Origin of the sequence: Pseudomonas sp. LLC-1 (assembly GCF_002992185.1) — a bacterium.
In the GTDB taxonomy this organism is placed as follows: Bacteria; Pseudomonadota; Gammaproteobacteria; order Pseudomonadales; family Pseudomonadaceae; genus Aquipseudomonas; species Aquipseudomonas monteilii.
In genome coordinates this window covers 1-57,415 of sequence record NZ_LUVY01000025.1, presented here as the reverse complement: position 1 = coordinate 57,415, position 57,415 = coordinate 1, and the positions used below count along the sequence as shown (strand labels likewise).

The 57,415-nt window shown below is 62.6% G+C and carries 50 protein-coding genes (1 of these 50 cut by a window edge); 33 read left to right on the top strand and 17 right to left on the bottom strand.

Annotation, left to right across the window (positions count from 1 at the left end; translation table 11 throughout):
• The 3 genes in view from A0O30_RS26105 to A0O30_RS26095 are tightly spaced (at most 33 nt apart) and all read left to right on the top strand, a layout consistent with a single transcriptional unit that may run on beyond the window.
• Window positions 1-470, top strand: the final stretch of a protein-coding gene (locus tag A0O30_RS26105; RefSeq protein WP_105948631.1) for an NAD(P)/FAD-dependent oxidoreductase. It extends 1,093 nt beyond the left edge of the window; the window shows 470 of its 1,563 coding nt (coding positions 1,094-1,563); its start codon lies off the left edge, out of view; it ends in the stop codon at window positions 468-470.
• 19 nt (window positions 471-489) lie between these two features.
• On the top strand, window positions 490-984 hold the full coding sequence (locus A0O30_RS26100) for a RidA family protein (RefSeq protein WP_177410315.1): 495 nt from the start codon (window positions 490-492) through the stop codon (window positions 982-984).
• A 33-nt stretch (window positions 985-1,017) separates the two neighbouring features.
• Window positions 1,018-3,429, top strand: a complete 2,412-nt coding sequence (locus tag A0O30_RS26095; RefSeq protein ID WP_105948629.1) for a TonB-dependent siderophore receptor — start codon at window positions 1,018-1,020, stop codon at window positions 3,427-3,429.
• A 29-nt stretch (window positions 3,430-3,458) separates the two neighbouring features.
• Here A0O30_RS26095 and A0O30_RS26090 read toward each other — a convergent pair whose 3' ends face one another.
• Window positions 3,459-4,778, bottom strand: a complete 1,320-nt coding sequence (locus A0O30_RS26090) for an LLM class flavin-dependent oxidoreductase (protein ID WP_105948628.1) — start codon at window positions 4,776-4,778, stop codon at window positions 3,459-3,461.
• A gap of 112 nt (window positions 4,779-4,890) precedes the next feature.
• Complete coding sequence (locus A0O30_RS26085; RefSeq protein ID WP_105948627.1) at window positions 4,891-5,844, bottom strand: ABC transporter substrate-binding protein; 954 nt, start codon at window positions 5,842-5,844, stop codon at window positions 4,891-4,893.
• Window positions 5,845-6,143: 299 nt separating this feature from the next.
• Here A0O30_RS26085 and A0O30_RS26080 point away from each other — a divergent pair, with 299 nt between their 5' ends.
• From A0O30_RS26080 to A0O30_RS26070, 3 genes are all read left to right on the top strand, one after another.
• Window positions 6,144-6,746 (top strand): cysteine dioxygenase, encoded by a 603-nt coding sequence (locus A0O30_RS26080; RefSeq protein ID WP_105948626.1) that lies wholly within the window; start codon window positions 6,144-6,146, stop codon window positions 6,744-6,746.
• A complete protein-coding gene (locus A0O30_RS26075; protein ID WP_105948625.1) occupies window positions 6,743-8,326 on the top strand; it encodes a rhodanese-related sulfurtransferase in 1,584 nt (527 codons plus the stop codon). Before A0O30_RS26080 ends, A0O30_RS26075 begins: the two co-directional genes overlap by 4 nt.
• A gap of 234 nt (window positions 8,327-8,560) precedes the next feature.
• Window positions 8,561-9,331 (top strand): response regulator transcription factor, encoded by a 771-nt coding sequence (locus A0O30_RS26070; protein ID WP_158261466.1) that lies wholly within the window; start codon window positions 8,561-8,563, stop codon window positions 9,329-9,331.
• Here A0O30_RS26070 and A0O30_RS26065 read toward each other — a convergent pair.
• Window positions 9,259-11,217: a hybrid sensor histidine kinase/response regulator gene (locus tag A0O30_RS26065; RefSeq protein WP_105948623.1), complete on the bottom strand. Its 1,959-nt coding sequence runs from the start codon at window positions 11,215-11,217 to the stop codon at window positions 9,259-9,261. The two genes, A0O30_RS26070 and A0O30_RS26065, sit on opposite strands and share 73 nt — an antisense overlap.
• Window positions 11,218-11,541: 324 nt before the next feature.
• Here A0O30_RS26065 and A0O30_RS26060 point away from each other — a divergent pair, with 324 nt between their 5' ends.
• Window positions 11,542-11,775 (top strand): hypothetical protein, encoded by a 234-nt coding sequence (locus A0O30_RS26060; protein ID WP_105948622.1) that lies wholly within the window; start codon window positions 11,542-11,544, stop codon window positions 11,773-11,775.
• 132 nt (window positions 11,776-11,907) lie between these two features.
• Here A0O30_RS26060 and A0O30_RS26050 read toward each other — a convergent pair whose 3' ends face one another.
• The 9 genes from A0O30_RS26050 to A0O30_RS26010 all read right to left on the bottom strand — a co-directional run bounded on the left by A0O30_RS26050 (window position 11,908) and on the right by A0O30_RS26010 (window position 21,698).
• On the bottom strand, window positions 11,908-12,420 hold the full coding sequence (locus A0O30_RS26050) for an AmiS/UreI family transporter (protein WP_060499203.1): 513 nt from the start codon (window positions 12,418-12,420) through the stop codon (window positions 11,908-11,910).
• Between the two features lie 12 nt (window positions 12,421-12,432).
• Window positions 12,433-13,017, bottom strand: coding sequence for an ANTAR domain-containing response regulator (locus A0O30_RS26045; protein WP_105948621.1), 585 nt, complete (start codon window positions 13,015-13,017; stop codon window positions 12,433-12,435).
• A complete protein-coding gene (locus A0O30_RS26040) occupies window positions 13,014-14,171 on the bottom strand; it encodes a transporter substrate-binding domain-containing protein (protein ID WP_105948620.1) in 1,158 nt (385 codons plus the stop codon). Before A0O30_RS26040 ends, A0O30_RS26045 begins: the two co-directional genes overlap by 4 nt.
• Before the next feature lie 21 nt (window positions 14,172-14,192).
• Window positions 14,193-15,314 (bottom strand): AAA family ATPase, encoded by a 1,122-nt coding sequence (locus A0O30_RS26035; RefSeq protein ID WP_105948619.1) that lies wholly within the window; start codon window positions 15,312-15,314, stop codon window positions 14,193-14,195.
• A 54-nt stretch (window positions 15,315-15,368) separates the two neighbouring features.
• Window positions 15,369-16,412, bottom strand: coding sequence for an aliphatic amidase (locus tag A0O30_RS26030; RefSeq protein WP_105948618.1), 1,044 nt, complete (start codon window positions 16,410-16,412; stop codon window positions 15,369-15,371).
• Between the two features lie 186 nt (window positions 16,413-16,598).
• Window positions 16,599-17,465, bottom strand: coding sequence for a 4-hydroxy-tetrahydrodipicolinate synthase (dapA, locus tag A0O30_RS26025; RefSeq protein ID WP_105948617.1), 867 nt, complete (start codon window positions 17,463-17,465; stop codon window positions 16,599-16,601).
• A gap of 364 nt (window positions 17,466-17,829) precedes the next feature.
• Entirely contained in the window at window positions 17,830-19,161 is a 1,332-nt protein-coding gene (locus A0O30_RS26020; RefSeq protein ID WP_105948616.1) for an MFS transporter, read from the bottom strand.
• A gap of 591 nt (window positions 19,162-19,752) precedes the next feature.
• Window positions 19,753-20,703, bottom strand: a complete 951-nt coding sequence (locus tag A0O30_RS26015; RefSeq protein WP_105948615.1) for a LysR family transcriptional regulator — start codon at window positions 20,701-20,703, stop codon at window positions 19,753-19,755.
• A 101-nt stretch (window positions 20,704-20,804) separates the two neighbouring features.
• A complete protein-coding gene (locus tag A0O30_RS26010; RefSeq protein ID WP_105948614.1) occupies window positions 20,805-21,698 on the bottom strand; it encodes a dihydrodipicolinate synthase family protein in 894 nt (297 codons plus the stop codon).
• A gap of 207 nt (window positions 21,699-21,905) precedes the next feature.
• Between A0O30_RS26010 and A0O30_RS26005 the strand changes: the two genes are divergently transcribed.
• Entirely contained in the window at window positions 21,906-23,759 is a 1,854-nt protein-coding gene (locus A0O30_RS26005) for an ABC transporter ATP-binding protein (RefSeq protein ID WP_105948613.1), read from the top strand.
• A gap of 3 nt (window positions 23,760-23,762) precedes the next feature.
• Here A0O30_RS26005 and A0O30_RS26000 read toward each other — a convergent pair whose 3' ends face one another.
• On the bottom strand, window positions 23,763-24,590 hold the full coding sequence (locus A0O30_RS26000; RefSeq protein ID WP_025753220.1) for an IclR family transcriptional regulator: 828 nt from the start codon (window positions 24,588-24,590) through the stop codon (window positions 23,763-23,765).
• A gap of 249 nt (window positions 24,591-24,839) precedes the next feature.
• On the opposite strand from A0O30_RS26000, the gene A0O30_RS25995 reads away from it, so the two are divergent.
• The 8 genes from A0O30_RS25995 (at window position 24,840) to A0O30_RS25960 (ending at window position 32,796) form a co-directional block, all read left to right on the top strand.
• The gene (locus A0O30_RS25995; protein ID WP_105948612.1) at window positions 24,840-25,859 is read left to right on the top strand and encodes an ABC transporter ATP-binding protein; all 1,020 of its coding nucleotides are present in this window, start codon (window positions 24,840-24,842) and stop codon (window positions 25,857-25,859) included.
• Window positions 25,856-26,725, top strand: a complete 870-nt coding sequence (locus A0O30_RS25990; RefSeq protein WP_105948611.1) for an ABC transporter permease — start codon at window positions 25,856-25,858, stop codon at window positions 26,723-26,725. The genes A0O30_RS25995 and A0O30_RS25990 overlap by 4 nt, the downstream gene beginning before the upstream one ends.
• 4 nt (window positions 26,726-26,729) lie before the next feature.
• Window positions 26,730-27,524: an ABC transporter permease gene (locus A0O30_RS25985; RefSeq protein WP_105948610.1), complete on the top strand. Its 795-nt coding sequence runs from the start codon at window positions 26,730-26,732 to the stop codon at window positions 27,522-27,524.
• 14 nt (window positions 27,525-27,538) lie between these two features.
• A complete protein-coding gene (locus tag A0O30_RS25980) occupies window positions 27,539-27,829 on the top strand; it encodes a (2Fe-2S)-binding protein (protein ID WP_060499212.1) in 291 nt (96 codons plus the stop codon).
• Window positions 27,826-29,184 (top strand): NAD(P)/FAD-dependent oxidoreductase, encoded by a 1,359-nt coding sequence (locus A0O30_RS25975; RefSeq protein ID WP_105948609.1) that lies wholly within the window; start codon window positions 27,826-27,828, stop codon window positions 29,182-29,184. The genes A0O30_RS25980 and A0O30_RS25975 overlap by 4 nt, the downstream gene beginning before the upstream one ends.
• On the top strand, window positions 29,181-30,317 hold the full coding sequence (locus A0O30_RS25970; protein WP_105948608.1) for an FAD-binding oxidoreductase: 1,137 nt from the start codon (window positions 29,181-29,183) through the stop codon (window positions 30,315-30,317). Before A0O30_RS25975 ends, A0O30_RS25970 begins: the two co-directional genes overlap by 4 nt.
• Window positions 30,314-31,357 (top strand): polyamine ABC transporter substrate-binding protein, encoded by a 1,044-nt coding sequence (locus tag A0O30_RS25965; protein WP_019099336.1) that lies wholly within the window; start codon window positions 30,314-30,316, stop codon window positions 31,355-31,357. The genes A0O30_RS25970 and A0O30_RS25965 overlap by 4 nt, the downstream gene beginning before the upstream one ends.
• A 194-nt stretch (window positions 31,358-31,551) precedes the next feature.
• Window positions 31,552-32,796, top strand: coding sequence for an OprD family porin (locus tag A0O30_RS25960; RefSeq protein WP_105948607.1), 1,245 nt, complete (start codon window positions 31,552-31,554; stop codon window positions 32,794-32,796).
• A gap of 124 nt (window positions 32,797-32,920) precedes the next feature.
• On the opposite strand, the gene A0O30_RS25955 is transcribed toward A0O30_RS25960, so the two are convergent.
• Complete coding sequence (locus A0O30_RS25955; RefSeq protein WP_105948606.1) at window positions 32,921-33,691, bottom strand: IclR family transcriptional regulator; 771 nt, start codon at window positions 33,689-33,691, stop codon at window positions 32,921-32,923.
• 154 nt (window positions 33,692-33,845) lie between these two features.
• On the opposite strand from A0O30_RS25955, the gene A0O30_RS25950 reads away from it, so the two are divergent.
• From A0O30_RS25950 to A0O30_RS25935, 4 genes are read left to right on the top strand one after another with little or no spacing between them, the layout of a single operon-like run.
• Window positions 33,846-34,655 (top strand): shikimate dehydrogenase, encoded by an 810-nt coding sequence (locus tag A0O30_RS25950; protein ID WP_105948605.1) that lies wholly within the window; start codon window positions 33,846-33,848, stop codon window positions 34,653-34,655.
• A gap of 4 nt (window positions 34,656-34,659) precedes the next feature.
• On the top strand, window positions 34,660-36,393 hold the full coding sequence (locus tag A0O30_RS25945) for an FAD-dependent oxidoreductase (protein ID WP_105948604.1): 1,734 nt from the start codon (window positions 34,660-34,662) through the stop codon (window positions 36,391-36,393).
• A complete protein-coding gene (locus A0O30_RS25940; RefSeq protein ID WP_025753224.1) occupies window positions 36,378-36,698 on the top strand; it encodes an NIPSNAP family protein in 321 nt (106 codons plus the stop codon). The genes A0O30_RS25945 and A0O30_RS25940 overlap by 16 nt, the downstream gene beginning before the upstream one ends.
• Window positions 36,699-36,738: 40 nt before the next feature.
• A complete protein-coding gene (locus A0O30_RS25935; protein ID WP_105948603.1) occupies window positions 36,739-38,421 on the top strand; it encodes an FAD-dependent oxidoreductase in 1,683 nt (560 codons plus the stop codon).
• Between the two features lie 18 nt (window positions 38,422-38,439).
• Here A0O30_RS25935 and tssM read toward each other — a convergent pair whose 3' ends face one another.
• The 3 genes from tssM to vasI are packed head-to-tail and all read right to left on the bottom strand — an operon-like array spanning window position 38,440 to window position 44,161.
• Window positions 38,440-42,066, bottom strand: a complete 3,627-nt coding sequence (gene tssM / locus A0O30_RS25930; RefSeq protein ID WP_105948602.1) for a type VI secretion system membrane subunit TssM — start codon at window positions 42,064-42,066, stop codon at window positions 38,440-38,442.
• The gene (gene tssA, locus A0O30_RS25925; RefSeq protein ID WP_105948601.1) at window positions 42,063-43,529 is read right to left on the bottom strand and encodes a type VI secretion system protein TssA; all 1,467 of its coding nucleotides are present in this window, start codon (window positions 43,527-43,529) and stop codon (window positions 42,063-42,065) included. The genes tssM and tssA overlap by 4 nt, the downstream gene beginning before the upstream one ends.
• Window positions 43,517-44,161 carry a type VI secretion system-associated protein VasI gene (vasI, locus tag A0O30_RS25920; RefSeq protein ID WP_105948600.1) on the bottom strand — a complete coding sequence of 215 codons (645 nt, stop codon included), beginning with the start codon at window positions 44,159-44,161 and terminating at the stop codon, window positions 43,517-43,519. Before vasI ends, tssA begins: the two co-directional genes overlap by 13 nt.
• Window positions 44,162-44,487: 326 nt before the next feature.
• On the opposite strand from vasI, the gene tssB reads away from it, so the two are divergent.
• From tssB to A0O30_RS25855, 13 genes are all read left to right on the top strand, one after another.
• Window positions 44,488-44,991 (top strand): type VI secretion system contractile sheath small subunit, encoded by a 504-nt coding sequence (gene tssB, locus A0O30_RS25915; protein WP_105948599.1) that lies wholly within the window; start codon window positions 44,488-44,490, stop codon window positions 44,989-44,991.
• 17 nt (window positions 44,992-45,008) lie between these two features.
• Entirely contained in the window at window positions 45,009-46,499 is a 1,491-nt protein-coding gene (gene tssC / locus A0O30_RS25910) for a type VI secretion system contractile sheath large subunit (protein ID WP_105948598.1), read from the top strand.
• Entirely contained in the window at window positions 46,496-46,906 is a 411-nt protein-coding gene (tssE, locus tag A0O30_RS25905; RefSeq protein ID WP_105948597.1) for a type VI secretion system baseplate subunit TssE, read from the top strand. The genes tssC and tssE overlap by 4 nt, the downstream gene beginning before the upstream one ends.
• Window positions 46,907-46,909: 3 nt before the next feature.
• Window positions 46,910-48,676, top strand: a complete 1,767-nt coding sequence (gene tssF / locus A0O30_RS25900; protein ID WP_105948596.1) for a type VI secretion system baseplate subunit TssF — start codon at window positions 46,910-46,912, stop codon at window positions 48,674-48,676.
• Window positions 48,640-49,656: a type VI secretion system baseplate subunit TssG gene (tssG, locus tag A0O30_RS25895; RefSeq protein WP_105948595.1), complete on the top strand. Its 1,017-nt coding sequence runs from the start codon at window positions 48,640-48,642 to the stop codon at window positions 49,654-49,656. Before tssF ends, tssG begins: the two co-directional genes overlap by 37 nt.
• Entirely contained in the window at window positions 49,653-50,222 is a 570-nt protein-coding gene (locus A0O30_RS25890) for an FHA domain-containing protein (RefSeq protein WP_105948594.1), read from the top strand. Before tssG ends, A0O30_RS25890 begins: the two co-directional genes overlap by 4 nt.
• On the top strand, window positions 50,219-51,019 hold the full coding sequence (tssJ, locus tag A0O30_RS25885; protein WP_105948593.1) for a type VI secretion system lipoprotein TssJ: 801 nt from the start codon (window positions 50,219-50,221) through the stop codon (window positions 51,017-51,019). The genes A0O30_RS25890 and tssJ overlap by 4 nt, the downstream gene beginning before the upstream one ends.
• 56 nt (window positions 51,020-51,075) lie before the next feature.
• A complete protein-coding gene (gene tssK / locus A0O30_RS25880) occupies window positions 51,076-52,413 on the top strand; it encodes a type VI secretion system baseplate subunit TssK (protein ID WP_105948592.1) in 1,338 nt (445 codons plus the stop codon).
• Between the two features lies 1 nt (window position 52,414).
• Complete coding sequence (icmH, locus tag A0O30_RS25875; protein ID WP_105948591.1) at window positions 52,415-53,278, top strand: type IVB secretion system protein IcmH/DotU; 864 nt, start codon at window positions 52,415-52,417, stop codon at window positions 53,276-53,278.
• Between the two features lie 132 nt (window positions 53,279-53,410).
• Window positions 53,411-53,926 (top strand): Hcp family type VI secretion system effector, encoded by a 516-nt coding sequence (locus A0O30_RS25870; RefSeq protein WP_105948590.1) that lies wholly within the window; start codon window positions 53,411-53,413, stop codon window positions 53,924-53,926.
• 74 nt (window positions 53,927-54,000) lie between these two features.
• A complete protein-coding gene (locus tag A0O30_RS25865) occupies window positions 54,001-56,169 on the top strand; it encodes a type VI secretion system Vgr family protein (protein ID WP_105948589.1) in 2,169 nt (722 codons plus the stop codon).
• Window positions 56,166-57,098, top strand: coding sequence for a DUF4123 domain-containing protein (locus A0O30_RS25860; protein WP_105948588.1), 933 nt, complete (start codon window positions 56,166-56,168; stop codon window positions 57,096-57,098). The genes A0O30_RS25865 and A0O30_RS25860 overlap by 4 nt, the downstream gene beginning before the upstream one ends.
• On the top strand, window positions 57,091-57,415 hold a 325-nt coding region (locus tag A0O30_RS25855), incomplete at its 3' end, for a toxin VasX (protein ID WP_371921638.1). The genes A0O30_RS25860 and A0O30_RS25855, both read left to right, overlap by 8 nt.

The following is a 57,415-nucleotide window of genomic DNA, read 5'->3' as shown; positions in this document are numbered from 1 at the left end:
AAACGGATTTTCAGATCTACGGCGGCCTCAGCTACATCAACCACGAGGCGCGCACCCTGTGGTACCCCAGTGATCGTCTCAACAGCGCCCAGGGTGTGCTGGTGGCCACCTACAACACCGGTGGCGTGGCCCAGCAGTTCGCCGCCAAGCCATTGGCCGCGCAGATTGCCTCGTCGCGCCAGGCGGTGGAATCGCTGCACCCCGGTCACAGCCAGAAACTCGCCCGGCCGGTGGTGGTGAACTGGTCGAAGATCCCCTTCAGCGAGGCGCCTTGGATCGTCCACGACGAAGTCGCCCAGCCCGGCTACGACCGGCTCAACCAGCCCCAGGGCCGTACCTGGCTCGCCAGTGACGCCTTGGCCCATGGCGGGGTGGGCATCTGGCAGAACAGCGCCGCCGAATCTGCCCGCCGCGTGGTCAGCCTGATCGCCCAACACGCCAGCCAGACCACCCGCGGCGCTGCCGCCTGACCCTGCAGGAATCCTACCCATGCCTCGTCTTCTTCTGCTTGCCGGAGTGCTCATGTCCCTGACCCTGAACGCCCACGCCGACGGCATCAAGCGCGTCGCGCCACCTAGCTCGAACTTCCCCATCTCGCAACTGGTCACGGTGCCGGCCGGCAGCCAGCTGACCTTCATCAGCGGCACCCTGCCGGATGTAGCAGACCCCAAGGCGCCCAAGGGCAGCGTCGCGGCCCTGGGTAATACCGAAACACAGGCCCGTTCGGTGCTGAAAAAACTGCGCGCAGCCTTGCAGAGCCAAGGCCTGGACCTGGGCGACATCGTCCAGTTGCGGGTGTTCCTGGTGGGCGATCCGGCCAATGGCGGCAACCTCGATTTCGCCGGACTGCAAGCGGCCTACACCGGGTTCTTCGCCACCGCCGATCAACCCCGCACCCCGACCCGCACCGCCTTGCAGGTGGTGGCCCTGCCGTTGCCGGGCGCGCTGGTGGAAATCGACGCGATCGCGGCCAAGGCGCCCTGAGCGCGCCATCCCGCCCAACAAGGAACTGCGTGCATGAAGCAAGTCTTTACCTCTGCCTCGTTACTCCCCGTGGCCCTCGCCGCGGGGCTGCAAACTACCCCGACACTGGCCGATGAGCCCAGTGACCAGGCCCTGGGCACGGTGATCGTCACCGGCAACCGTGGCGCCGAGAAGCGCACCGTCACCACAAGCCCCGTGCCGATCGACGTGATCAGCGCCAAGCAATTGCAGGAAACCGGCAAGCCCGGCCTGATGGAAGCCCTGAGCGCCAGCGTGCCCTCGCTCACCCTGCCGGAAAAGACCGGCTGGGACGCCAGCGGCATGGCCCGCGCGCCGAACCTGCGCGGGCTCAACGCCGCCCAGGTGCTGGTGCTGGTCAACGGCAAGCGCCGCCACACCAGCGCCACCCTGAACATCAGCGGCATCAACGCCGGTGCCGCGCCCAGCGACCTGGACCTGATCCCCATCAGCGCCATCGACCATGTCGAGGTGCTGCGCGACGGCGCCGCTGCCCAATACGGCTCGGACGCCATCGCCGGGGTGATCAACGTGATCCTCAAGGCCGACACCAGCGGCACCGCCGTGACCACGGCCGGCCAAGGCTACGACGGCAAGAAACAGACCGTGCAGCAAAGCCTGAACAAGGGTTTCGAGATCGGCCGTGACGGCATCCTGCAGCTGGCGCTGGATGCGCGCAGCCAGAACGACGACAACAAGGCCAGCGCCAACGGCTACAGCCAGGCCGAAGCGCTGGACCGCGCCGGCAAGGTCACCTACGGCGGCTACGGCACGCCGAAGATCAACCTGCTGACCCTGGGCTACAACGCCGAGCTGCCCCTGCAAGACGACCTGACCCTGTATTCGTTCAGCACCTGGTCGTACCGCAAGGCCGAGCAGGGCCAGAATTTCCGTCTGCCGACCATCGCCAACACCATCACCACCGGGCCCAATGGGCGACCGTCGGGCTACACGCCCACCTGGTACATCGAAGAGCACGACTACCAGGCCGCGTTCGGTGCCAAGGGCCTGGCCGGGGAATGGAACTGGGACCTGTCGAGCACCTACGGGCGCAACGAAGCCGCCCAGGGCACCTGGAACAACCAGAACCCGTCGCTGGGCGAGGCCACCCCCAACCACTTCGAGTCCGGCACCTGGGTCAGCTCGCAACTGACCAGCAACCTCGACCTGCACCGCAGCTTCGAGGTGGGGCTGAGCAAGCCGCTGGACTTCTCGTGGGGCCTTGAACAGCGCCGCGACACCTACCAGGTGCAAGCCGGCGACTGGGCCAGTTGGGCCGACGGCGGTTACTGCCCCACCCCAGGCAACTGCGCCGCCTCCGGCGCCCAGGTGACCAACGGCATCTCCCCGGCCGAGGCCACCAGCGCCAGCCGCAACAGCTACGCCGGCTACCTGGATGTGGGCTTCAACCCGTTGCCACAGTGGTACTGGGGCGCGGCTGTGCGCTACGAGCACTACGACCGCGGCATCGGCGCCACCCGCAGCGGCAAGCTCACCACCCGCTACGAGTTCACCCCGGAACTGGCACTGCGGGCTACGGTGAGCAACGGCTTCCGTGCACCATCACTGGCCAACAGCCTGTTCAGCGCGCGCTCCACCACCTACGGGGTGGTCGATGGCGTGTATCAGTCGATCAACTACGGCGTACTGCCGGTGGACTCGGCGGCGGCCAAGGCCTTGGGGGCCGAAGCGCTCAAGCCTGAAAAATCCACCAACTACAGCCTCGGCCTGACCTGGCAACCCACCGACCGCCTGGCCTTCACCGCCGATGCCTACCTGATCAACGTGCGCGACCGCATCACCCTCACCGGCACCCTGCTCGGCCCGGAAGTCACGCAGGCGTTGCTGGACAACGGCATCGACTCGACCTCCGGCGGACAGTACTTCACCAACGGCGCCGACACCCGCACCAAGGGCCTGGACCTGGTGGGCAGCTACGACCAGGATCTAGGCAGCGCCGGCACCGTGAAGTGGACCGCAGCGTTCAACTGGAACGACACCGAGATCCTCGATTACAAGCAAAGCGTGAACATTCTCGGCGCCCCCTACACGCTGATGGACCGCCAGGCCCGCAACCTGCTCACCGAGGTGCAGCCGCACACCAAGCTGATCCTGGGCGGCAACTGGCGGCTGGACCGTTACCGGGTCAACCTGGGGCTGACGCGCTATGGCTCGTGGCGCGAGGTCAACGCCGCCAACGACCGCTCACTGGACCGCGAGTACAAGGCGCGCTGGATCACCGACCTGGATGTGGGCTACCAGCTGACCAAGGACCTGGAGCTGGCGGTGGGTGCGCGCAATCTGTTCGATGTGTACCCCGAGCGCCAGGCGCCGAGCAGCAAGACCATGGTCAAGGGGTATGGGGTGTACTCGCCGTATGGATTTACCGGGGGGTATTACTTTGGGCGGGTGACGTACAACTTCTGAAAAGGGGGCTGCGTTGCAGCCCCGACGATCTACCGGCTAAACCGCGGAATCGCCAGCCCCAGGCTCTCGCGCAAGGTGCTGCCTTCATACGCCGTGCGATACACCCCACGCTCCTGCAACAGCGGCACCACCTCCTCGGTAAAGCGACGGAACTGCCCCGGATGCCCTATATAAATGTTGAACCCGTCCAAAGCCCGCGCCTCGAACCATTCGGCCATCTTCGCCGCCACCGTCTGCGCGGAACCGACGAACGCGCCGGGACGCAACTGGCGACCGAATTCCACCGCCTGGCGCAGGCTGAAGCCTTTGTCCCGGGCCTGGTCGGCGATGCGCTTGGCATTGGTGAAGAAGCTGCTGCGGGCATGCTCCAGGCTCTCTTGCGGAAATGGGGCGTCAAGCTCGTACTGGCTGAAGTCGTGCCAGCCGAAATTGCGCCCGAACTCCTTGAGCGCCAGCTCGAAGCTGTGATCGGCCTGGTGATAGTGCCGTTCGATCTCACGGGCGTGCTCGTCGGTGTCCCCCACGTAGATCTCCGCGCCCGGCAGCACCAGCAACTGCTCCGGATCACGCCCCAGGCGTGCCGCGCGGCCCTTGACGTCACGGTAGAAGGCCTGGCCCTGCTCGATGCTGGCGGCATGGGTGAACACCACATCGGCGGTGGCCGCGCCCAGGTCGCGACCCTGCTCGGAGTCGCCGGCCTGGAAGATCACAGGCTGGCCCTGGGGCGAGCGCTGGATGTTCAGCGGCCCCACCACCGAAAAATGCTCGCCCTTGTGGCTCAGCCCATGCAGCTTGGCGGGGTCGAGGAAGCGGCCGCTGGCGCGGTCACGGGGGAAGGCGTCGTCCTCGTAGGAGTGCCACAGCCCCTGTACCACTTGCACATGCTCCTGGGCCCGGGCGTAGCGGGTGTCGTAGTCGTAGTGCTCGTCCAGCCCGTAGTTGCCGGCGGTGCCGGCATCACCACTGGTGACCACGTTCCAGCCGGCGCGGCCCTTGCTGATCAAGTCCAGCGAAGCGAGCCGGCGAGCGACGTTGTACGGGGCGTTGTAGGAGGTGGTGAGGGTGCCGACCAGGCCGATATGGCGGGTGCTCACGGCCAGGGCCGACAGCAGGGTCAGCGGCTCCAGGCGGTTGAGGTAGTGCGAGGGGGAGCCAGGGGTGATGAACTGGCTGTCGACGATGAACATCAGGTCGAACAGCGCAGCCTCGGCCTGGCGGGCGATGTCGATGTACCAGTCGATGTTGACGCTGGCGTCCGCCGGCAGTTCGGGGTCCAGCCACAGGTTGTGCCGGCCGGGGCCGCCGCAGCCCATGGTCAGGGCGCCGAGTTTGATTTTGCGTTGGGTCATGGAGGTGGTCCTTCGAAATCGGTGGAAGACCCTTCGCGGGTAAACCCGCTCCCACAGGGATTGTGGATGCCTGTGGGAGCGGGTTTACCCGCGAAGAAGCCGGTGAAGATCTTCAGTGCTGGCTGACGCTCGGCTGCTCGATAGCCGCACCAAACGAGGTGTCGAACAGGCTGCTGGCCGGATACGCCTGGATCAGCCCGAGCCCGGCGAAGAAGTCCACGGTCTTTTGCGCATCGACGATCACCTGCGGGTTCAGCGGCGCAAGGTCAGTGCGCGCACGGGCGAACCAGGCGCGGGCGATGTCGCGGTCGGCGCGGGTGCGCTTGGCCCAGGCGTCAGCGTAAGCCTCGGTGTGGGCCGGGTCGCTCAGGGTCCAGTCGCGGGCTTTTTTCAGCCGTTGCAGAAAGTCGGCGATCTGCGCGCGCTTGGCGTCCACCGCCTTGGCGTTGGCCACCACGAAGCTCTGCGCCGGGATCACGCCTTCGGCAGTGGCCAGTACGCGGGCGCCCTGGCGTTCTTGCTGGGTAACGTAGGGCTCCCAGGTGGCGATCACGTCCACCGAGCCGCCGTCCAGGGCGTGGGAAGCGTCCAGCGCGCTGAGGTAACGCAGCTCCAACGCATCACGCGGTACGCCGGCCTTGTCCAGGGCGCTGAACAACAGTTGCTGGCTCCACGAACCCTTCCAGATCGCCGCGCGCTTGCCACGCAGGTCTTGCAGGCTGTGGATCGACGAATCCTTGCGCGCCAGAATCGCCACCCCTTCGAGGTTCTGGCGGCTGACCGCGATCACCTTGATCGGCGCGCCCAAGGCGCCCAAAAACAAGGGCGGTGCATCGCCCAGCAGGCCAATGTCGAGGCTGCCGACGTTGAGCGCCTCGGCCACAGGGGAGCCTGCGGTGAACTGCTTCCACTCCAGCTCATAAGGCAGGTTGTCGAGTACCCCGGCCGCTTCCATCACCGCACGGGCGTTGTAGCTCTGGTCGCCAACGACCAAGGTCTGGGCGGCGGCGGCAAGGCTGAAGGTGGTGGCCAGCACAGTGGCGGCCAGTTGCTTGAAGTAACGCACGGGGGTCTCCAGATGCCCGCTTGGGGCATGTCAGGGCCGATCCGCAGGTGCGGTCTCGTGGCAACGGTTTTATATCTTTTAAGTCTTACTTGATTGATTTTTATAATTTATAGATCAATCAAGCCGTTGTGAAATGCGCTTTGGGCATAACCTAATGCCTTCGGCGTGATGGGATTTGAAAGCAGAAATGCTCATCTGTAAATGCATTATTTGCATATTAGCTTATGATTATTTTGCATTTTGAGAATAGAAAAAGGCTTTGCTAGGGTTATATGAAACCCGAACACCGAGCCTGAACCATGAGCCATAACCCGGAGCGCCTGCGCCACTTCATCGACAGCCTGGCCGAGTTGCTCGAACAGCAGCCCGACGAAGCCACCCTTCTCGACCGCGGCCAGGGCCTGCTGGCCAGCCTGGTTGCGCAGGACGACTGGCTACCAGACGACCTCGCCCAGCCCGACCCGCAGCGCTACCAGCAGTACCTGTTGCACTGCGACTCGCGCCAACGCTTTTCGGTGGTGAGCTTCGTCTGGGGGCCGGGGCAGCGCACGCCCATCCACGATCACCGGGTGTGGGGGCTGATCGGCATGCTGCGCGGCGCTGAATACTCCCAAGACTTCACCCGCGACGCCCAGGGCGCACTGCAGCCCAGCGGCGCACCGGTGCGCCTGGCGCCAGGTCAGGTGGAGGCCGTGTCGCCGCGCATTGGTGATATTCACCAGGTCAGCAATGCCTTCAGTGATCAAGTGTCGATCAGCATCCACGTCTACGGCGACAACATCGGCGCGGTCAAGCGCGCTGTGTACGCCGAGGACGGCAGCGAAAAAGCGTTCATTTCCGGCTATTCCAATACCCGCCTGCCCAACATCTGGGACCTGTCCAAAGAGAACCCTGCCCCATGAGCACAGTCACCACCCGCCGTTACCAAGACATCCGCCGCGCCCTGCTGGCCCGCGAGGAACTGGCCCTGATCGATGTGCGCGAAGAAGACCCGTTCGCCCAGGAGCACCCGCTGTTCGCCGCCAACGTGGCGCTGTCGAAACTGGAGCTGGAAATCTTCGCCCGTGTGCCGCGACGTGACACCGCCATCACCGTCTACGACGATGGCGAAGGCCTGGCCGCCGTGGCGGCGCAGCGCCTGCTCGCGCTGGGCTACAACGACGTGGCCGTGCTCGACGGCGGCCTGGCCGGCTGGCGCGCGGCAGGCGGTGAGCTGTTCCGTGACGTCAACGTCCCCAGCAAAGCCTTCGGCGAGTTGGTCGAGAGCGTGCGCCACACCCCTTCGCTGGCCGCCGAGCAGGTGCAGGCGCTGCTCGATGACAAGGCAGACGTGGTGGTGCTCGACGCCCGGCGCTTCGACGAATACCAGACCATGAGCATCCCCGGTGGCATCAGCGTGCCCGGCGCCGAATTGGTGCTGCGGGTGGCCGAGCTGGCGCCCAACCCGGCCACTCAAGTGATCGTCAACTGCGCCGGTCGCACCCGCAGCATCATCGGCACCCAGTCGCTGGTCAACGCCGGCATCCCCAACCCGGTGGCCGCCCTGCGCAACGGCACCATCGGCTGGACCCTGGCCGGGCAGCAGTTGGCTCACGGCCAGGACAAGACCTTCGGCCAGGTGAGCGCCGGCACCCGCGCCAACGCCGCCCGCCAGGCTCGCGCGGTGGCCGACCGCGCCGGCGTGCTGCGCCTGGAGCCCGCCGGGCTTGATGCCTGGCAGGCCGACGCCAACTGTACCACTTACCTGTTCGATGTGCGGACGCCCGAAGAATACGTTGCAGGCCATCTGCCCGGCAGCCGCAGCGTGCCCGGCGGGCAGCTGGTGCAGGAAACCGACCACGTCGCCAGCGTGCGCGGCGCGCGCATCGTGCTGGTGGACGACGATGGTGTGCGCGCCAACATGAGCGCGTCGTGGCTGGCGCAGATGGGCTGGCAGGTGGCAGTGCTGGACGGGCTGTCGGCGGCAGATTTCAGCGCCGCCGGCGATTGGCAGGCGCCGCTGCCGGAGCTCCCCAAGGCCAATGAGATCGGTGTCGAACAGTTGCAAGGCTGGCTGCAGGAAGACGGCACCGTGGTGCTGGATTTCACCACCAGCGCCAACTACGTCAAGCGCCATATTCCCGGTGCGCACTGGGCGATTCGCGCGCAACTGGCCGAAACCCTGGAACGGGTGCCACAGGCCAGTCGCTACGTACTGACGTGCGGCAGCAGCCTGCTGGCACGCTTCGCCGCGCGTGACCTGCAGGCCCTCACCCGCACTCCCGTTTACCTGCTCGAAGGCGGCACCACGCGCTGGATCGCTGCCGGGCAACCGCTGGAAACCGGCGAAACGCAGCTTGCCGTACCCCGCAGCGATCGCTACCGGCGCCCCTACGAGGGTACGGACAATCCTCGCGAGGCGATGCAGGGGTATCTGGACTGGGAGTTTGGTCTGATTGCGCAACTCGAGCGCGATGGCACCCATGGGTTCAAGGTGCTCTGAACCTGAATGCAGGGGTTCATGATCTTGCTCATTTTTCCAAGGCTAACGCGCCCCCTGTGGGCGCGGGCTTCGCCCGTGTTCGCGGGTAAACCCGCGCCCACAGGGAACGATTGAGCCTGCAAGCGCGCCCCGACCATGACGGCAAAGATCACCACCCCCACTACAGCCGTAGTAGGTACACCTGCGCCATTCTCGGCAATACTGCATGCACATCCCCCCACCCGGAGCCGGCTGATGCGCACTCTGCTGATCGACGATCACGGCATCCTCAGGGCCGGGGTCAAGAGCCTTATCCAGGCCGTGCACCACGACGCCCAGGTGCTGGAAGCCTCGTGTACCGCAGAAGCCCTGGAGCTGGTGCGTAGCCAGGCCTTCGACGTGATCTTCCTCGACCTGTGCATCCCCACCTCGGCCACCAGCAACGACCTCACGCCCGACAACGGCCTCAGCTTGCTGTCGCTGTTCAAGTCCAGCCGCGAGGCGCCGGTCGACCCCGACCCTGCCAAGTGCGTGACGGCGCCGGTAATCGTGATGTCAGCGGAGTCGGAGCGGCGCTTCGTGGATGAGGTGATGCGCCGTGGCGCTTCGTCGTTCGTGCCCAAGGCCAGTGCCCATGAAGTGATGCTGGAGGCCATCAACCGCGCGCTCAGCGGCGGGGTTTACCTGCCCAGCGAGGCGATCGGCAAAGGCGGCCAGGCCCCCTCCTCCTCGCTCCACGTGCAACCTGCTACCCCACTCGGCCCCAAGGACCTGGGCGTGACACCGCGCGAATTCGACATCCTGCGCCTGGCGCTGCAAGGCAATGCGCCGTGGAAAATTGCGGCGATCCTGGAGATCAACCCGGTCAATGTGCGCCAGTACCTGAGCAGGCTCTATGGCAAGTTCGGGGTAATCGACCTGTATGGCCTGCAAGGCCTGTTCGCCAAAACGGGTCAAGTGCTGGGGGTGCTGTCTTCACCCGCCTCGCCAGCGTTGGCCAGCCGACCGCGTGACAAGAGCAGCTGAACGGCAGCCATCAAGGTGGCCGCGCTTTCGCCTTTGCTGACCGCCTGTGACAGGCAGTCGTCCAGCAGCGGCTGACGCAACAGCTCGGCGGTGTAGAGGATCGCCGGCACATGGGCCCAGTCGTAGAACGACCGGACATGGTCGATCAGCGCCATGCCAATCAGGCCATCGCGCAGTTTGTAATCGCAGATGAGCAAGTCCGGGTAACGATCCGGCGCCCGCTCCAGCGCGTCCTGCAAGGTGCTTCGGTCCTCGGCCGTGGCGACAATCGCGCCCTGCAGGCTCAGCGACTTCGACAAGCTGTCAAGGATACGCTTGTCATCATCGACCAGCAGTACATAGGCACCGGCGATGTCTACACGTTGGCCATTGACCTGCAGCGTTGGCGCATTGATGTCCGTCGGCAGCGCGTCACCCTGGAACAACGGGCAGTCGACCGAAAAACGGCTGCCGCGCCCAGGGCGGCTGCTGAAGCTCAGCCGGTGCCCCGGCAGCCGGTCGATGAAGTTCTTCACGATCGACAGCCCCAACCCCAAGCCGCGTCGGGCGTCATGGTCAGGGTTGTCGACCTGGAAGAACGCCTCGAAAACCTTGCTCTTGAAGGCATCAGGGATCCCGATGCCTGTATCGACCACATCGATGCGCACGGTGGTTCTGCCCGCCACGCTGCCAACCACCACGCCGCCGCACTCGGTGTACTTGACGGCATTCGTGATCAGATTGCCCAGCACACGCTTGAAAATCGCCCGGTCAGAATTGAGCACGGCGTCTTGCTGGCGCTGCAGCAGTTTCAGGCGCAGGCCCTTGGCTTGCGCCAGCGGCTGATGCAGGGATTCGAGCTCTCTCATCAGCGCGTTCAGGGAAAATGGCTCGATGGCCGGTTGCGATTCACCGCTGGTGAACACCTCCCGCAGGCCAGCGAACAGGGTGCTGATCTCCCGGCCCGACACGTCGATATCGTGGAAAATCTCCTGCAGGCGCTGATGCTGGCCCTGCTCGACCATACGCTCGCCCGCGTACGCCAGGGAGGCAATCGAGGCCAAGGGTTGCATGGTGTCGTGGTAGGCCGCACGAACGAAGCGTGTGCTGGCTTCGGCCTTTTCGCGGATTTCCACGGCTTTTCTTGCTTCCTGGTCAAACAAGGCCTTCAGGGCATCGTCCGCTTTCTGTTTCTCGCGGTGGACGCGAAAGTTGGCCTGCTCAAGGCTTTCGTTCTTCCTGTTCAAGGCCAAGGACTTGAGATAACCCTCTCGCGCAACTTTCTCGGCACGCACACTGATGGTCCAACCCACCAGTGCAAACGCCAGCAAATAAAACATGGCAGGGAAAAAATTGACATGTAATGCGCCAGTCATGACTTCCTGCACACACAGCAGCAGCACGCAATAGCCTGTACTGAACAAGGAATAGCGTGCCAGCAGTGCCAAGGTCCCGTGCTGAAAGAAGATAACCAGGACAATACCGACAAAATAATAATTGTAATTCAACGGTGCAGGGACAATTTGTATCATCGCCACCAGGCATGTCTGGGCGAAGCACACCGTAATCACCACGGTTCCATTCACCCAGCGCTCGTTATCAAAGCGCGTGGTGAGTGATACCCAGGTTGCCGTGGCGACCGCCAGGGTACCGGCCAGCCGCCATAGCAGAATCCAGTAAAAGTCCATGCGCGAAAGCGCCTGTTCATGGCGGATGTAGTGGTAATAATCCCAATAGCCAAAACCGGCCCAAACGGCAATGGCAACAAACATGAACAAGCGCCGTCTTCGAAGGTTTTCTGCGGCCTGAGTCGCGAGAAAACCCTGTTCATCCTGCGCATTGGCGAATGGCTGCGGCAGGCCGAATAGTTCAACTGCTGCCTCTTGAAACTCTTGCCATCTGGTCATGTTGGCCACTCACGCTGCGGATACTACAGCTGTTGCACCACACCTGTAGCACCACCCAAGTTGCACTACTGCCGTTGTATTTTCCGAATCTGTCTTCGGTGAGAAGCTGAACCCATCGAAACACGTCAACTTCGAAACAGCGGGAGCAGGCATCATGAACACCAACATTGAAAGTAAAGCACCTGCCGACCAACCCGCCATCGAAGCCAGCATTCGTGCAACCGGGCGTGACACGCGCGGCTGCTGAACCGGACCTGGCATGGCCCACTGCGCCCAAGTGGCCAGACCGTAGCCCAAACAAGCGGGCGATCATCGAGGTGCATCATGAAACTGATAAATACCATCGCGATAGGCAGCATGCTGCTTGGCCTGGCCGGCGCAGTTCACGCTGAAGACGGGTCCATGCGGGCTCAACAGTTCAAGCAGAACTTCCTGGCCGAGCAGGCCCGGCTGTGGGGCAATGACGCAGCAGCACAGAAACAGCAGATCGCCCAGGTGCAAGCCAGGCAAGCACAGCAAAGGGCCGATGCTCAAACAGCGGTACGCAAGGGCTTCTGAAGGCTGAGACCTGTCGGCGCGGGCTTATCCGCGAACACCGGCAACGCCGGTGCCATGTACCAAGCTGGACGTTTCGCGGGCATGCCCGCGCCTACAGGAATCGGGCCCGTTCTCAGGGCGGTCGTGTTGCCCTTAGCCCATCTGCTGCCACAGGATCAGCAGCCCAGGCACCCAGGCGGTGAAGATCGCGCACACCAGGGTCATCACCGCCACCAGCCGCTGGATTTTCCTGGCCAAGGCCAACAACAGGAAAAAGCTGAACCACAACACCGTCCACGCGGCCCAGTTCAGCACATCCCACACCTTCATCAGGCCCTCGGCGCCCGGGATGGAGCTGACCGTCACCACCAGCGCCGTCACGCTGACGAACAGGCAGAACCAGCCCAACCCGCGGCCGTCGACCTGCAACAACTGGTTGGCGGCCACCCACAGGTAGGTAAAGGCGAACAGGATGGTCAAGGCACCCGCCTTGATGCCTTCGGCCGCGCCCACCACGAAAATCAGGTAGACCGCCACCAACAGGCTGAGCAAGCCGACAAACAGGTTGATCACCGCCACTTCACGGTCGGTGATACGCCCCATCAGCCAGATGCTGTTGATGAACAACACCGCACCCACATACAGCAGAACCAGTCCGTACAACATGGCAACCTCTTCTCATTCGAATTGTTTTAGGGTTTTTCTTGCCATTTCCAACATCGACAACCGCTGTTTCATTGCCTCTTTCGACAGGTAGGCATGGGCTTCAGGCTCCTGCCAGCCCTGAGCCGCCATCAGCAGGACCTTGGCCTTGTTGATGTCGGCCTGGTGTTCCAGGCGCTCCTGCAACTGGGCGTTCTTCTGCATCAAACGGGCGTGGGCTTCGCTATTGCTCCTGGCGCACACCAGCGCCGGCAGCACCTTGTGGCTGTCCAGCGGCAGCACGATCACGCCATGGCACCCCAGCTCCAGAATCTGCGAGAGGATGGTCGGGCTTTCGTACTCCACCAGCGCGACAGCGGTCAGGCGAACCCCGCCCTGGGCCAGCAGCTTGCCCAGTTCGCCATGGTGGCGCCCTTCGAACACCCCGCAAAACACCAGGTCGGTGTGGGTGTCGAACGCCTTGGGCGGTGGCCAGTACTGCTTTACCGAACAACCGATGCGCATCAGTTGCAACACCAGGGCATCGGTGATTTCACTGGGCGGGCAAACAATGCCTACATGCAGCTCACGCAGCGTATTCAGGATGTTCGAGGTGCTCATGAGGGGCCGCCTCCCGCCATGCTCGCCGTCCAGTCATCGAGGTTGTGCACCACCACATAGGGGTCGGGGCGGATAGCCACAGGCGACTGCCATTTGATGCAGATCTGCCCGCTCGCATCGATCTCGCCTATGCGCGCGAACAGGTGCGAATGGTTGTTCTGCTGCTCCACATGCACCCTGCCCTGGGGGCTGTCCAGGCTCGCGTGGTACAGGTGATTGCGGATCACCTCCACCTCCAGGCTGCCGGTGGCATTCACCGCCTGGCACAACATGCGCATCTGGCTGTAGGCGGCCTCGGCCCAGGCGGTGATGCGCACATCAGCCGGGAAAAACGCCCGACACTCGCTGACGAACGCGTGGCTTTGTGGCGAGTCGACACTGGTGAAATACGGCGCCACGACGATGTTGCCACAAGCCACCTTGGCGCCCATCTCGGCGATTTCGGCCTCACTGGTGGTCAGGCTGGCAATGGGCGGCCGAGGACCATTACCGTAACGCTGCGCCAATGCCTGATAGAAACTTGCCGTACCCGTACCGACCACGGTCGAGAACACCACATCCGGGGCAGCGCGAACCACCCGCTCCACCACCTGGGCCAGGTCATCGGCCGAGGGGTACAGTGGCATGTAAGCCTCCTCCACCACTTCGCCGCCATGCTGCTTGTACAGGTGGCGCATGACGTGGTTGCTTTCCCGTGGGTAGATGTAGTCCGAGCCGACGAAGGCGACCCTGGCGCCATAATGGCGGGTCAGGTAAGCCGCCAGCGGCGCGCTGTTCTGGTTGGGTGCCGGCCCGCCATAGATGATGTTGGGTGAGTACTCGAAACCCTCGTAAGGCGTGGGATAGAACAGCAAGCCATCCGCGCGCTCGACCACCGGCATCACGGCTTTACGGGTATGCGACATGTAGCAGCCGAGCATCAGGCGCACGCCGTGGTTGCGCACATAGTCGTCGCACAGGTTGCGGTACCGGTCCGGATCGCCCCCGGGGTCACCGACCAGGGTCAGCACCGGCTGGCCCAGCACACCGCCTTCGCGGTTCACCTGTTCTGCCGCCAGCAACGCGCCGCAGCGCTGCGAGCGCTCGATGGCTGCGGTAACGCCGCTTTCGGCAAACAGCAAGCCCACCTTCAATTGCCTGTCTTGTCTACTCATCACACTGTCCTGTGGCAGCCATCATGTAGGCACCGAAAAACGGATACGCCCGCGGTCGAGGTGCCCGGCCACCGTGATGCAGGCCACTTCAGCCCGGCAAGGGATGCGGGTGCCGAGCAGGTACTCGGCCAGTGGCACCTCCAGTTCGTGGCGGATAAACCGCTTGAGCGCGCGGGCGCCGAACTCCACGTCATGCCCTTCGCTGGCCAGCTTGCCGACCACTGCCGCATCCAGTTGCAGGCGGCAGTGGTGCTTGGCCAGACGCCGGTTCAGGCGCGACACTTCAAGCTCGACGATGCGCTCGCTCACTTCCTGTTCGATGGCGTTGAACACCACGGTGCTGTCGATGCGGTTGACGAACTCGGCAGAAAAACGCTTCACCAGGCGTCGCCGCACAAGGGCCAGCAAATGCTCCCGTTGCCCTGCCCGCGGCCCCAGCAAACGCCGCAGCGATGCCAGCGGGCCAAGCCGGTGCTGGCGTATTTCGTCTGCCGCCAGGTTGCTGGTCATGAACACCAGGGAATTACGGAAATTGAAGCTCTTTTCCCCGGAAGCCAAGCGCAGCAGGCCATTGTCGAACACATTGAGCAGCGCCTGGGACACCTCCTTGCTGGCCTTTTCCAGCTCATCGAACAGCACGATCCCCGGGCGCCCCTGGCTGCCGTCCAGCAGCGCCTGGTCGAACAGCGTGCGGCCCTCCTTGGCGCCAGCATAGCCCGGCGGCGCACCGGTCAGGGCAGCGGCGTAATGCTCCTGGGCCAGCGTGTTCATGTCGACCCGGCAGAAGGCATCGGCATCACCGTGCAGTGCGCGGGCCAGGGCCCGCACGATCTCGGTCTTGCCAACCCCGGTCGGGCCGAGGAACAACGCCGTGAACAGTGGCCGGCGCGGGTCGAGAATATCCGCGCGCACCACGGTGAGCACATCTTCGATGGCCTGCAGGGCTTCGTCCTGGCCCAGTACTTCGTTGCGTAACACCTGCATGACAGCGGCGACATCGAAGCGGAAACGCGACTGCAGGGTGTCTTCGCTACGCAGGTGGGTTTCGACGATTGTCCGGGTGTGGCAGTTTTCGGCATTCAGTGCAGCGCTGGAGGACGCGTCGCGGCGCGTCTGCTCCAGCAGGTCGTTCAAGAACGGCATGGTCTTCCCCTCAACGGTGAAACAGCGTGCCCGCAGGCACGCCGGGCACGCCCTTTAGCGGGCTTCCTTTTCCTTCGCGTCGTAGGGAAGGCTGCCAACCGGGCACTGCGCCACCCCCGAGGTGCGCCGGGTAATGGCCTCGACATTTTCGCGGGCCTTCTCGGCATCCAGCACCCAGGTGCGGTAGAACTCGAACGGGCATTCGGCGATGCCACGGTCACCGTCGCCGGACAAATGCATGCCGCTGTAGCCGCGGTGCAAAATCTTGTACAGGTGGTTTTGCGACTGGTCGTTTTGCCGCGCATCGCGAATCTGCGAGATCGACAGCTGGGCGTACTGAATGCCCATTTCCTCTTCACCGCACTCGCCCAGGGTGCGGCCATCGAAGCCGATGATCGCCGAGTGGCCGAAGTAGGAATACACACCATCGAAGCCGGCGGCGTTGGCCACTGCCACGTAGCAGTTGTTGGCCCAGGCCATGGCCTTGGCCATCAGCACCTGCTGGTCCTTGGCCGGGTACATGTAGCCCTGGCAACGCACGATCAGCTCGGCGCCTTTCATGGCGCAGTCGCGCCAGATTTCCGGGTAGTTGCCATCGTCGCAGATGATCATGCTGATTTTCAGGCCCTTGGGGCCATCGGCAACGTAGGTCTGGCCGCCCGGGTACCAGCCTTCGATCGGGCACCAAGGGATGATCTTGCGGTACTTCTGCACGATCTCGCCGTTGTTGTCGATCAGCACCAGGGTGTTGTAGGGCGACTTGCGCGGGTGCTCTTCATGGCGCTCGCCGGTCAGCGAGAACACGCCCCAGACATTGGCCTTGCGGCAGGCCTGGGCGAACACTTCGGTTTCCACGCCGGGCACGGCCACGGCGGTTTCCATCATTTCTGCCGGGTCGTACATGATGCCCTGCAGGCTGTACTCCGGGAAAATCACCAGGTCCATGCCCGGCAACCCCTGCTTCATGCCGACAATGATGTCGGCGATCTTCCTGGCGTTTTCGAGCACTTCATCGCGGGTATGCAGGCGCGGCATCTTGTAGTTGACCACGGCCACACCGACGGTGTCGTTGCTGCTGGAAATATCACCATGACGCATGTTGAACACCTCTTGTTGTTATTTTTCAGGGACGACAAAAAGCCCTCTCCGCATGCGGAGAGAGCTCATTTGCTCTTTGGGGTTCGGGGTGGAGGCAGCGGCATCGCCATTGATGCGCAGCTCCTGACAACCAACGGTATATGCCGGGTGTGACGGCTTGTCAACCCGCCAACAGCCGCTGCGTCTTCAGGCGCCGAGTGAGCCCAGCACGCGTTGCAGCCTGTCCCGGGTCGCATCCGTGCACGCTTGCATCGGTTCGCGCAGCTCGTCTGCCATCAGGTTTTGCAACTGCAACGCTGCCTTCACCACCGCCGGGTTGGGCTCGGCAAAAGCCAGCTTGATCCAGGGCAGCAACTGGTAGAACGTACCACGCGCGGCCACCCAGTCACCGCTGTTGACCTGCTGCAGCATGCGCACATACAGGTCAGCGCGCACGTGTGCGGAGGCCGAAATGGCCCCGGCACCCCCCAGGCACAGGTTGTTGAAGATCTGCAGGTCTTCACCGGCCAGCACCTGGGCATGGCCATCCTCGATCAGGGCTAGGGTGGTCTCGCTGTCGCCGCCGCAATCCTTGACGGCCGCAATGCGCGGGTGGCGCACGATACGGCGCAGGGTTTCACGCTCGATGCGCACGCCAGTGCGATAGGGGATGTCGTACACGATCACTGGCACGCTGGCGGCATCGGCTACGGTAGCGAAGAAGGCTTCCAGGCCGGCCTGCGATGGGCGGATGTAGCACGGTGCGGGGACCAGCAGCCCGCCAATGTCACGCTGCTGGATTTCAGCCTGAAACGCTAGCAGCTCACGCAGGTTGTAACCCGACAGGCCCATCACCACCCTGCCCGGCTCCACCCAGGCCAGCACCGCATCCAGCACCGCCAGTTGCTCGGCCTTGGACAGTGCCGCCGCCTCACCCGTGGTACCGCACACCACAAAACCGGCCACGCCGTCGTCGAGCAGCTTCTTCACCAGCTTTTCCAAGGCGGCAAAGTCGATTTCATTGGCGCGCATTGGCGTGACGAGGGCGATCCAGATACCACGGAAATTCGACATGCAAAAACTCCTGATGTTGACCGAAAGTCAGCGTCAGAGGGTGAAGAGTCGAAGTGGTCTGGCAGGGAAACCTGGCGCCTTCTGTCTCGTCAGCCCACCTGACGAGACAGCGCGCCTCGGTCAGATGAGCGGCTGTTTCTTGGATTTCTTGGCAACGGCAACGCACGCGCCTGCCTGGGCAGTGAAGCCCGAAGCGAAGATGGCGTGGTTGGACATGGACATGGGGAAAGCCCGTTGCGTGGAATAGGCTGGATAATGGTGGAGCGGCACGCGCGGTGTCAACCCTCGACCTTGCTGCAGTATCGCAAAGCTTGAAGCCCCCACAGGCAAGCCTGCGGGGGCGTTTTTGCAGCTCAGGACAGGCTCAACGCTCAAGCGAAGAAGCGGCCTCCAGGCTCATGCCGCGGGTTTCAGGCGCCAGCCACACCGACACGATCAACCCGGCAAGCGAAACCAGTGCAGCGACCAGCATGGTGTTGCCAATGCCGATGCTCTGCAGCGAAACAGGCACCAGCCATGTGCCAGCGGCAGAGCCGATACGTGACATGGACGACCCCATGCCCACCGCAAACGCGCGAATCTCGGTGGGGAACAGTTCATTGGGGTACACCAGTTCCAGCACTTGCGCCCCGCCGATAAACAGCGCGTAGGCACCGAACAGCACCAGTACCAGCACCTCCGAACCGTTGGAGAATACGCCCAGCCCCAACAGTGCGAGGGTGGACCACAGGAAGCTGTGGATGATCAACGGGCGACGCCCCAGGGTGTCGATCATGCGTGTTGCAACAATGCAGCCGACCACAAACAACAACGTAATCAGCACCGAGCCGTACGAGGCCCAATCGCCTTTCAGGTTCAGTGCCTGCAGCACCACCGGGGCGAAGGAGTACACCGCAAACATCGGCACCACTGCGGCACTCCAGAACACCGCGACAAACACCATGCGCTTGCCGTAGCCCGAGCGCATCAGCGCGCTCAGCGACACCTTTTGCTCCGTCGCCTGCTCAGGCATGTTGGCGAGGGAGAACGACGGCCCGTAGACCTGCTTGATGATGCGATCCGCTTCGTCGAAGCGCCCCTTGCTCATCAGCCAACGTGGCGATTCAGGTGTTTTCAGGCGGATGATGAACAGCAACACACCGAGCACCCCGGCGCTTGCCAGCACCCAGCGCCAGGCATCGTCGCCGCCACGCGCCAGAATGAAGTTGCCCACGATGTAGGACAATGCAGCACCCGCAAACCACAAGATGGTCAGCCCGGCCAGGCGGCGGCCACGGTGTTTCTGCGGCAGGAACTCGGTCAGCAACGAGCCTGCGACAGGGTATTCGAGGCCCACGCCTACACCCACCAGGAAGCGCAGCACGAACAGCGCAAAGCCCGACTCCACCCAGAAGGTGCCCACAGAACCTACGATGAACAGGATGGGCCCGACGAAGAACAGCCGGCGACGCCCGACCTTGTCGGTCAACCAGCCCCCCAGGAAGCCACTGCAGAAGGTCCCCAGCATGGCCGACGCGGCCACCAGGCCCTGCCAGAAAGAGTCCAGTTTCAGGTAATCGGAAAACTGCACGATCACCACCCCGATAATACTCAGGATATAACCGTCGAGAATCCAGCCGCCGCCGGCGCGCAACGTCATGAGTTGGTGGAATCGATTCAATGGTACATCTTCGATTGAAACAGTACTGCTCGTCACCGCGCGTGTCCCCTGTGGTATTAATTATTGTTGGATACTTAAGACGTTTGGCACTCGCTTATTAGCGAAACATTGCAGTAATAGATCGGCGGGGACCTGCACGACTGGCGTTGTCGGCAGGCTGACTAACGCCAACCGCTTATCGTGATTGACGCGCACGTTTGCAGGCCCGTTGCGCAGATAAAAAACAGCGCACCGACCTATTGTCTACTATGTGTAGACACAGCATAGGCGAGGCATTCAGCGGTGGTCAACGCTGCCAGACACTGAGTCGGCCAGCAGCTCATGTGGTTAACGAGCGAGGAAATAAAGCATTCAACCGTGTCAAGGCCCACGCACGGTGGGCGATGATAAAAATATATAAAACAGGCCTGATCAATGTCGCGATCAGGCGCCTTACTGGCGCGGATGGAGGGCTAGGAATAGTGGGTTTGTTGTTGTCAGCGGCAAACTTTTTTTGCTCTTTTTTTGGGCTTTTTGCAGTGCCGGATGTCGCCGAGAAGCATCCCCTGCATGGCAAATACCCGCGCATGCCTTAAATGTGCGATTTTATGCCCATTTACGACATGCAGGCGCAGGGGGCGTATGTGATCAGAACGTCGACAAGATCCAGTCCCGCACACGGCAGCAGGCGCTGTCGTCCTTTTTCTGCTCGTTGAATGTGAGGAAGTGCTGGCTGTCCTTATGCACCAGTTCGTGCGCCACCGGACGCACCAGAACGCCTTGTTCAATCAGCGGGTCCACCAGGTAATGCCATCCCAAGGCAACCCCCTGCCCCATGATCGCCAGCTGTACCAGCGAACCATAGTCGTTGGAATGCAAAAGCTGTGCGCCCGCCACCGCCCGCGCACTCAAGTCGACGTTGTGGTACTCGAACCACACGTGCCAGTCCACATGCTCGGCAATCTGCGAGCGACCATAGGGGCTGAGGTTCAACAGCGAACTGTTGCAGATGCCCTCCAGCGTGACGGCCTCAGGGTGGCTGGCCAGGAAGGCGGGGCTGCAGATCGGGTAGATGACATCGTGAGCCAGCAGATGGCTGCTGTACCCTTCCCGTATCTTCGACAATTTGTTGATGAAGATGTCCGGCTGCACGCCGGGCTCGATGTTGACGAAGTTCTGCGTGATGACAAGGTTCAAGTCAATGTCCGGGTTCGCTGCCAGAAACGCCGGCAACCGGGGCGTCAACCAAAGCCCTGAAAAAGCCGGTGTGCAGCACACTGTCACCACCCGTTTGCCCTTGTGTTGCCGGCGTATGCGGCTGGAGACCTGGGCGATGTTGCTGAGTGACAACTGCACTGCATCGAAAAACAAGGCGCCCTCGGGCGTGAGCTGCACCGCGCGCCCGTTGCGGACGAACAGCTCTGCGCCCATGAAACTTTCCAACTCGCGGATCTGCTTGCTGACGGCAGCCTGGGTGACACACAAAGACTCCGCCGCGCGGGTGAAATTGAGGTACTTGGCCGCCGCAACGAACGCCTTGACGGCCCGCAATGATGGAATTTGGATCAGCGCCTGATCGGGCTCTGTATGCTTGACCATTAACTACACCACTTATTCAGAAAACGGAGGGTGTTCGCTGCTGGCCAATGATACAAAAAAGACACGCCCAGGTTTGCTCACATAAACGCAGAGGCCGCGTTTCAACACCCCGCAGCTTCCTGCTCAATCAAGGGGGCCAGTGCTTCACGCAGCGCACCCAGTTTTTCTTCGGCCAGACGCGCCAGAGGGCGGCGCGGGTTGCCTGCGCCATACCCCATGATTTGCGCACCGGCATAAACCGACTGCACATAGTCACCCTGCCAGATCAGCGACATGACCGGTGCCAGGCTTTTCCAGATCTGCTGCACCTCGGCCCAGTTGCCTTCACTGGCCGCATTCGCCACGGCAACACAGGTCCTCGGTGCCATGTTCGCACCACCCCAGATCAAACCTGCAGCACCGGCAAACAGTGCATAGGGGACCAGCGGGTCTGCGCCATTCATGGTCGGCAGGCCAGTGCGTGACAACGAGGCCTGAGCCGCCAGGTCGCCACTGCTGTCCTTGACCGACACGAAGTTGGGGATCTGGCACAGCTTGTTGAACAGCGACGGCGTCACCTCGACGCCAACGGCCTGAGGCACGTTGTAGCCAATGATCGGCAGGCCGGCCTGCGACACGCTCGCGTAGAAATCGACAATGCCCTGGTCGTCGGTGGGGCCTTCGAAGAACGGTGGCAGCACCATCACGCCGTCTGCACCACAGTCCTTGGCGTGCCGTGTGCGCTCGACCACCTCCTCGACCAGCAGCGCGGAAGTCTGCGCGATGACACGAGCGCGGCCGTTGATGACCTTGGCACCAAAGGCCACCAGAGCCTTCGACTCCTCCTTGCTCAGGTACACATGCATCCCGGTCCCGGAACTGAGCACAAAACCCTGCACGCCTGCGGCGATGTAACGTTCGATCAGGCTTTCGAACCGCGCAAAGTCGATCTTGCCCTGTGCATCGAACGGGGTGGTGATGGCCAGGTTTACGCCGGAAAACTTGAATGCAGACATCAGGTAACTCCTTTTTGTTTTCAGCTGGACGTTCCAGCCAGTCATCGAGCGTGCTGCGGCTCTGTGCAAAAGGCTAAAGTCTGGCTCACCGCGCATACAGCGACATTTCGGGCGATGACTTGATGAGAAAAGGTTATGCCGGCAGGCGAATGCCTGGATGTGCGGTATGGTTACCCGGTAAGCAAAACCTGATTTGCGGAGACCCACATGTTTCGTGTTTTTGAACGCTGGCTCGACCCCTTCCCCCCTGACGAAGTGCCGCCACCCCCGGTGGGCCTGCTGCGCTTCATGTGGGCCTGCACCCGGGGCGCTCGCGGCTACATCCTTGCCCTTGCATTGCTCAGTGCCGGGGTGTCGGTTTACGAAGCCTGGCTGTTTGCCTTCCTCGGCCAGGTGGTCGACCTGCTCTCGAATTGGCAGGCCGGGGGCGCCGTAGGTGCTGAGGAAAGGCGTGTGCTGTGGGGCATCGGCATCGTCCTGGTGGCCAGCATCGGGCTGGTGGCAATGCGTACCATGGTTCAGCACCAAGTGCTGGCGATCAACTTGCCGCTGCGGTTGCGCTGGGACTTTCACCGGCTGATGCTGCGCCAGAGCTTGTCGTTCTTCTCTGACGAGTTTTCGGGCCGGGTCACCACCAAAGTGATGCAGACAGCCTTGGCGGTACGCGAGGTGCTGTTCACCGTCATCGAAATACTGCCCGGCATCGGCGTGTACTTCATTGCAATCATCGCCCTGGCGGGTGGTTTTGCCCTGAAGCTGATGCTGCCGTTCATTGCCTGGCTGGCGCTGTTCGGGCTGGCCATGCTGTACTTCGTGCCACGCCTGGGCAAGGTCGGGCAGGAACAGGCCAACGCGCGGTCGTCGATGACCGGGAGGGTTTCCGATGCCTACACCAACATCACGACGGTAAAGCTGTTCTCGCACTCCAGGCGCGAAGCGCACTTCGCCCGTGCGGCCATGGAGGACTTCAAGCAGACCGGCTTTCGCCAGATGCGCCTGGTCAGCCAGTTCGAAATCGTCAACCAGGCGCTGGTGGTAGGCTTGATCTTCGGCGCCGGCGGCTACGCACTGTGGCTGTGGCACCAAGGCCAGGTCGGCACCGGTGCAGTCGCGGCAATCACCGCCATGGCCCTGCGTATCAACGGGATGTCGCACTGGATCATGTGGCAGATGACCTCGTTGTTCGAGAGCATCGGCACCGTGCAGGACGGCATGGCCACCCTCACCCGCGGCCCCAAGGTGCAGGATGCAACCGATGCAGGCGAACTGGTGACTCAGGGCGGCGCAGTAACGTTCGACAAGGTCAGCTTCAACTACAACGGCGAGCGCCAGGTGCTGAACGACCTGAGCCTGCACATTCGCCCAGGCGAAAAGGTCGGGCTGGTCGGCCGCTCCGGCGCAGGCAAATCCACCTTGATCAACCTGCTGCTGCGCTTCTATGACGTGGACAGCGGCGTCATACGCATTGATGGGCAGGACGTCGCCAAGGTCACCCAGGACAGCCTGCGCAGCGCCATCGGCATGGTCACACAGGACACCTCGCTGCTACACCGCTCCATCCGCGACAACATCGCCTACGGCCGCCCGGATGCCACCGAAGCGCAGATCCGCGCTGCTGCGGCCAATGCCCAGGCCGATGGGTTCATCAGCCAGCTCAGTGACCGCCAGGGCCGCAGTGGCTACGACACCTTGGTGGGTGAACGCGGTATCAAGTTGTCCGGCGGCCAGCGCCAGCGCATCGCCATTGCCCGGGTGATGCTGAAGAACGCGCCGATCCTGCTGCTGGACGAAGCCACCAGCGCGCTGGACTCGGAGGTGGAAGTGGCCATTCAGGAAAGCCTGGATGAAATGATGCAAGGCAAGACCGTCATCGCCATCGCCCACCGGCTGTCGACGATCGCGGCCATGGACCGGCTGATCGTGATGGATGAAGGCCGCATCATCGAGCAAGGTACCCACGCAGAGTTGCTGGCGAAAAAGGGCACCTATGCCCGGCTGTGGCAACACCAGAGCGGCGGGTTCCTGGGTGAGGACCAAGGTGTGGCCGAGGCGGTGGAGTAGGCCTTAGCCAAACACATGTGAGGGGCGGCGCAGCACCGGGTCGAACGGGTTCACCCGTTCGCCGATCGCCGCCGCCTCACGCTTGAGCAAGGCCACCACAGTCGGCATGCGGTTAGGCCCAAGGCGGTCACTGATGGTCGCCACGCTCAAGGCCGCCACCGCATGGCCGTTACGGTCCAGGATCGGCACAGCCAGGCCGGCCATGCCGTCCAGCACGCCGGTATTGCGCCCGGCGTAACCCAGGCTGCGCACATTGTCGATTTCGGCACGCAGCAGCACTTCGTCGTAATGGTGAAAATCCTTCAGCCGCGGCAGGTTGTAACGGATCACCTCGTCACGTTCTTCCTCAGGCAGGAAAGCCAGAATGGCCAGGCTGCCCTGCCCCACGCCCAACGCCACACGGCCGCCAATGTCGCCGGTAAAGGTGCGGATCGGGTAAGGCCCTTCGCTGCGGTCCAGGCACACGGCGTCAAACCCCGAACGCGCCAGCAGAAACAGCGAATCACCCAGCGAAGCCGACAGCCGCAGCAGGCTGGGGCGCACCACATCGCGCAAATTGCCGGCCTGCCCGGCCTTGGCCGCCAGGGCAAAGAAATCCAGGCTCAGGCGGTAGCGCTTGCTGGTCGCACACTGGTCGACCATGCCCTCTTCGATCAGGCTGCGCAGTAACCGGTGTGTGGTGGGCTGTGCCAGGCCAACCCGCTGGGCCAGCTGGCTGACCTTCTCGCCCTCGCCACCGCAGTCGCCCAACGCACGCAACACGGCGAACAAACGGGACACGGCACTGACACCCACTTCCCTGGCTTGCTCATTTCGTTTATCGGAATCCATTTTTCGCTAAACCCTCTCAAATTTCATTGAGTGGAATAATTTCAAAATAGCTGTCACTCAGTGAAATTACCCTTTGTCGCCATCCTAATCATTGCCCTACTCTCCGGTCCATAGGGCGATATCACAACATCGGCCGCCGCCACAGAAGCGAGCGCCAACGTCCGTAAAAGCATTGCTTTTCGCCGCTGGCGCTCTGCCCACCCTGAAACTGCCGGTTTACCCCGGTTCCGTTTGCGATGGAGCACAGCCATGACCTTTCTGTTGATCGACAAACTCTGCAAGCGCTATGGCGCCACGGAGGCCGTGGCCAGTTCGTCACTGGCCATCGAAAAAGGCGAGTTTGTCTCCCTGCTCGGCCCTTCCGGCTGCGGCAAGACCACCACCCTGCAGATGATTGCCGGCTTCGTCGAGGTCACCAGTGGCCGCATCGTGCTCGATGGCCGCGACATCACCCACGCCAAACCGGCCAGCCGCGGCCTGGGCGTGGTGTTCCAGAGCTACGCGCTGTTCCCGCACATGACCGTGCGCGACAACGTTGCCTTTGGCCTGCGCATGCGCAAGGTGGCCAATGCCGACATCGCTCGCCGCGTCGACCAGGCGCTGGCGCTGGTGCGCCTGGACAAGCACGCCGACCGCTACCCCCGGGAACTGTCCGGCGGCCAGCGCCAGCGTGTGGCACTGGCACGCGCGCTGGTGATCGAGCCGCCCGTGCTGCTGCTGGACGAGCCGCTGTCCAACCTGGACGCGCACCTGCGTGAAGAAATGCAGTTCGAGATCTGCCGTATCCAGCATGAAGTCGGCATTACCACGTTGATGGTCACCCACGACCAGGCCGAGGCCTTGTCGATCAGCGACCGGGTGGTGGTGATGGAAGCCGGGCGCATCACCCAGGTCGATGACCCTTACCGCCTCTACGAACACCCGGGCACGCCGTTCATTTCCGACTTTGTCGGCAAGGCCAACCGCCTGCGTGGCGTCACCGGCCCCGGCGGCCAACCGCAGGCGGCGGCCCAGGGGCCGCTTACCCTCAGCCTGCGCCCGGAAAAGATCAGCCTCGGCCCAACGGGCAGCGGCAAACTGGCAGGGCGCATCAGCTGCCGCTACTTCCTCGGCAGCCAGTGGCTGTACCGCGTTGATACTGCCCTGGGCAACCTGGCCGTGGTCCGCGCCAACGATGGCAGCGCGCCGCTGGACGAAGGTGCGCCGGTCGGCCTGGACTGGAACGATGCCCTGCTGCGGGTGCTGAACGCGGCCGAGGTGGCGGCATGAGTACGGCAAAACTGCGCAACAACGCCTGGGGCTACGGCCTGAGCAGCCCGGCCCTGCTGTTGTTCCTGGCCTTGCTCGTGATACCGCTGGGGTTGACCGTGCTGCTGTCGTTCAACGCGTTCGACTACACCAGCGGCATCCAGGCCGGCCAGTACACCTTCAGCCATTACCTGAGCCTGGTGACCGACACCTATTACTACGAGATTTTCTTCCGCACCTTCTGGATCAGCGCCCTGGTCACCTTGCTGTGCGTGCTGATCGGCATCCCCGAGGCCATGGTGCTTAGCCGCATGGGCGCGCCGTGGCGCTCGATCTTCCTGATCCTGGTGCTGACCCCGCTGCTGATTTCGGTGGTGGTGCGCGCCTTCGGCTGGAGCCTGCTGCTGGGCTCTGACGGCCTGATCAACCAAGGCATCAGCGCCCTCGGCGGGCAGCCGGTCAAGCTGCTGTACACCCCGTTTGCGGTGATCATCGGCCTGGTCCACGTGATGCTGCCGTTCATGATCATCCCGGTATGGACCTCGTTGCAGAAGCTCGACCCGGCCGCCGAGCAGGCTGCACTGTCGCTGGGCGCCAGCCAGTGGACGGTGTTCCGTCGCATCGTGCTGCCACAAATCATGCCCGGCGTGCTGTCGGGCACGCTGATCGTGTTCGGCCTGGCGGCCAGCTCGTTCGCCATCCCCGGCCTGCTGGGCGGGCGCCGATTGAAGATGGTCGCCACCATGATCTACGACCAGTACCTGGCCGAACTGAACTGGCCGATGGGCGCCACCATCGCGGTCGCCCTGCTGCTGATCAACCTGCTGGTGATGCTCAGCTGGAACCGGCTGGTGGAACGCCGCTACAAACGCGCACTTGGAGTTTGAACCCATGACCCGTAACGGCCCGCTGGCCCTGTCTTTTCACGCCCTGGTGATGCTGTTCATGCTCGCCCCGCTGGTGGTGGTGTGCCTGGTGGCATTCACCCCGGAAAACACCCTGAGCCTGCCCACCGCCGGCTTCTCGCTGCGCTGGTTCAGCGCCGTGTTCGAGCGCGCCGACTTCCTTGACGCGTTCTACAACAGCCTGAAACTCGCCGCCCTGGCGGCCTCGCTGGCCACCTTGATCGCCGTGCCCGCAGGCCTGGCGCTGACCCGCTACAGCTTCCCGGGCCAGGGCTTTGTCAACGGCCTGCTGCTGTCACCCATCATCATCCCGCACCTGGTGCTGGGTGTGGCCCTGCTGCGGCTGTTCGCCTTGCTTGGGGTCAATGGCAGCTTCGCCTGGCTGGTGTGCGCCCATGTGGTAGTGATTACTCCCTACGTGCTGCGCCTGGTGCTGGCTGCCGCCATTGGCATCGACCGCAGCGCCGAACAGGCCGCACAGAGCCTGGGCGCAGGCCGGGTCACGCTGTTCTGCAAAGTGACCCTGCCGATGATCTTGCCTGGGGTAGCCGGTGGCTGGCTGCTGGCGTTCATCAACAGCTTCGACGAAGTCACGCTGTCGATCTTCGTCACCTCACCCGCCACCCAGACCCTGCCCGTGCGCATGTACGTGTACGCCACCGAATCGATCGACCCGATGATGGCCGCCGTTTCGGCGCTGGTGATCGCCGTCACCGCCCTGACCATGGTCGCCCTGGACCGGGTATACGGCCTGGACCGCGTACTGGTAGGCAAGCAATGACAAGGAATGCCCCTATGCCCCTGTTCAAGCGCGTGGCCGAGCACGACCGCGAGCCGCTGCCCTTTTTGCTCGACGGCCAGCCAGCCCAGGGCATGAACGGCGACACCCTGCTGACCGCCATCCTGACCAACGCCACGCACCTGCGCGGCAGCGACTTCAACGCCGAGCCGCGCGCCGGTTTCTGCCTGATGGGCGCCTGCCAGGACTGTTGGGTACGCCTGCAGGATGGGCGCCGGGTGCGCGCCTGCTCGACCTTTCTGGAAGCCGGCCAGTGCATCACCCGCGACCCGGGGCGCCGGCCATGACTGCAATCGTGATCATCGGTGCCGGCCCCGCCGGCATCCGCGCCGCGCAAACCCTGGTGGCCCATGGCGTGCGCCCGGTGCTGCTGGACGAAGCCAGCCGCGGTGGTGGGCAGATCTACCGCCAGCAGCCGGCCAACTTTCGCCGGTCGGCCAACGCGTTGTACGGCTTCGAGGCCGGCAAGGCACAAGCCGTGCACACCACCCTTGAGCAACTGCGCAGGCAACTCGACTACCGCCCGGACACCTTGGTGTGGAACGCCGAGCAGCAGGTGCTGGACACCTTGCAGCAGGGTGAGTTGGCCGACCGCCTGGCGTTCGACCGGGTGATTGTCGCCACCGGCGCCACCGACCGCGTGTTGCCGATCCCCGGCTGGACCTTGCCTGGGGTCTATACCCTGGGCGCTGCACAGATTGCCCTGAAGTTCCAGGGCTGCGCCATCGGCGAGCGGGTGGTGCTGGCAGGCAGTGGGCCGCTGTTGTACCTGGTGGCCTATCAGTACGCCAAAGCCGGCGCCACGGTCAGCGCAGTGCTCGACACCTCGCCGTTCAGCGCCCAGGTACGTGCCCTGCCACGCCTGCTGCTGCAGCCGGGCACCTTTGCCAAGGGCCTTTACTACCGCGCCTGGCTTGCCCGCAAAGGCGTACCGGTGCACCAGGGCGTAACCCTGCTCGGCATTGACGGCGAACAACGCGCCAGCGGCGTTCGCTGGTCACTCAACGGCCAACAGCATCAACTGCCCTGCGACGCTGTGGCCTTCGCCCACGCCCTGCGCAGCGAAACCCAGCTGGCCGACCTGCTGGGCTGCGAGTTTGCCTGGAACACCCTCAACCGCGCCTGGCTACCGGTACGTGACCCCCAGGGCCGCGCCAGTAGCCCCGGCGTGTACCTGGCCGGCGACGGTGCCGGCATCCTGGGTGCCGATGGTGCGGAGATGACCGGCGAACTGGCAGCCCTGACGCTGCTGGCCGATCTCGGCAAACCTGGCAACCCGCAACGCCAGCGGCAGCTGGAAAAGCGCTTGGCCACGTTGCAGCGCTTTCGTCAGGGCCTGGAGCAAGCCTTCCCGTTCCCCGAACAATGGGCCAGCCAAGCCTCCGACCAGCTGACCGTGTGCCGTTGCGAGCAGGTCAGCGCCGGGGAAATCCGCGCTACCGTGCGCGCCGGGCATTGGGAAATCAACCGGGTCAAGGCTATGTGCCGGGTCGGTATGGGCCGCTGCCAAGGCCGTGTGTGCGGCGCCGCTGCCGCCGAGCTGATCGCCTGCGAAAGCGGTCGGCCCATTGATCAGGTCGGGCGTTTGCGCGGCCAGGCACCCGTCAAACCGCTGCCCTTTGGTCTGGAGATAAAGCCATGAGGCTGCTTGAAGTAGACGCCATCATCGTCGGTGGCGGCATCGTCGGCAGCAGCGCTGCCTTGACCCTGGCCCGTGCTGGCCAACAGGTGGCGCTGCTGGAGCGCGACTTCTGCGGCTCGCATTCCAGCGGGGTGAACTACGGCGGCGTGCGCCGACAGGGACGCTCGCTGGCCCAGCTGCCGTTGTCGATGCGCGCCCATGCCATCTGGGGGCAGCTGCGCGAATGGATCGGTATTGACGGCGAGTACGCCCGCAGCGGCCACCTGAAGCTGGCCCGCAGCGAAACCGATTTCGATGCCCTGAAGGCCTATGCACGCCGTACCCAGGCCTTTGACCTGCGCCTGCAACTGCTGGAGCGCCGCGAGCTGCGCCAGCGCTTCCCCTGGGTGGGCGACATCGCCGTCGGTGCCTCGTATTGCCCCGAGGATGGCCACGCCAACCCTCGCCTTGTATCGCCGGCGTTCGCCCAGGCGGCCCGGCACAGCGGTGCCGAGGTGCACGAGCAGTGCAAGGTGCTTGATGTAGACCACGACGGCCAGCGCTTCAGCGTACATACCAGCAACGGCCAGTGCTTCAAGGCACCCTGGCTGTTGAACTGCGCCGGCGCCTGGTCGGCGCAGCTGGCCGAACAGTTCGGCGAACCGGTGCCACTCACCGCCGCCCACCCGGCCATGCTGGTCACCGAGCCGCTGCCGCTGTTCATGACCGCCAGCACCGGGGTCGAAGGCGGCGGTATCTACGCCCGCCAGGTAGCGCGCGGCAACTGCGTGCTCGGCGGCGGGCGCGGCTTTGCCCTGACCCCGACCACCGCACGCCCGGGCCAGGCCGCCGTGCTCGACATATTGCGCAACGCCACCGAACTGTACCCGGCCCTGGCCGGCGCCCAGGCCATCCGCACCTGGAGCGGCACCGAAGGCTACCTGCCCGACGACGAACCGGTGCTTGGCCCCAGCCTGCACCAACCCGGCCTGCTGCACGGCTTCGGCTTTGCCGGCGCGGGTTTCCAGATTGGCCCGGCGGCGGGTGAAGCACTGGCGCAATGCATCCTGCAGGGCGCACCCGCCATCAGCCTGGCGGCCTTTTCCATCCACCGTTTTCAGCCCAACCACCACCACAAGGAAAACCTGTCATGACGCACAAGCAACGTTTGCTCGCCCTGTTCTGCACCGTGCCCGGCCTGTTCGCCTGCCTGCCCGCCATGGCCCAACCCACGCTGTACCTGGGCATGAACGGCGGCACCATGGAACGGCTGTTCAGCGACAACATCCTGCCCCGGTTCGAGAAGGCCAACGATGTAAAGGTGGTGATCGTGCCCGGTACGTCGGCCGATATCCTGGCCAAGGTCCAGGCTACGCCGAACAAGCCGTCGATCCATGTGATGGTGCTGGATGACGGCATCATGTACCGCGCCATTGGCATGGGGCTGTGCAGCACGCTCAAGCCCAACCCGACCCTGGCCCAGCTGCCGGAAAAGGCCCTGATCAAGGACAAGGCCGCCGCCGTCAGCCTGGGGGTAACCGGGCTGGCCTACAACAGCCGCCTGTTCAAGGAAAAGGGCTGGGCCGCACCCACCTCGTGGAATGACCTGGCCGACCCGCGCTTCAAAGACAAGGTGGTGTTCCAGTCGATGGCCTCGTCCACCTTCGGCCTGCACGGTTTCCTGATGTACAACCGCCTGCACGGCGGCACCGATACCGACGTCAACCCGGGCTTCGCGGCCTGGAAGCAGAACGTTGGCCCGAACGTGCTGGAGTACATCCCCAACTCGGCCAAGCTCTCGGAAATGGTGCAAACCGACGAAGCCGCGCTGTTCCCGCTCACCCCCACCCAGGTGACGGCACTGAAGCTCAAAGGCATCCCGGTGGAGTACGCAGCGCCCAAGGAAGGCGCCGTGGTGCTCAACCAGGCCGAATGCGTCACCGCCAACAACGACCAGCCGGAGCTTGCGCAAAAGCTCGCCGAATTCCTGCTGAGCCCCGAAGCGCAGGCACCGGCTCTGGAGCTGGGTGACCAGATCCCGTCCAACCCCAACACCCCGACCAGCGACAAGACCCGCGGCCAGGTCGAGGCCATGCAGACCTACCTGCAAACGGCCGTGACCATCGACTGGGACCAGGTCAACACCCAACGTCCGGAATGGAACGCCCGCTGGAATCGCCAGATCGAGCGATAGGCCGAGGCCACCTGGCCCGCTGCCGGCACCTCAGGTGCCGGTCGGCGGGCGCACCACCCGCTTGAGCCACCTGTAAACGTACGAATGCTCTGCCCTGCACAGGCGCGGACAGGGCTTCTGCACGCCTGCAAAACGGCTCAGGCACCCCTTGCATCACGCTGCCACCTAACTAGAACAAGCAAACGGAGCATGAAATGAGCATCAACACACTCGGCGTCACCGCCCTTTTGCTGGCGTCTGCCAGCCCCTTGCTGCAGGCCAGCGAGCAGTCCGAATCGGCAGGGTTCATCGAAGGCAGCAAGCTGTCTGTCAAGGCACGCAACATGTACATGCAGCGTGACAACCGCGCCAGCGGCGCACGGCAAAACTACGGCGAGGAATGGGCCCAGGGCTTTGTCGGTACCTTTCAGTCCGGCTTCACCCAAGGCACCGTCGGCTTTGGCATCGACCTGATCGGCCAGTACGCCTTCAAGCTCGACACGGGTGACGGCCGCACGGGGGGCGGTACGGGCTTGCTGGAGCAGGACAGCCATGGCGCCAAGCAAGACATGAGCAAAGCCGGCGCAGTGCTGAAAATGCGCGCGTCCAACACCGTGCTCAAATACGGCACGCAGGTAATGGCAGTGCCTGTGCTGGCCACCTCCGACAGCCGCCTGCTGCCGGAAACCGTCGACGGTTTCTCGCTCACCAGCAAGGAAATCCGCAATCTGCAGTTGGACGCGGGGCACTTCACCGGCCTGACCAACCGCAACCAGTCATCCCGAGACAGCGGGCACATGACCGCCGTGGACTACCTGGGCGGGGTGTACACGTTCAATGAGCGGCTCTCCAGCAGCCTGTACTACGCCAAAACTGCCGAGCACTTTCGCAAGTACTACGTGAACACCCGCTACCTGTTGCCGCTGGGTACCGGCCAGTCGCTGAAGTTCGACTTCAACGCCTACGACACGCAAAGCATCGGCCAGGCCCGCAGTGGCGACCTGGACAACCGCATCTGGAGCCTGGGCGGTACCTGGACGCTGGGTGCTCATGCCTTCACCCTGGCCTACCAGAAGGTGTCCGGCACCGGCGACTACGTGTACGGGCCAGACGGCAACGCGGTCTACAACTTTGCCAACTCGGTGCAGTACTCGGACTTCGACTACGAGAACGAAAAGTCCTGGCAGGCCCGCTACGACCTGAACATGGCCGCTTATGGCGTACCGGGGCTGAGCTTCATGACCCGCTATGTGAAAGGCACCGACTTCAAGAGCGGTACCGGTGGTGACCTGGATGGCAAGGCCTGGGAGCGTGACGTTGAAGTACGCTATGTGGTGCAGGCCGGCGCAGCCAAGGACTTGTCGTTCCGGGTGCGGCAGGCCAGCTACCGTAGCTCGGAGCGTGGCGGCCAGATTGATGAAGTGCGGGTGATTACCGAGTACCCGCTCAACATTTTCTGACGACTCAGTGCGCAGCTGTTCAGGATTGCGCGGTCAATGTGGGAGCTGGCTTGCCGGCGATGGGCCGCAAAGCGGCCCCAATTGCACAAGGCTCTGCCCCGACATCAGCTGCGACACATTCCCCTCAATCCAGAACTGGCCGCAACAACGCCTGCGCCTCATACAGCGTCGGCACATACCGCAACCGAATTTCATCCACGCTCAGGCGCGAAGCATGGGTTGTGATGGTGAGCGTTGCTTTCAACTGCCCGGCCCGATCCAGCAACGGTACCCCCAGCACACGCATACCCATCTCGTATTCCTGGTCGACCATGCAGAAGCCCTGCGTTTTCACCCGCAGCAACTCCGCCTCCAGCAGCCCACGGTCAGTCTGTGTGTAAGGCGTCAGTGCCCGCAGCGGGTTGCGTGCAAAGTAGTCATCCCGCTCGTTTTCATCCAGCCAGGCCAGCCATATCCTCCCCCCCGCCGTGCAATACATCGGCACCCGCGAGCCTGGCCTGATCGACAACGACGCCACATGGCTGTAGCGGCTGCGCACCAGGTGGATGATCTCGTCGCCATCGCGGGTGCCCACTGATACATGCTCCTGGGTCTGCCGCGCCACCTGCTCGACGATCGGCCGCAGCATGCGCGGCAGTTGCGCCGAGTCGACATACGCCTGACCAAGGCGCAACGCCTTGGGCGTCAGCCAGTACTCGCGGCTGTCGGTTTCGGCAAAGCCCTCATGCACCAAAGTCAGTAGAAAGCGCCGGACGGCGCTGGGCGTAAGGCCAGACAGCCTGGCTGCCTGCGGCACGCTCAGGCGTGGCTGCTCGGCGCTGAACAGTTGCATCAGGGCCAGGCCTTTCTGCAAGCCGGCAATCAGGTCACGGGGGTGAATGGCGGGGGTGTTCATGCCTTCAACTCGCTAGCAGGGAGAAAAACAGCCGATTACCGCGATAACCGGAACATGACTGCGATTATCGCACTAAACCCCCGATTAGCGCATTGTTGCCCACACCCCGCTGCTTCACGCTGACCGCCATAACAACGCCAATAAGGAGGTCAGCATGATTCGTGGTTCAACTGAACTGGTCGCCATCGTCGGTTCGCCCATCGCCCAGGTGAAGTCCCCGGAAAACTTCAACACCTGGTTCACCCACAACAATTGCAACCTCGCCATGCTGCCCATCGACCTGCACCAGGCGGCGCTGGACAGCTTTGCCGACACCCTGCGCGGCTGGCAAAACCTGCGCGGCTGTGTGGTCACCGTGCCGTACAAGCAGGCCCTGGCCAACCGCCTGGACAGCCTGAGCGAACGCGCGGCGGCACTGGGATCGGTCAATGTGATACGCCGCGAGCGCGACGGGCGCTTGCTGGGCGACAACGTGGACGGCGCCGGCTTCCTGGGCGCTGCGCGCAAGCATGGCTTCAAACCGACGGGCAAGCGGGCATTGGTGATCGGTTGCGGCGGTGTTGGCAGCGCCATCGCCTATGCGCTGGGCGAGGCAGGTATTGCCGGCATTACCCTCAGCGACCCCAGCACAGCGCGCATGGGGGCGGTGTGCGAACTGCTCGGCAATGCCTTCCCTGAGCTTACGGTCAGCACACAGTTCAGTGGGCTGGAAGACTTCGACCTGGTGGCCAACGCCTCCCCGGTCGGCATGGGCACAAGCGCAGAGCTGCCGCTGCCCGCCGCCCTGCTGGCTACCCTGCAACCCGACACCCTGGTGGCCGACGTGGTCACTTCGCCCGAGATCACCCCACTGCTGAACCGCGCACGGCAAGTTGGCTGCCCGATCCAGACAGGGCCGGAAATGGCCTACGCCCAACTCGGCCACCTTGGCGCCTTCATGGGCGTAACGCCGCTGGAGATCTGAAGCCATGGCAACCCTTGAACACACACAACACAGCGTTGACCTGGTGGTACTGGGCAGTGGCGCCGGCGGCTTGGCTGCGGCTGCCACCGCCGCCTGCCGCGGGCTGAAGGTGCTGGTCGTGGAAAAGGCCGAACGCTTTGGCGGCACCTCGGCGATTTCCGGCGGTGCGGTATGGCTGTACGGCACCGATCAGGCCCGTGACGCGGGTGCCAAGGACTCCCCCGAGGCCATGCGCACCTACCTCAAACACGTCATCGGTGATGGCTACGACCCCATGCTCTGCGACGCCTTCATCGAGCATGGGCACCAGGCGCTGCGCTGGCTGGAGCAGCACACCGAACTGCGCTATGCCTTGCGCCCTCACTCGCCCGACTACTACCCGGATGCGCCCGGCGCCACGCAGTTCGGCCGCGCACTGGAAATGGTCGAGTACGACGGCAAGCACCTCGGCCAGCGCTTCAAGGACCTGCAGATGCCACCGCCCGGCATGCTGCTGTTCGGCGGCATGATGGTGAACCGCGTGGATATCCAGCATTTTCTCAGTATTCGCCGCTCGCTCAGTTCGCTGTGGCATTGCCTGAAACTGATGGCGCGCTACGCGCGGGACCGCCTGCAGCACCCGCGTGGCACTCGGCTTACCACTGGCAACGCCTTGATCGCCCGCCTGGCCACCAGTGCCTTCGCCCATGGCACGCAACTGTGGTTACGCAGCGAAGCCGAAGCGCTGATTGTCGAGCACGGCGTGGTGACCGGCGTGGTTGTACTGCACGAGGGCCGACGTCAGCGGGTAATGGCACGTGGCGGCGTGGTGTGCGCCATGGGCGGGTTCGCTGCAGGTGCACTGGCCGCCAGCTACCGCCCCGCCCAAGAAGCGCCGCACCTGACCATGTCGCCCGCCTGCAACGACGGTGCTGCCCTGCGCCTTGGTCAGGCGGTGTCGGCCGCCGAGGGCGAAGGCCTGGCGGCCAACTTCTTCTGGGCGCCGGTTTCCGAACGGCGCCATGCCGGTGGCCAGCGGGAGCGCTTCCCGCACCTGGTCACCGACCGCGCCAAGCCTGGCGTGATTGCGGTAGACCCGGCCGGGCGGCGCTTCGTCAACGAGTCCGACTCCTACCATCACTTCGTGCAGACCATGTTCGCCAACGGCATTGCCAGCTGCTGGCTGGTGTGCGATGCCGAGGCGATGAACCGTTATGGGCTCGGCCTGGCGCGGCCGAAGCCTGTGAACAACCAGGCGTTGATCGACGCCGGATACCTGTACCGGGCCGCTACACCGCAAGCCCTGGCCCAGGCCATTGGCGTAGAGCCCAAAGTGTTCGCGCAAACCCTTGAGCAGTTCAACACGGATGCCCGCAATGGCATCGACCGTGCGTTCGGCAAAGGCAGCAACAGCTACAACCGCTACATGGGCGACCCGCAACACACGCCCAACCCCTGCCTGGCGCCGTTGAGCAACGGGCCGTTCTACGCCATCCGCATTCACACCGGCGACCTCGGGTCGGCCCGTGGCCTGGTGACCAACGCCGATGCCAACGTGCTTGACCGTAGCGGCCAGCCAATTGCCGGGCTGTACGCAGTCGGCAACGACATGAACTCACTGATGAAGGGCACCTACCCCGGCCCCGGCATCACCCTGGGCCCTGCCCTCACCTTCGGCTGGCTTGCTGCCAACCACATCACCGCGCGCCTGCAGGCGCCGGCCACCCATACGGAGACCCCGGCATGTACTACGAACTGAGAACCTACACCCTCGACCCACTGAAAATGGCCGACTGGCTAGCCCTTTACCAAAGCCACGCGCTGGACGTGCAAAGCGAACACCTGGGTAACCTGGTCGGCTTTTTCACCAGCGAGTTCGGCGACGTCAACCAGGTGGTGCACATCTGGGGCTATGCCAGCCTCGACGATCGCATCGCACGGCGCACAGCCATGGCAGCGGACCCACGCTGGGCAGCGTTTTCGCGGCTTAACCGCGAGCTCGGGGCCGTTGTACGCCTGCAATCGCGGCTGCTGCGGCCCACCGGTTTTTCGCCGCTGCAGTAAAACGCGCCATCCTCTACCAACGCCTGAGCGGACCCCCTTCATGCAACCCCTCGAATGTGACGTACTCGTCATTGGCTCCGGCGCTTCGGGCCTGGCTGCCGCCGTAACCGCCGCGCATCACGGCCTGCATGTGATCGTTGCGGAAAAAGCCCGCCAGCTGGGCGGCACCAGCGCCTGGTCGGGGGGCTGGTTGTGGATACCGCGCAACCCGCTGGCCATCGCTGAAGGCATCGTCGAAGCCGACGATGCCCCAGAGCGCTACCTGCGTGCGCAAACCCACACCCACGAACTGGACACTCGTCAACGTGCGTTCCTGCGCCATGGCCCAGAAATGGTGGCGTTTTTCCAACAGCACACGGCGGTACAGTTCCAGAGTGGCAGCCGCATGCCCGACATGCGTGAAGGCGATGGCAGTGCACACGGCGGTCGCTCACTGTGTGCCCTGCCCTACGACGGGCGCCAACTCGGGCCTTGGCTGCACACATTACGCCCACCGCTGGACATCGTCAGCCTGGCCGGCATGGGCATTGCCGGTGGCACCGACATGGCCGCCTTCTTCAACGCCACACGCTCGGCCAAGGCGGCGCTGCATGTCAGCAAACGCCTGCTGCGCCATGGGCGAGACCTGCTGCTGCATCGTCGCGGCCAGCAGTTGGTCAATGGCAACGCGCTGGTGGCGCGCCTGCTGCGCAGCGCCTTGGACCTTGATGTGACACTGCTGACCAACAAACCGGCCAGCCACCTGCTGGGCGAAGGCCGAGTCAGTGGCGCACGGTTTGCCGACGGCCAGGTCATCCAGGCACGCCGTGGTGTGGTGTTGGCCTGCGGTGGCTTCCCGCATGACCGCCAGCGCATCGCGCAACTGATGCCGCATGCGCCGCAGGGTGACCAGCACTACTCCGCAGCACCCAGGGAAAACAGCGGCGACGGCCTGCGGTTGGGTGAACAAGCCGGTGGCCTGGTCAGTACGGCACTGGCCCAGGCTGGCGCCTGGGCACCTGTATCGAAGGTGCCACGCGGCGATGGCAGTTTCGGCCATTTCCCGCACCTGATCGACCGCGCCAAACCTGGCTTCATCGCGGTACGTCGCGATGGCCGACGCTTCGTCAACGAGGCCGATTGCTACCATGACTTCATGAACGCACTGTTCGCCGCTACACCGCACGGCGAAACACCTGAAGCCTGGCTGATCTGCGACCACGCAGCACAACGCCGCTATGGCATTGGCTGGGCCAAGCCCTTTCCGTTCTCTACCCGCTTCTATCAACGCCGTGGTTACTTGCACAGTAGCGCCAGCCTGGCGGAACTGGCACAGCGCTGCGGGATCGATGCCGCGCAGCTGCAGCGCACGGTGCACGACTTCAACCGGCATGCAGCCCAAGGTGAGGACCCGGTATTCCAGCGTGGCGCATCGGCCTACAACCGGGCTCAGGGCGAACCGTTGCAAGCCCCCAACCCGTCGCTGCGGCCCTTGCTGCATGGGCCGTTTCACGCCGTGAAGCTACTGCCGGGCAGCCTGGGCACCTTCGCCGGCCTGGGCACAGACGCCTCGGCCCGTGTGCTGGACCACGCTGGGCAGCCGATACCCGGCCTGTTTGCGGTGGGCAACGACATGCACAGCGTGATGGGTGGGCACTACCCCAGCGGTGGCATTACCCTTGGGCCGGGGATGACCTTCGGGTATCTGGCCGGTAGGGCGTTGAGCGGCTTAAGCTCGCCATGACCTCAGCAAAACATGGCGTCATAAAGGCTGTTCATGCGGTTGCCCCGATTGAGCAACCTTGGGTGACGGTTGCAACAACCCGCGTGGCAAGCGGAAACCTTTGAACGGTTGCTGGGTAATGGGGTTGAAGGCCTTTTCAGCATTCAACCGATAGCGCATTACACCGTCACCCGTCCTGAAGCTCAGGTCCACGCTGGTCGCCGTCCGCCCATTGAGCGAGCCGCGGCTAAGCAAGCGGAACATCGACCATGGGCCACGGTATTCGAGGCTGCTGCTATTGCCGTTCTGCCTGAGTAAAGTCAGGTTGCTGCGTACCTGCTGCCCCATGGTATTGGGCCAGACGATACCGGTGATCCGGCTAGGCCCATGGGTGTAGGAGATCAGCTGGCCATCCAGGTCCAGCAGGCTGGTACGCTGGTTCGCACTGAGCCCCAACGGTTCGATACTGAACTGCACACTCAACTTGCCGCGCTGATCGAAGAAGGTTTCGCGAATCCGTTCGGCCAGTTCGAGCTGCTCGATCACGTCGGGGCGAATCAGGGAATGCCCGTGCTGGCCAGACTGCAACGCCTCAAGGTTGTCCTTGAGGAAGACCTTGAGATACTGATCATCAAACTGCTGCAGGCGCCCTTTGGGCCCGAAGAATGCTTCGAAGTCATCCAGTGAAGCATCAGGCGCCCTCACCACAAAGGGGTAGCGGCCTGCCAGACGCTGCTGGAAGAAGCTGTACACCTCAGCATCCCAACGTCGCTCCAGTTCGCGCAGTGCTTCAACGTTCAGCACCTGGGCTGTCTGGTCGGCAAGCTTTCTGACCTGGTGGTTGATCGGTTCCGGCAAACCTGTGGCAACACGTTGCAGGGTGCCGATCGGGTCCTGCCCGGTCATCGAGAAGCGCTGATGCACGGCTTGCAGTGCAGCCTTGCCGCGGTCCGGGTTGTTCTGTACGGCCTTGGCATAGTCCAGCACAGCCGATACGGCACCCAGGGTTTCGTCGTAGTAGCTCGGTTTGTCTCCTGTCACTTGCAACATGGCGCCCAGGCCTGCAAAAGCCCGCTGGATGGCCTGTGCTTGCTGTTGCTCGGGCTTGCCCGTTACTGGCAGCAACGAACCCACCTCGCCCGGTGCCTCGACAACTGCCGGTGACGCAAGCGACGTGTTATCCCTGACCGTATGCAGCAGCCGCTGCAACGGTGCTGCCGGGCCAGTCAACTGTTCCAGGACGGTGACACCATGGTCCAGATCACGGAAGTCCGCCACGGTGAAGGCGTTCAAGGCGCGACGCCAGCTGTCGACGTAATCGGCGCTGTAAAGGTTGTGCAGCCGTTCGGTCAGCGCCTCTCGATCAACGCTCGAATAATCGAGCTGGGCACGCTCCCCCAGCGCCCACTGATCGACCATCGCCATTTCAGCGAACCGCTGGCTGCGCGGTTCAAAGTACTCCCTGAAGCCTTTGGCTGTGAGCATGGGGGACAGCTGTACATCCTCCTCCCCATGCCCGGCCCCGAAAGATGGCTGATACACGACATCGAAGGCAGGGCCTACCTGGTGACGCAGGTTCAGGCCGGTGTGCAATTGCTCGTGAGCCTGTTGCTTCAGCCCCTCATAAACCCGCTGTGGCAAAGGCAATTTACGCAATGCCTGCTGCACTTCGCTGACACGCTCACGGTACTGCGGCAAATCGGTGTCAGCGTAGGCCAGGGCGTATTTCAAATGGTGCATGAGGTCTCGCTGCAACTGCCCCTGGCCAGGGAACGCCTTTTGCCATTGGCGCGCCATCCAGTCCTCCACCCATTCAGGCCGGCGACTGTGGCGGTCCTCGATCATCCGGTAAACCCTGAGCGCCGCCATTTGTTGCTCGCTGCCCGGCGGTGCTGCGTTCATGGCATCGATCACGCCGCTGGCCAAGGCCGGCAAAAAACGCCTGGACAACAAGCTGAGGTACGCTTCGTCAACCGTGGGGCCAATGTTGCGCCCTTGGTAAAGGCCAAGATCGGCAACCCCTGGCCATGCCACGCGATAGTCGCCAAACACCGCCACCGCATCGCGGATCTGGTCCAGTGGCGCCAACAGGTTGCGCCCGGTCGGGTCTAGGCGCTGATCGACCTGGTGATGGCTGTACTCCTGGCTTTTGGCGAGCACGCTGGCGGCCTTGGAGCCATTGATATCGAAATAGCGTTGCCAACTCGCCAGGGCGATGCTGAACGCAAGGATGCCCACGCCCGAGCCGACCCACAGCAGTTGACGCTTGCTGCGCGCCACCCGAACGTTGTCGCCCGCCAGGCCGGCCTCCTGATAAATGACCCGCCTGAAGGCTTGCTGGATGAAGTAGGCCAATGCCTTGCCTTGTGCCTTGCCTTCACGCAGCGGAAGTTTCGTCTTGTAGGGCTGTGCGGCTTCACGGACGAAGGCATTGCGCATGTCGCCTTGCTGCATCACAGACGACCAATACACACCGCGTACCAGGGCAGGCGTGGAGTAACGGTCACTCACCAGGGTTTCGCGCAGAAATGCCAGCAGTATGGGGCGCAACCCGACCAACTGCCCATACAGCGAAAACAGGCGCCCACACGGTGGAGCCTTCACCAGCACATCCAGTTGATCGATGAGCTGCTCCTGCAACGTGACGAGAAACCGACCGTAGTGCTCGTCATACTCATCCAGCCAGGCGTCGAACGCGTCAACCGCATCCAGTTTGAAGGTAAACCCCAACAGGTTTTCGCGCCTGGCGGCCGAAAGCTTGCGGTAGAACTGATCGAAGCCGTCCAGCAAATCGAATTTGCTCAGTACCACATAGAGCGGCAAGCGCGACCCCAGGTGGCTGCTCACTTCGTACAGGCGGGTGCGCAACCTGTGGGCCAGCGCAACGCGCTGCTCAGGCGTGCCATGCAGCAGTGCCGGCAAGTCGACGACCAGCACCACGCCGTTAAGCGCTCGCTGGCTGCGATTTCGCAGTAGCCAGCCCAACAGGTGGTCCCACAACCTGGCTTGGGCCCCCGGCACACAGGAGGGTGCTGACTCGGCGGGAGCGTCAGCTGCCGAGCCCGCCGCTGGCTGCTGGCGGATGAACGCACCGGGTGGGTCGATGAGCACAGCATCGTCGCTGACCCACCAGCCCACCGGGTAGGCCAGCGCTTCAGTCTGCCGCCCTTGTGCCTGGACCTGATCGATACGCGTCAGGGTAAAACGCTGATCGGTGCAGTCGATGAAGCTGGTTTTACCGGCCTGTTCATCACCTACTACCAGGTACCAGGGCAGCCGGTACAAGGCACGTGGCCCACCGGCATTGTCAAGGTACCGGTCAAGCCCCAGGCTCAGCGCCTTCTCTTGCGCCTGCACCAACGGCAGCGTGCGATCCTGTTCGGCAGCCCGTGCCTGCCGGCGCTCCGCTTGCAATCTGCGAAAGCGTGTACGCAGCAGCACCAGCCAGCCTATTAGCGGCACGAGCATGAGTACCAGGCTTGCCACGCTGCGGTGCGCCACACTTGCCAATGGCTGTTGCTCACGCCACGTCCATTGCGGGCCGAGCCACCAGATGGCGACCAGCAGCAGCGTGACCGCCAACCCAAGTAACAGCGGCAGCGCCAGGCCAATGCGCGTTACCCACGGCAAGCCCCAACCTTTGAATTGCTTCCATATATGATTCATCGAGGCTCCTGGTCCTTGTGTTGATCAGCCAGCGTTGGAGGGGCTGCATACTGCTGAAGCCGCTGGAATATCTCTGGCTCCCACGCACTGGCGGTGGTTTGCTGCATCGTTCGGGCAACGCCGGCGCACAAGTCCTGGGCCAGCCAGGACACGCCCCGTGCGGCCAGCAAGTCGGCTGCGATCATGGTGGTATGGCAGCGGTCCCGAGGGGTACCCAGGTCCGCTTGCAGTGCTTGCAGCCTCAGCAGCACGGGCTCTACGCCGCCACTGTCCAGTTGCCCGGCCAGTTCCTCGTGCAGGCCACCAAACGCGTGGGGTGCGGCCGCTTGGCCAGAAGGCCCTTGCGCGCCCTTGAGCCACGCCAGGCATTGGTCATCGACAAATACCAATCCGTCGCTGAAGCACAGCTGCTGAAGGGCCGGCATGCGCTGTACAAACCGGGCGGTCGCGCAACGGATGGCCTCAGCCACATCGCTCATCGCCAGCCGCGTGGCGACGGTTGCAGCCAGAAAGCTGCCACGAATCCAGTAGGGGCACGCCGCCACGCTCTTTTCGATGCGCTGAAGCAAGGCTGGGTCTATCGCTGTGCTGGCAATGGCCTCTTCATAGACCCGCGTGATATCCAGTGGCACCGCCATCAATTCTGTGCGGCTGCCTTGCCTGGCCGGAGGCGCCGCCTGAATGTGTGCCCACAAACCGAAACGCCGTAACTGGTAGCCGGTTGGGTCGTAAGGGTCCTGCTGGTTGATGAGTTCGGCCATGGCCAGTATGGCCCGTCGTGTCTCACGTTCACTGCCCATCGACGACACACGCGGTATGGGTGTGGCGATGACATCGGCCAGCGGCGCAGGCTTCACGCTTGCAGCCGGCGCCTTGGGCACGTCAGCCTCGCCGGCACCGCTGACACGTTCAATGTGTTTGCACAGCAGGCGCTCCAGCCCATCGAGAACAGCAGCCTCCAGCTGTGCCGCGTGCTGTTGTTGCAGGTGTTTCAACGCCGCCTGCGCTGCTGCTGCATGGGCAGGGGTATAAGTGAAACGGTCGAGACGCGGCAGCGCCTCGCTCAAGCGGTTGATCACCAGCCCGACCAGCTTGCGCTTGGTCAGGAAGCCTTTCGGCCCTGGCTTGGGGTGGGCGGGTTCCCAATAGCACTCGATCATGCCGGCCAGCAATGCCAAGGTGTCTCCCCAACGCTCCCAGCAGCGGCTGCGTAACCAGGCGGCACTCAAGTGCGCGACGATTCGCAGGTGCTTGCATTGCCGGCTCAGGTACTGACAGGACGCCTCTTCGATGTAAACCCAGTCGATCATCGCCTCCTGCAGCCCGCCCAGCTTGACCATCTCCTGGTCGATCGCCTGGTAGGTTTCGTCCTCGACATCGAACAGCCCAGCCGGTACTGCCGGATCGATCGGCGCCAGCAGTCGCGTGAGCTTGCCCTCTGACACCTGCGCTACCACCGGCATGTGCTTCGCGCCTGGCTGATCAACGGGGTCAGCCCTTGTGCATCGAAGATCAACCCGTCGAGCTCGCTGTGCTCACTCACCACTTCGATGCGATGGGCACCAATCAGCTTCCTGATCTGCTCGATCGCCGGCAAACCCCGGCCGGCATCGATTACCTGCCCGTTCTCCATCACCTGCCAGGGTGTTTCACGGGTAGACCAGCCCTGCCCTGTCAGCCGTACCTTGACCCAGCTTGCCTCGATCGGGCGTTTGGCAATCAGTTGCAGCCGGGAGATGGCCTGGATGCAACTGATTGCCAGGTAAGCGGGTTCGTTACCCGATGCGATGGCTGGCGCTGATATCACGAGCGCTGAAACGCCGTCACCGGTTCGGCTACCGATGTGAAACGCCAGGTCATCTGGCGCCCGCGCCGCTTCATTTGCCATCACGCGCAGCACGCTCGGGGCCTGCTGCTCTGGTGCAGACCACTGCCGTTCTGTCGTGTATGCCGGCGTGTTCGCAGCCTGGTCGAAACAGGCCAGTCGCTCGACGTTCGACACAATCCGTGAACAGTCCCGCGTGGGGCCTGCCAGTACCGGCTGCAAACAAAACAGCAACGAGAGACCGGCGCCATATACAGAACGGTTAATCATCCTGATTCACTCTCCAAAAACAGTACAAACGCCTATATGACCGCGCCCACTTTCCTACAAACACGTATCGGCTCACGCGCCAAAAAATAGCCAGCCAAAACAAAACCGGATGGAGACTAATACACAGCGACGACTGCACACAAACAAATATTTACTTACATCTTCACACTCGACCAAACAGCACTTCACCCTGCATGGTTTTTATAGGAGCAAGGCAACTCACCCAGCCAGATAAACATATGTAAGAAACTTCCTACAAGAGCAACACCACATTAAACAAAACCCACAATTAAACATCCTACAAACCAACAGGGAGTTACGTACCGATGTCTAGAAATACGGGTTCTGTCGCGCCTAAAGAACGCGTCAATATCAAATACGTCCCCGCTACGAGCGATGAGCAGGCTGAGGTGGAACTGCCCCACAAAATGCTGGTACTGGGCGACTTCGGCCTGGATGAAGACCGCGCGCTCGAAGACCGTCAGGTGATGCGTGTCGACAAACACACGTTCAACAGCGTGTTGAACGACGCCAACGTGAGCCTGGCGGTATCTGTGCCTTCCGTGCTCAGTGCAGCCCCGGATGCCGAGCTGGCGGTCCATCTGCAGTTCAGCTCCATCAACGATTTCGGGCCGGACCGAATCGCGCGGCAGGTACCCGAGCTGAACAAGCTGCTGGAACTGCGCGAAGCGCTGGTCGCCCTGAAAGGCCCGCTTGGCAACGTCCCGGCCTTCCGCAAGCAACTGCAACACCTGCTGAACAACGAGCAAACCCGTAAACAGCTCGCGCAAGAACTGGACCTGGTACCTGAAGCACCAGAAAAAGACTGAGACAACGGAGCGTCCCCATGCCTAAGCCAAACACCACCACCGTCACCACAGACGCAACCCTCGATACATTGGGCAATGGCACCTTGCTCGACCAGATCATGGCAGAAACCAAACTGGTACCTACGCAGGAGGGCTATCAGGTTGCCAGGCAGGGCGTATCTGCCTTCATCGCCGAAATCCTCAAAAGCAATGACCCGGATCAACTGATCAACAAACACCGGGTCGATCAGATGATTGCAGAGGTTGACCGGGTTCTCGGCAAACAGATGGATGCCATTTTGCATCAACCCGAGTTCCAGCGGCTTGAGTCCTCATGGCGTAGCCTGAAACTTCTGGTCGACCGCACGAACTTCAGGGAGAACATCAAGCTCGAAATTTTGCACATCAGCAAAGAGGACTTGCTCGACGACTTCGAAAATGCCGCAGACATTACCTGCAGCGGCCTCTACAAACATGTTTACACCGCCGGGTACGGCCAGTTCGGTGGAGAGCCGGTTGCGGCCATGGTAGGTAACTACAACTTTGGCCCAGCCTCTGCGGACATCAAACTGTTGAGTTACATGGCCTCGGTAGGTGCCATGTCCCACGCGCCCTTCCTTGCCGCGCCTTCCCCCGAGTTCTTCAACTTGAGCAGTTTTGAAGAGTTGCCCAACCTCAAGGAAATAAAAGACCTCTTCGCCGGCCCACGCCATGCCAAGTGGCGCGCTTTTCGCGAAAGCGAAGACGCTCGTCATGTCGCGCTGACCGGGCCACGCTTCATGCTGCGCTCCGCCTACCACCCGCAAGAAAAGCCAATCGAGAGCTTCAACTACAACGAAGACATCGCCGGGCGGCATGACCACTACCTGTGGGGCAATTCCGCCTTCCTGCTGGCCAGTTGCATCAACGACAGCTTCGCCCGCTACCGCTGGTGCCCGAACATCATCGGCCCGCAATCGGGTGGTGCGGTCGAAGACTTGCCAGTCCACCTGTACGAGTCACTGGGGCAATTGCAGGCCAAGATTCCTACCGAGGTGCTGATTTCCGATCGCAAGGAGTTCGAGCTCGCTGAAGAGGGCTTCATCGCCCTGACCATGCGTAAAGACAGCGACAATGCAGCGTTCTTCTCTGCCAACTCGGTGCAAAAACCCAAGAATTTCCCGAAAACCCCCGAAGGGCTGCAGGCACAGACCAACTACAAGCTGGGGACCCAGCTGCCCTACCTGTTCATCGTCAACCGCTTGGCCCACTACATCAAAGTGCTGCAACGCGAACAGATCGGCAGCTGGAAGGAACGCCGAGACCTTGAGTCCGAGCTGAACAAGTGGATCAAGCAGTATGTCGCCGACCAGGAGAACCCGTCTGCTGATGTTCGCAGCCGTCGGCCGCTACGTGCCGCCCGCATTGAAGTCTCGGATGTTGCCGGTGACCCAGGCTGGTACCAGGTTTCGATCGCCGTGCGTCCGCACTTCAAGTACATGGGCGCGAACTTCGAGATCTCTCTGGTCGGGCGGCTCGATACGCAATGAGTGGTTTTTTTGAACGCTTGACGGTGGACCAGAGTACCCGTCCGGAGGCCACTCGACAGGAAAGCGCTGCGCACACGTTCGCCACCATCAAGCGCCACCTCGAAACGCTGCTCAACGCCCGCCAGGGGTGCTCTCAGAGCAGTCCTGAGCTGGGCTTGCGTGACTTCAACGGGCATGACGTGAACCGCGGCGACTTGCTCGTACAAGTGAGCGCAGATATTCGCCGCACCCTCCAGCGCTTCGAACCACGTATCCAGATACGCACGCTCAAGGCAGTGCCCGATACCCATGCCCCGCTGGAGCTGCATTTCAGGCTCGATTGCCAGGTGCAGGTCAACAACCACGCAGAGCAGCTGCAACTCGAGCTGCTGGTCAACGGGCACAACCGCTACACCCGAGTGAGGTGACCGATGTCACTGAAAGACCGCTTCAGCGAAGAGCTGCGTTACCTGCACGAACTGGGGAACGACTTCGCCAAGGACAACCCACAACTTGCAAGGCTGCTTGGCACAGGTGCCAGTGACCCCGATGTCGAACGCCTGATGGAAGCCTTTGCATTCCTGACGGCCAAACTGCGGCTCAAACTGGAAGACGACCTGCCGGAGCTGACTCACCCGATGCTGCAGTTGTTGTGGCCCAATTACCTGAGGCCCCTGCCCAGCGCGACGATCATCCAGTTCACCCCGGTCAAACAATCCCTAAGCCAGTCCCAGCACATTCCGAAGGGGTCGAGGTTATGCTCGGAACCTGTGGACGGCATAGCCTGCGAGTTCCGCACATGCACTGCGGTGAACATTCATCCGTTCAAGATCGACACGGTGAGTGCAACCCAGACACTCGACAACGCGGTGATACGCATCGGCCTGCAGGCACTGGTCGACCGGCCACTGAACAGCCTGGGCTGCTCCAGCCTCGACTTTTACCTCAGCGGTGATGTCCGTACCGCCCGCACGTTGTACCTGTGGGTTTCTCAATACCTCAAGCACATCAACGTGATCGTCAAGGGTGAAGTTCGTCGGCTGCCGGCCGGCAGCATCTCCTTCCCGGGATTTAGCCCCGACGACGCCTTGCTGCCCTACCCGCAAAACGTCTTTGATGGCTACCGGATCCTGCAGGAGTACTTCGTCTTCCCCCAGCGCTTCCACTTTTTCAGCGTTACCGGGCTGGATAAAGCCTGGCCAGCGCATGACAGCCTGGCGGTAAGCCTCGAGTTTCACTTCACGCGCCAGTTACCCGACACACTGCGTGTCAGCAACGCAGATTTCAGTTTGTTCTGCGCACCTGCAGTCAACTTGTTCCAGCACAGTGCCGAGCCCATCGACTTGTCCAGCGAGGACGCCTTGGTCCCACTGAAACCCAAGGGAGCGGAGCCGTACGGTTACGAAATTTTCAGTGTCGACCAGGTCATCAGCACGCGAACGACGACCGACGGGAGTGTCGGTGAGCACCTGCGAACGTTCCGTCCCTTCGAATCGTTCGCCCATGAAATCGAGCACGTTCAAGGACGCACTGCGCTGTACTACCGCTACCAGTTGGAAGCGTGCCTGCGCGGCGATGGCGTCACGCACCGCATCGCTTTCGTTCGTGCCGATGCCAACAGCTATATCGGCGAGCTGGAAACCGCGTCCATCGACCTGACGTGCACCAATCGAGACCTGCCGCTGGCGTTGGGCATCGGTGACATCAACGCGCGTACCGAGTTTACGCCGCCACTGGCCACCTACACCAACATCTGCAAGCCCACCCGCCCTTGTCGCCCGGTGCTGGACGGCCAGTTGCAATGGGCATTGATTTCCAACATGTCGCTCAACTACCTGTCCCTGCTCTCGGTCGAGCCGCTCAAAGCGGTGATCCGCGCCTACGACTTCGTCGCCCTGCACGACATCCAGCAGGCGCGCACCACCCAGAAGCGCCTGGACGGCATGCGCGACATTCATACACAGCCCATGGACTGGCTAATCAAGGGGCAACCCATTCGCGGCCTGCACACCCGGCTGAAGCTGGACCAGGCCGCCTTCCTCTGCGAAGGCGACCTGTACCTGTTCAGTTGCGTGCTTGCCCACTTCTTTGCCTTGTACGCCAGCATCAATTCCTTCCATCAGCTGGAAGTGATCAACATCACCAACAACGAGCACTACACATGGCCAATACAGACCGGCAAACAACCGCTGATCTAGCCGACAGACTGCTCACCGAGGCGCACCAGTACAACTTCTTCCAGTTGCTGGAGCGGCTGCATGGGCTGCATGGCGACGATCTGGAGCCCCGTTGGCCTGACGAGGCCACCCGGTTGCGCGTGCGCCTGGCCTGTGACCCACGGCTGACCTTTCCCGTATCGGACGTTTACAAAGCCCAACGCATGCCCGACGAAGAGGCGCGCTACCGGGTCGTTGCCACGTTCCTCGGGTTACACGGTACCGATTCACCCTTGCCCACTTATTACCTGGAGCAGGTGGCCTATGAACATGCGCAAGGCATCGGTGTACGGCCGGCATTCTTCGACTTTTTCAACCACTACCTGCTCAGCCTGTTGCACCGCAGCTGGCGCAAATACCGGTATTACATCCGCTTCCAGCCGGGTGCCCGTGACGGGTTCTCGCAGTACGTTTTTGCCCTGCTGGGGCTTAACGACAAGCAACTGCGGGGGGATACGGCACTGCCCTGGAGCCGCCTGCTCAGTTTTGCCGGGGTCATCGCCAGCCGCAGCCGTGCGCCTGGCACCGTGGCCGGCATCATTGCGCACTGCTTCGACCTCAAGCATGTGCAGATCCGCGAATTCGAAACCCGCTCGGTGCCCACTGCAGTCGGGCAACGCGTAAGCCTGGGGCGCGCCAACGGCCAGCTGGGCAGCACGTTCATGATCGGCAGCCGTACACGCACACGCAGCAGCAAGTTCACCATCGTGATCAGCGAGCTCGACCAGGCGCAGCTGCGGGACCTGCTCCCCAGCGGCATCAACTTCGGCCGTTTGCGTGCCCTGATCGACGTTCTGCTGCGTGACGGCCTTGCCTACGACCTGGAGCTGCGCCTGAAGCAGAACGCGTTATCACCCTTCTGCTTGCACCGCAGCCAGGGCGCCTACCTGGGCTGGACCAGCTTCATCGACGACCGGCATGGCCAGATCAGTCCCGTTGTACGGTTCAGGGGACGCTCATGAACACATTGACCGTGAGCATCATCAACCTTGACCAACTGCGACATGGCGTTATCGCCAGGCACCGATTCGATTGCAAGGGCGGAACCATTGGCAGCGCAAAGACAAGCTGGCAGCTCGACGACCCTAATCAGAGCGTTGCGCCCATCCACTGCGAGATCCGCTGGTTAGAAGGCAGCTTCTGTGTGATCGATCACTGCCAGCGCACCTATCTGAATGGCAGCACCACCAGCCTGGGTGCACACCCACCCAGACGCCTGCTTGAAGGCGACCAGCTTCGGGTGGGGGCTTATCGGCTACAGGTTCAGTACGCCCAGGACCCCGCCACCATGCGTTCGCTGGAGGACATGTTCTATCCGGATCAGGGGGTACTCGACCGCCTCATAGCCGAAGAAACAGCAACCCCTTGGCCGATCGAACCCTCTGCTACCCAACCGGCTGCCGAGATCTGCTCGGCCTTCGAGCCCGCCATGGGCAACGATCCCTTGGCAGCGCTGGATGCAGCCGCTGAGTCGGTGGCTTCCCCGTCGAGCCCGCTGCTGCGGCTGATTGCCGGAGACCGCCCATGACCCGCCAACCGTTGCTGGTCGCGGCCCTGCTGGTTGCAATGTTCGGGGGTGCCGGCTGCACCTCGTTAAGCAGGATGAGCCAAGTTGCCATGGACCACACGCTGCCCATCGGGCCGCCGAAGGATCACCCGACCGAAGTTGCGTTCAGCATCAACGCGAGCCCTACCCTCAATGGTAATCCGAACAGCCTTGAGGTAGCGGCCGAAGAACAGCACAGCACCCTGGAGCCCAGCCCCTACGCCGTAACCCTGAGTGCGGGCGACCCTTATGCACTGACGGAAAAGATCGTGACCCTGCTGGAATACCTGCACGAGCAGTTTCCAGCCATGTCCCCCATCGAGGTGGATGAGGAAGGCAACGATGACCCGGCTCGCTCTCCTCTGGAAGAGAGCACCCCCGGTAGCTACGACGACCCGACCGTAACGTTGACCTTGCCGCACACCACAACCGTGGCCTCGGAGCCCGTCGCCACGCCGATTGCCATCAAGATCCTGCAGCTGCGCGACGACTCGCTACTGCGTAACACCGTGTACCAGTTGCTGGACCAGGACCCGGCCAAAGCCCTGCGCAGTACCTACATCCGTGATGACGATTACCTGCTGCGCCCAGGCCAGTTCAAGTACATCCCGTTCGAACCCATCCATGCCGAAACCCGTTTCGTGGCGGTGATTGCCGACTACCGAGGCCTTGAGGACGCCAGCTGGCGGCAAGTGCTGCGCATTCCGCCGCGTGGCCGCCAGATCATGCTGTCGGTGTTGGTCAACGACACGCACATCGTGCTCAAGGAAGAAGACTGATGGCCCGTCTACTTCCCTTTGCCCTTCCCGCTTACTCACGCTGACACGGAGTGCCCATGAGTTCACGCAATCCCGTTCTTTGGCCCGAAGGCCTGTTCGTAAAACCGCAGCATTTCCAGCAAGCAGCCCGGGCGGGTGAAGCAGCCCTCCACCAGCGCCTTGCCAGCCTGAACGCAGCCTTCTACGGCTTTAGCGAGCTACAGCTGAACGACGAGTACCTGAGCCTGGGCAAGATCGCCATCACCCGGGCGCGGGGCGTCATGCCGGACGGCACCGTGTTTGACATCCCCGCCGACCTGCCGCCGCCGCCACCGCTGGAAATCGACGACGACGCGTGCAAGGACAGCGAGGTGTATCTGTGCCTGCCGCTGCGCACCGAGGGCGGCTGCGAAGTGAGCTGGCCCGACACTGCCGCCAACTTCCGCTACACCGCCCAGCCACAGGAGATCAAGGACACCCATTCTGCGGACGGTGACCTGGTACAGGTAGACCTTGCCATGCCCAACCTGCAGCTAAAACGCAAGGCTGAAGACAGCAGTGCCTACACACGCCTGGCCATGGCACGCATCCTGGAGCGGCGCCCCGACGGCAGCCTGCAACTGGACGAAACCTTCTACCCCACCAGCGTGTCGGTGCGGGCGGTGCCGGCACTGCAGCGGTTCCTTGACGAAATGACCAACACCCTGCGCGAGCGAGCGCGAGGCCTTGCCAAGCGTATTGGCGCCTCGGGCCAGTCCGGTATCGCCGACATTCGCGACTTCAACCTGCTGCAGGCCATGAACCGCTGGTGGCCGTGCTTTCAGCACCTTGCCCGGCAAGCGCAAACGCACCCCGAGCAGCTTTACCTGTGCATGAGCCAGGCCTGCGGCGAGTTTGTCACGTTCACCGACGAAAACAGGCTCCCGCAAGATTACCCCGCGTACCAGCACACGGCGCTGCGTACTTCGTTCAAGCCGCTGGAAGACACCTTGCGCCGCGCCCTGAGCACCGTCCTGCAGCCACGCGCCGTTTCACTGCCGTTGGTGAACGAAGCGTTCGGTGTGATGACGACCAGGCTGGAAGACCGCCGTCTGATCGACGAAGCCGACTTCATCCTTGCCGTGCGCGCCGACCTGCCACCGCAGGTGTTGCGCCAGATGTTCATCCAGAAAGCCAAGATCACCTCACTGGAGTCGCTGTATGACCTGGTGCCGCTGCAACTGCCGGGCATCCCCTTGTTGCCTTTGCCGGTGGCGCCGCGCGACCTGCCTTTCCACGCGGGCTTCAGTTACTTCGAGGTGAACAGGCGCGACCCGGCCTGGGCGTGCATGGCCGAGGCCAATGGCTTTGGTCTCCACATCGCGGGCGAATTCCCCGGCCTCGAACTGCAGTTCTGGGCGATCAGGAGTCAGTGAGATGGCAAATGACACGACTACCCCCACCGAAGCAACAAACGCTGAAGTCAGTCAGCTGACTACAACCCTTAAACCGTCAGTACCCGACGACCAGGCCGCGCAGGCCGATACGCAAGCCTCTGCGCAAAAGCCTGAGCCTGTTTATGAAGGCTATCCCGCCGACCCGCAGTTTCAGCTGCGGGGCGGGTTCGCCAACCTGATGCTGGATGCCGCATCACCGCTGTTTGGCTTGGTCATACGCCTGCGTACGCTGGACGAATTGCCAAACATCAAAGACGTGCACACGCAAGTGCGCAACCAGATCGACAACATTCAGGAAGAAATGCGCCAGCACGGGTACGAGCCCGCTCAGCTGCTGGCGTATACCTACGGCCTGTGCCTGTTCATCGACGAGGCCGTCATGGAGCGGCCCTGGGGCAAAAGCAGTTGCTGGAGCCAGGAACCCTTACTGAGCATCTTCCACGACGAGACCTGGGGCGGAGAAAAGATCTTCACCGTGATCTCGCGCCTGATGCAGGAGCCCAAGCGTTATCAGGACGTGCTGGAGTTCATGTACTTCGCCCTTTGCCTTGGGCTGAGGGGCAAGTATGCGCTGGCGCCGAAAGGCGAAGAAACCGTCACTGCACTGATTCACCAACTGCACGGGATCATCCGCGAACTGCGTGGCCCCACCCCTGAAGAAGTCTGCGACCCCTACACCAATGTGGCCCCACGCAACTTCCGCATGAACCGGCAATGGCCCTGGTGGAGCCCTTTGGTGATTTCCGCCATCGCCATGGCCGTGGCCTACGGCATCTACAGCTACCGGCTGCACCTGATTACCACCGAAGTACTGGAGTCGCTCAACGCCATCCTGCAGCAGTAGGTGAAGGCTACATGCACCCACCGAATTCACCCCATTAGCGAGGCATCTGCCTCATTGAAAAGCCCATCGTTTTCGATGGCCACGCCACCTGTGGTGTGCGTGCTAATCCACATGGACGCAGGAGAAACTGCCATGCCAACACCCGCTTACATCTCCATCGAAGGCAAGACCCAAGGCAATATCACCGCAGGTGCATTCACGTCCGAGTCAGTCGGCAATGTGTTCGTCCAAGGCCATGAGGACGAAATTCTGGTGCAGGAGATCAAGCACCAGGTAACCGTTCCCACCGATCCGCAAAGTGGCCAGCCTACAGGCCAAAGGGTGCATAAGCCTTTCGTTTTCACCAGTTCATTGAACAAAGCCACACCGCTGATGTATCGGGCCCTGGCCAGCGGCGAAATGCTGCCGACCGTTGAAGTGAAATGGTACCGCACCTCAGTGGAGGGCACGCAGGAGCACTTCTTCACCACCAAGCTGGAGGACGCCACCATCGTGGACATCAATACCGTCCTTCCGCATGCCCAAAATCAGAAAAACAACAATTACACGCAACTGGTCGAAGTGGCCCTGTCATACCGCAAGATCACTTGGACACACGAGGCTGCAGGTACGTTGGGCTCTGACGATTGGCGTAACCCGATCGTCTGATCTAACGGAAAAGCCCGGGCAGCCATGATCTGCCTGGGCACTTCGAAGTCTCAGACGACGGACAAGGACTGCTTATGCCCAGCCAATCTGACTTGCGATACAGCTTCCAGCCTCTCGTTGGCAACGCTGAGTTCGAAGTGGTGTCATTCAAGTTCGAAGAAGCGCTCAGCCAACCATTTACGTTGACCCTGGAGCTGGTCAGCTTCGAACACGACATCGACTTCGGCCACCTGCTCGACAAACCCGTGCTCTTCACCATCTGGCAGGGTGAACGCCCCGTAGGGTACGTACACGGCCTGGTCAGCCGCTTCAGCCAGGGCGAGAGTGGCTTCTGCCGTACCTACTACCATGCCTTGGTCGAGCCCCAACTGGCCCGCGCCAGGCTGCGCTCGAACTGGCGCATCTTCCAGCACAAGACCGCCCCGCAAATTCTCGAACTGATGCTCAAGCGTCAAGGTATCGTCCAGTATCAATTCGGCACCGGTTTCGACTACCACGTCCGGGAATTCTGCGTACAGGCTGGCGAAACCGATCTCGACTTCTTTGCCCGCATCGCTGCTGAAGAAGGCATGGTCTATCGGTTTGAGCACACTGAAAAGCAGCACAAACTGATCATCACCGACCGGCTGCTCACATTGGGGCATATCGAGTGCGACACAGCCCATGGCGAGGATGAGGACGAAGGCTTCGTCGAGGGTAACAAACCAGCCAGACCTTCCACCGTGCTGTACCACGCCAACAGCGGGGGCACCCGACGCACCCCTTGTCTGCAACACTTGCGCTACAGCGAACACGTGCGAACCGCACGCCAGGTTCAGCGCGATTACACCTTCACCCACCCGGCCTATCGCCAGGAACATCGGGCCTCGGGGCCCCATCTGGAACACCAGTCCACAGACTATGAGTGCTTCGACTACCCCGGCCGCTACAAGCGCGATGCCGTCGGCAAGCCGTTCACCGAAAACCGCATCACCGCCCTGCGCCACGACGTACGCATTGCCGAAGTCCAGGGCGACGATGTACGCCTGCAACCGGGCCTGAGTTTCACCCTGACCGGCCACCCCCGGGAAGACCTGAATGTGCACTGGCGGGCAAGCACGGTCACCCACGAAGGTAGCCAGTTCACCAGCTTGCAGGAAGAGTCGGCCAGTGCCGACCAAGGCACACGCTACGAACAAAAAGCACTACTGGTGCCAGGCCGAACTGAATGGCGCCCTGCCCCGCTGCCCAGGCCAAGGGTTGATGGCCCCCACATGGCGACCGTTGTCGGGCCGCCTGGTGAGGAAATCTATTGCGATGAGTGGGGCCGGGTGAAGGTCAGCTTCCCCTGGGACCGCGAAAGCCAGGACAACGCGTTCAGTTCATGCTGGGTACGGGTATCCCAAGGCTGGGCCGGCGGTAGCTGGGGCTCGATGGCTATCCCGCGTATCGGCCAGGACGTGATCATCCATTACGTCAACGGCGACCCTGACCAGCCAATGATCACCGGGCGCACCTACTGCGGTGACCAGCTACCGCCTTACGACCTGCCCCGGCACAAGACCCGCATGACCATCAAAAGCCAGACCCACAAGGGTGATGGCTTCAATGAACTGCGTTTTGAAGATGAACTGGGCCAGGAAGAGGTGTTCATCCATGCCCAGAAAGACCAGAACAACGTGGTCAAGCACGACGAGACGACACAGGTCGGCAATGATCGTCATGAACAGGTCAGTAACGACGAAACCATTCTGATTGGCCGTGACCGCACGGAAACGGTTGGCAATGATGAGCGCGTCACCATTGGCCAGGATGCCGCGCTCGATATAGGTCGCAACCAGACCATCAATATTGCCAAGGACCGCGTTGAAACCATCGGTAATCACCGCCACGACCGGATCACCGCCAATCACCACACCCTTATCGGCGGTAACCTCAATCAGCAGGTCGAAGGGCTTGCAGCGCTTGAAGCCCGCGAGGAAATCCGCAGGCGAACACGCCGCTATGAGCTTCGCACGGCGGAAGCGGTGATCATCCAGGGCCCAGGGGGCGCCATCCGGATCGACGAGACAGGCATCACGCTGGACAGCCCGACGATTCGCATCAACGGTCAGATGCTCAAGTCTGCAGACGGGGCAACCAACCCCTTCTCAATCAGCGGCACGCCGGTCACTGGCAAACCTCTGGAGCGCCAGTGCGGGCGCCGCGCCGATGGCACCTGCGCCATGCCCGACTGCCGCTGTATGCGAGGACCAGGCCAATGAGTACAACAACCACCCTCTTACAACCGAGCGAGCACTTCGGGAAGAACGCTCGCTTTCTGCTGCTCGAAAGCCGCGTGATCGAGCACTGGGCCTACCGGCCTATAACCCAAATACTTGCCAATGGTGAGCTGGTACCCGCCTATGCCCCTTCGGTGCTTGAGCTGATCAATGATGTCAGCCTGAACACCCAGCATGCGTGGCTGTGGAGGCGCAGCGCTCTGGACGAACGCCATGACTTCGGGCCGTTACTGGTAGCCGTGTCAGATGCACCAGAACTGCTTGCCCATGCAATCGCTACCTGGATGCCCATTGGCGGCGTCATTGCGGTGGATGCCGAGATTGGCCTTGCCCAGTTGGCAGACCATTTCACCAGCCTTGTACAAATTTCGCTTCCGGATCAGGGGCTGGCCACTTTCCAGTTCAACCCGGACCACCTGGCGGCCTGGCTGGATGCACTGGATGAAAAGCATCGAAACGCATGGCTTGGGCCTGTGACTTCGCTGGCCTGGCGAGTCAACTGGGGGCCAGCTCACGCGTGGAAATCACTCGAACGCAGCCCGACCGATACACGCTGCTTTTCGCAAGCCCCGCTCTCACTTGGCAGGCTTGAACTTGAGCGGCTGCAGGCAGGCATGCACGAGCATTTCGTGCTCACGTTGGCACACGAGGTGGTAGCCCTGCCACAGCACGCCACCCACACAGTGGCCGACATCAGGCAATGGATTGAGAGCCTGCTGCCACAACTGAAAGCCCTCAACTTTCGCGATGAGGAAGTCGCTGGGGAGTTCATCAGGCTGATTGCCAGGCACATGTGGCTCATGACCGATGACCAGGCCGGGAAGATCTACACCAACCTCGAGGAATCTCCACAGAGCCGACTCTACGAACTGCACGCTTTGGTCAAAAGCAAGGAGCCCAGCCATGAATGACAACAGTGTCAGCAGCGCCACCTCCGGCCCTGCCTGCAGCGCACGCGTCCCCATTCTGCCCATTCGCTATGCCATCGTGCCGCGCACCGCTGACGCACCCGCCTGCCGTTACGCCGATTCAGGCTTCAACCTGGAACAAGGCTTCGCCCCGCTGCAGCACTCCGCCTATACCCTCCGCGCACTGCGCCCGGGTTATGTCTACGTGTTCATGAAAGGCACTCTGGGCCAGAAGCTGGTCATCCACGAGTATGTTGGCGCGGGCCTCTACAAGGAACTGCTCTACAAAGGGCTGGATGGCTACCACCGGCGTGACCGCT

What these genes read in the sequence shown, in the direction of transcription:
- A0O30_RS25955 (WP_105948606.1), bottom strand. Translation starts at nt 33,691, where the DNA reads ATGAACACCCCCGCCATTCACCCCCGTGACCTGATTGCCGGCTTGCAG.
- A0O30_RS26080 (WP_105948626.1), top strand. Translation starts at nt 6,144, where the DNA reads ATGAGCCATAACCCGGAGCGCCTGCGCCACTTCATCGACAGCCTGGCC.
- A0O30_RS26040 (WP_105948620.1), bottom strand. Translation starts at nt 14,171, where the DNA reads ATGAGTAGACAAGACAGGCAATTGAAGGTGGGCTTGCTGTTTGCCGAA.
- tssJ (WP_105948593.1), top strand. Translation starts at nt 50,219, where the DNA reads ATGACCCGCCAACCGTTGCTGGTCGCGGCCCTGCTGGTTGCAATGTTC.
- A0O30_RS25985 (WP_105948610.1), top strand. Translation starts at nt 26,730, where the DNA reads ATGACCCGTAACGGCCCGCTGGCCCTGTCTTTTCACGCCCTGGTGATG.
- A0O30_RS26035 (WP_105948619.1), bottom strand. Translation starts at nt 15,314, where the DNA reads ATGCCGTTCTTGAACGACCTGCTGGAGCAGACGCGCCGCGACGCGTCC.
- A0O30_RS25980 (WP_060499212.1), top strand. Translation starts at nt 27,539, where the DNA reads ATGCCCCTGTTCAAGCGCGTGGCCGAGCACGACCGCGAGCCGCTGCCC.
- A0O30_RS26030 (WP_105948618.1), bottom strand. Translation starts at nt 16,412, where the DNA reads ATGCGTCATGGTGATATTTCCAGCAGCAACGACACCGTCGGTGTGGCC.
- vasI (WP_105948600.1), bottom strand. Translation starts at nt 44,161, where the DNA reads ATGATTAACCGTTCTGTATATGGCGCCGGTCTCTCGTTGCTGTTTTGT.
- A0O30_RS26005 (WP_105948613.1), top strand. Translation starts at nt 21,906, where the DNA reads ATGTTTCGTGTTTTTGAACGCTGGCTCGACCCCTTCCCCCCTGACGAA.
- A0O30_RS26070 (WP_158261466.1), top strand. Translation starts at nt 8,561, where the DNA reads ATGCGCACTCTGCTGATCGACGATCACGGCATCCTCAGGGCCGGGGTC.
- dapA (WP_105948617.1), bottom strand. Translation starts at nt 17,465, where the DNA reads ATGTCGAATTTCCGTGGTATCTGGATCGCCCTCGTCACGCCAATGCGC.
- tssG (WP_105948595.1), top strand. Translation starts at nt 48,640, where the DNA reads ATGGCCAATACAGACCGGCAAACAACCGCTGATCTAGCCGACAGACTG.
- tssC (WP_105948598.1), top strand. Translation starts at nt 45,009, where the DNA reads ATGCCTAAGCCAAACACCACCACCGTCACCACAGACGCAACCCTCGAT.
- A0O30_RS26060 (WP_105948622.1), top strand. Translation starts at nt 11,542, where the DNA reads ATGAAACTGATAAATACCATCGCGATAGGCAGCATGCTGCTTGGCCTG.
- icmH (WP_105948591.1), top strand. Translation starts at nt 52,415, where the DNA reads ATGGCAAATGACACGACTACCCCCACCGAAGCAACAAACGCTGAAGTC.
- tssF (WP_105948596.1), top strand. Translation starts at nt 46,910, where the DNA reads ATGTCACTGAAAGACCGCTTCAGCGAAGAGCTGCGTTACCTGCACGAA.
- A0O30_RS25975 (WP_105948609.1), top strand. Translation starts at nt 27,826, where the DNA reads ATGACTGCAATCGTGATCATCGGTGCCGGCCCCGCCGGCATCCGCGCC.
- A0O30_RS25890 (WP_105948594.1), top strand. Translation starts at nt 49,653, where the DNA reads ATGAACACATTGACCGTGAGCATCATCAACCTTGACCAACTGCGACAT.
- A0O30_RS26015 (WP_105948615.1), bottom strand. Translation starts at nt 20,703, where the DNA reads ATGGTCAAGCATACAGAGCCCGATCAGGCGCTGATCCAAATTCCATCA.
- A0O30_RS26100 (WP_177410315.1), top strand. Translation starts at nt 490, where the DNA reads ATGCCTCGTCTTCTTCTGCTTGCCGGAGTGCTCATGTCCCTGACCCTG.
- tssA (WP_105948601.1), bottom strand. Translation starts at nt 43,529, where the DNA reads ATGCCGGTGGTAGCGCAGGTGTCAGAGGGCAAGCTCACGCGACTGCTG.
- tssE (WP_105948597.1), top strand. Translation starts at nt 46,496, where the DNA reads ATGAGTGGTTTTTTTGAACGCTTGACGGTGGACCAGAGTACCCGTCCG.
- A0O30_RS26095 (WP_105948629.1), top strand. Translation starts at nt 1,018, where the DNA reads ATGAAGCAAGTCTTTACCTCTGCCTCGTTACTCCCCGTGGCCCTCGCC.
- A0O30_RS25935 (WP_105948603.1), top strand. Translation starts at nt 36,739, where the DNA reads ATGCAACCCCTCGAATGTGACGTACTCGTCATTGGCTCCGGCGCTTCG.
- A0O30_RS26075 (WP_105948625.1), top strand. Translation starts at nt 6,743, where the DNA reads ATGAGCACAGTCACCACCCGCCGTTACCAAGACATCCGCCGCGCCCTG.
- A0O30_RS25945 (WP_105948604.1), top strand. Translation starts at nt 34,660, where the DNA reads ATGGCAACCCTTGAACACACACAACACAGCGTTGACCTGGTGGTACTG.
- A0O30_RS26045 (WP_105948621.1), bottom strand. Translation starts at nt 13,017, where the DNA reads ATGAGCACCTCGAACATCCTGAATACGCTGCGTGAGCTGCATGTAGGC.
- A0O30_RS26050 (WP_060499203.1), bottom strand. Translation starts at nt 12,420, where the DNA reads ATGTTGTACGGACTGGTTCTGCTGTATGTGGGTGCGGTGTTGTTCATC.
- tssK (WP_105948592.1), top strand. Translation starts at nt 51,076, where the DNA reads ATGAGTTCACGCAATCCCGTTCTTTGGCCCGAAGGCCTGTTCGTAAAA.
- A0O30_RS25870 (WP_105948590.1), top strand. Translation starts at nt 53,411, where the DNA reads ATGCCAACACCCGCTTACATCTCCATCGAAGGCAAGACCCAAGGCAAT.
- A0O30_RS25860 (WP_105948588.1), top strand. Translation starts at nt 56,166, where the DNA reads ATGAGTACAACAACCACCCTCTTACAACCGAGCGAGCACTTCGGGAAG.
- A0O30_RS25965 (WP_019099336.1), top strand. Translation starts at nt 30,314, where the DNA reads ATGACGCACAAGCAACGTTTGCTCGCCCTGTTCTGCACCGTGCCCGGC.
- A0O30_RS25995 (WP_105948612.1), top strand. Translation starts at nt 24,840, where the DNA reads ATGACCTTTCTGTTGATCGACAAACTCTGCAAGCGCTATGGCGCCACG.
- A0O30_RS26010 (WP_105948614.1), bottom strand. Translation starts at nt 21,698, where the DNA reads ATGTCTGCATTCAAGTTTTCCGGCGTAAACCTGGCCATCACCACCCCG.
- tssM (WP_105948602.1), bottom strand. Translation starts at nt 42,066, where the DNA reads ATGAATCATATATGGAAGCAATTCAAAGGTTGGGGCTTGCCGTGGGTA.
- A0O30_RS25865 (WP_105948589.1), top strand. Translation starts at nt 54,001, where the DNA reads ATGCCCAGCCAATCTGACTTGCGATACAGCTTCCAGCCTCTCGTTGGC.
- A0O30_RS25950 (WP_105948605.1), top strand. Translation starts at nt 33,846, where the DNA reads ATGATTCGTGGTTCAACTGAACTGGTCGCCATCGTCGGTTCGCCCATC.
- A0O30_RS25940 (WP_025753224.1), top strand. Translation starts at nt 36,378, where the DNA reads ATGTACTACGAACTGAGAACCTACACCCTCGACCCACTGAAAATGGCC.
- A0O30_RS25960 (WP_105948607.1), top strand. Translation starts at nt 31,552, where the DNA reads ATGAGCATCAACACACTCGGCGTCACCGCCCTTTTGCTGGCGTCTGCC.
- A0O30_RS25970 (WP_105948608.1), top strand. Translation starts at nt 29,181, where the DNA reads ATGAGGCTGCTTGAAGTAGACGCCATCATCGTCGGTGGCGGCATCGTC.
- A0O30_RS26000 (WP_025753220.1), bottom strand. Translation starts at nt 24,590, where the DNA reads ATGGATTCCGATAAACGAAATGAGCAAGCCAGGGAAGTGGGTGTCAGT.
- tssB (WP_105948599.1), top strand. Translation starts at nt 44,488, where the DNA reads ATGTCTAGAAATACGGGTTCTGTCGCGCCTAAAGAACGCGTCAATATC.
- A0O30_RS26065 (WP_105948623.1), bottom strand. Translation starts at nt 11,217, where the DNA reads ATGACCAGATGGCAAGAGTTTCAAGAGGCAGCAGTTGAACTATTCGGC.
- A0O30_RS25990 (WP_105948611.1), top strand. Translation starts at nt 25,856, where the DNA reads ATGAGTACGGCAAAACTGCGCAACAACGCCTGGGGCTACGGCCTGAGC.
- A0O30_RS26090 (WP_105948628.1), bottom strand. Translation starts at nt 4,778, where the DNA reads ATGACCCAACGCAAAATCAAACTCGGCGCCCTGACCATGGGCTGCGGC.